We start from the raw sequence: 57,477 nt of genomic DNA on the forward strand, positions 1-57,477 counted from the left end.
AAAAACTTGCGTGGCGATGCCATGACCGACGTTATTTTTAACGGCTCAACTAAACGTAAAGCCATCTCACAAGCATCGGTTGAGCTGTTGTTTGATAATACCGAGGGGCGCTTGCCCGGCACCTTTGCCGATCGCAATCAAATCGCGATTAAACGTTTGGTGACCCGTGATGGCCAGTCTTTATACTTTCTTAATGGCAGCAAGTGTCGTAAACGCGATATTACCGATATTTTCTTAGGTACTGGGCTTGGGCCGCGCAGTTACGCCATTATTGAGCAGGGTATGATCTCACGGCTGATTGAAAGTAAGCCGCAAGAGCTGCGTATCTTTCTTGAGGAGGCGGCGGGGATCTCGAAGTACAAAGAGCGTCGTAGAGAAACCCAGACTCGAATAAAAAACACCCGCGAAAACATGGAGCGGCTCCTGGATGTGCGCCAGGAGCTACAGAATCAGCTAGAGAAGCTGGAGCTGCAGGCACAGCAAGCCAGCAAATATAAAACCTTAAAGAGCCAAGAGCGCGACCTGCGTAGTTGGACTGCGGTATTAAAGTGGCAGGGGTTTGTGCAAAAACAAACTGACAAAGCCGAACAAATAGCCAAACTGGAAGATAAACTGGCTTTTTTTGCCGACGCCAACAGTGGCCATGACGCGCTGTTAGCGGGTCTTGAGCAAGAAATTAAACACCTTAGTGATGGCTATGAGCACGCCCAACAATCTCAACATAACATTGAAACGCAGCTAGCAAAACTAGAGCAGCAAAAGCTCAGCCTCGCTGAAAAGCGCCGTCAGCTGGAACAACAAGCCCAAGAGCTGCAACTGCAACAAGAAGAGGTGGCGACTGAGCTTAAGCAGCAAGACGACAGCGCCAGCACTATGGTCAAACAGGTGGAAGATGCAAGCGAAGCGGTAGCAGTAGCGGAATTGGCGCTGGAAGAGTTAGAGCAGTGCGGTGAACAAGACCGCGAGCAACAACACCAGTTAGAGCAACAGCACCAAGATTGCCAACAGCAAGTGCAGCAACTTGAGCGTCAGCAACAGCAGCTCGAGCACCAAATTGCTCAGCACCAGCACACCATAGCTCATCAACAAGCACGGCAAACGGAGCTGGAGGAGCAAGCACAAGAGCATCAATCACAAGCGCTTGACGCTGAATTACAACAAGCACAAGCACAGCAGCAGCAGATTATTCAAGCCATGGCATCGTTACAAAGCCAAGCTCAACAACAGCAAACACAACAAAATCAGCAAAGCGAATCGCTCGCAGCGTTAGAGCAAGCGCATGCGCAGGCACAACAAGCACTGCAAGATAAGCAATCCACGATTAAGGCGTTGTCGCAATGGGCAGAACAATCGCAGCAACAAAGCGGTATAAGCATGTTATCGCAGTTGCGTGTTGCCGCTGGGTTTGAACATGCAGTTGAAGCGGCGCTGTTAGGGTTTAGTCACTTATCGTTAGCTGAAGAGCCAAACCATAACGGCGTGTGGCATTGTGATATGGAAATCGCACCAGAGTCTGTGGCCAGTAAAATTCATCAGGGCGTGTTTCCCAGTTTTCTGAGCAAAGTTAAATTGCAAACGGAAGCACAACCATTTGTTGCCTGCTCTGAGTATCTTTTTGCGGTGACAACGACGGGGCTGGTTATCGGTGAAAACTTCCGTGCTAGAATAAAAAACGATGAAGGCGGTGCTTTAAAACGCTATGCTGAGCTGCAAGCGTGTCAGACGGCATTACCTAAATTAGCCGCGCAAGTAACCGAGTTGCAGTCACAAATTACCACTCAGCAGCAAGCTCGTGCAGTGACAGCAGAGGCATTATCGGATACGCAGCAACAAGTGCACCAGCATGCGCAACAGATTGCAGGGTTAAAGAGCAAAATTGAAATGTTGCAAACAGGTGTTGAAACGTGGCAAACCACGGCGACTAAGATCCAAGCCAGTCAAGCACAAGTTGAGCAACAGCTAAAGCAGTTACAAGACAACATTAGCCAGGAAAATGCCAACTTAGCGCTGTTAACGGAGCAAATGGAGCAGGCACAAGCGGCGCAAACGGCCAGTGCAGAAGCGCTACGCGACTTCAAGCAGCAATCACAATCACGCCACTTAGCAACACAGCAAGCACAGCAGCAATTGCATGATAAAAAGTTGGCGTTACAACAAGTGCACAGTGAGCAGCAGCTTAGCCACTCCAAATTGCTGCATTTGCAGCAGCGTGAGCAAGAGCTACAGTCTCGGTTGCAGCAAACCCAGGCCAGTCTCAACAGTTGTGAAGAACCGCTTGAAGCGGCGCAGGAGCAAGTGGAAGTGTTGCTGATGCAACAGCTCGAGGCGCAAGAGCAAAAACACAATTACTTTGAGCAGATGCAACAAGCAAAGCAGCACTTGAGTGAAAAACAAGCCAGTTTAAAAGAGGCGCAAAGTGAAGTGCAGCAACTCACTGAGTCGTTACAGCAACTCAAACTGGATGAGCAAAGCTTGATGTTAAAAGCACAAAATGCCTTGGAGCCTTTAGAGGTGTTAGGGCGTCAGCTTAAAACTGAGCTAGAAAATTTGCCCGATGATGCCAACCTGGGGCGCTACCAAGCGCAACTGAACCAAATCAGTAGTGATGTTGAAAAGTTGGGAGCGGTAAACTTAGCGGCAATTGATGAGTTTGCTGAAGCAAAGCAGCGCAAAGAGTATTTAGATTCGCAATTGCAAGACCTCAGTGATGCGCTAGCGTCTCTTGAAGGGGTTATAAGAAAAATTGATAGAGAGACCAAGGCGCGCTTTAGCGCGACCTTTGAGCAGGTGAATTCAGACTTGGCTGAGCTATTTCCTAAAGTCTTCGGTGGCGGCAGTGCTTACTTAGAACTCACCAGTGATGACCTATTAGATAGTGGGGTATCTATCATGGCAAGGCCTCCTGGTAAGAAAAACTCAACAATTCATCTGCTAAGTGGTGGAGAAAAAGCGCTGACCGCATTATCATTGGTATTTTCAATATTCAGACTAAATCCAGCGCCGTTTTGTATGCTGGATGAGGTAGATGCACCACTTGATGATGCCAATGTTGGGCGATTTTGTCGCTTAGTAGAAGAAATGTCACAAACGGTGCAATTTATTTATATCAGTCACAATAAAGTCGCGATGGAAATGGCGGGCAGACTGACGGGGGTAACTATGGCGGAACCAGGGGTGTCTCGCATGGTTGCCGTAGATATAGAACAAGCAGTGCAAATGGCACAGGCATAACAACAAAAAGGTGAGCAATGGCCACAGAGTTAAGATGGGCATTAATCGTGATCAGTGCGTTGGTCATAGGTGGGCTTTTGATCCATGGACTTTGGTCGGTGAGAAAGAAAGACGCAGAAGGGTCGCAACCGAAGCGAGCTGATGACACAACAAGCGATCATATTAAAGAGCCAAACGAACCTGAGATTGGAGAAATGGCGTTTACTGCGGTAGATGACGAGCCGGTGACTGAAGCGCCAACTGTCGACCATGAGCCCGAGACAGACACGTCTGAGGCTGTTAGTGAAGAGGGGAGCGATAGTCAGGTCAGCGAGCCACAAGACTTTATTATTCTGCACGTGCAAATGCCTGAGGGTCTGACTATGGCAGGATCTCGCCTGTTGCCTGCGGTGTTAAGTTTGGGTTTTAAGTATTCAGACGAAGGTTTTTTCAATCGCCATTTAGAGCCCTCGGGAAATGGCCCTGTGCTGTTTAGGTTAGTGAATATGTATAACCCAGGCACCTTTGATATTGATCATATGGAACAGTTTAGTACTGCAGGGATCAGCTTGTTTATGACGTTACCCTGTGAAGGCGATAACTTGGCCGCATTCAATATGCTTCATAGTGCTGCGAAAAAGCTCGCTGAAGAATTTGGTGCCACTGTACTTGATAAAGACCGTGAACCACTTACTGTAGAAGCCGTAAGAGGGTACGTTGAGAAAGTGCGCGAGTTTGCCGCATAACAATCGATTAATTTGCTACTAAGCCACCAGATCATGCTGGTGGCTTTTTACGTTTAGAGGTAATGATTAAGATGTCAGGAACCGTCGAGAGTCAAATCGCTGCATTGCGACAGCAACTAGAAGATTTTAATTATCAGTATTATGTATTAGACAACCCAAGCGTGCCTGACGCTGAGTATGACCGCATGATGCGGCAGCTTATCTCTTTGGAGCAACAGCACCCAGAATTACTGACCCCCGACTCACCATCGCAAAAAGTGGGGGGAGAAGCGCTGAGTAAGTTTCAACAAGTGACCCATAAAGTCCCCATGCTATCGTTGGATAATGCCTTTGATGAAGCTGAATTCACAGCGTTTAATCGCCGTTTAAAAGAGCGCTTAATGGTAAGTAACGACATCGCCTACTGTTGTGAACCGAAACTCGATGGCTTGGCGGTATCGATTTTATATCGCAATGGCGTGCTAGTTCAGGCGGCAACTCGTGGTGATGGTCAGGTCGGTGAGAACATCACTGAGAATGTTAAGACCATTCGCAATGTGCCGCTGAAGCTCAGAGGTGAGAACGTTCCGCAAGAAGTGGAAGTCAGAGGTGAGGTCTTTATTGATACGGCGGGGTTTGAGAAGTTAAACGCCACCGCACAGGCAAAAGGCGAGAAAACCTTCGCTAACCCAAGAAATGCTGCAGCTGGCAGCCTGCGACAACTCGATTCCAAGATCACCGCAAAGCGCCCTTTAATGTTCTATGCCTACTCAATGGGACTAGTTGAAGGGGGTGAACTGGCTGATGAGCACTATGCTCAGTTGCAACAACTTCAGAGTTGGGGGCTGCCCATGAGCCCAGAGACCAAGTTAGTAGAAAATGCCCAGCAAGCGCTGGATTACTATCAAGACATCATGGCACGCCGAAGTGAGTTGCCTTATGAAATTGATGGCGTGGTGATCAAAGTCAATAACAAGCAACAGCAGGAGCAGCTTGGCTTTGTGGCTCGGGCACCAAGATGGGCCATTGCTTTCAAATTCCCAGCACAAGAAGAAATTACGCAATTATTGGATGTTGAATTTCAAGTTGGGCGTACAGGGGCAATCACGCCTGTAGCCCGTTTAGAGCCAGTGTTTGTCGGTGGCGTCACGGTATCCAATGCTACTTTGCATAATGGCGACGAAATTGCTCGATTGGGAGTGAAAATAGGCGATACCGTGGTGATCCGCCGTGCCGGAGATGTGATCCCGCAGGTGACTCAAGTGGTACTTGATAGGCGCCCTGAAACGGTAACGGCGATTCACTTTCCAGACAGTTGCCCTGTGTGTGACTCTCATGTAGAGCGCGTGGAAGGAGAGGCGGTGGCTCGCTGTACCGGTGGCTTAGTGTGCCGGGCTCAACGTAAAGAGGCGATAAAGCACTTTGCCTCACGTAAAGCCTTAGATATAGATGGTCTGGGTGACAAGATCGTTGAACAATTGGTAGAGCGTGAGCTGATAAAAACGCCTGCCGATTTGTTTATTTTAAAGCAGGGGCACTTTGAATCGTTAGAGCGTATGGGGCCAAAGTCCGCGAAGAATTTAGTCGCGGCACTTGAAGCGGCAAAACAGACTACCTTGGCCAAGTTCTTATATGCTTTAGGAATAAGAGAAGTAGGAGAGGCAACAGCACAGAATTTGGCTAACCACTTCCTGACTCTTGAAAAAGTAATGTCTGCCTCAATTGATAGTCTACAGCAGGTCAATGATGTTGGCGTGGTGGTGGCACAGCATATTCATAGCTTTTTCGCCGAGCCCCATAACCAAGAAGTGGTAGAGGCGTTAATTCAGGTTGGCGTAAATTGGCAAGATGTTGCGGCGCCATCAGTGGATGAGCAACCGCTAGCAGGCCAAACTTATGTTCTTACCGGTACCTTGAGCCAGCTTAACCGCAATGACGCCAAAGCGAGGCTACAGACTCTAGGGGCTAAAGTAGCTGGCAGTGTGTCTAAAAACACCGACGCGGTTTATGCCGGTGAAAAAGCCGGGTCGAAACTGACTAAGGCACAGGAGCTCGGTGTTGAGGTATTCGATGAAGAAGCTTTGATTGCGCTATTCGATAAATATGAAAAGTAGTGAGGTCGGGGGCGCTTTTGATGCCACCGGGTTGGTAAAGTAACATTATGAAAACAGCAAGATACGGCCCCGAATACTGGGATAAATATGGTGTCTACAGGACGCCACTGGCGTTTAATTTAGTGCTAATCGTGTTATTGCGGCCTATTTTGATCTGGGTTTTCTCAGCACTGACACGCCGCCCGGAGTTGGATTTGATGTCACTATTTTTTGACTCTAAATATCATTTTTTTGTCGCCACGGGCATTGCTTGTATCGCGCTTATTCCCACTGCAGTATATTCGATGCGGCGTCCTAGTAGTTCGCCAAAGCTTGCTGCGGTGTGGCGGCATATGCGATGGCCACTGATTTTGACCGCCATGCTGGATTTGGGGTGGTTAGGGTATCAAGCCGCACAAAGTCATTACAGCTTCTCGCCTTATGTGGCTATACAAATTGTGTTAGTGGCTTGGGTGCTCTTATACTTAGTGAAAAGCCGCTATTTAAGTTGCTTCTTTGGCGACTGGCCGTATCCGGTGGATAAACAATCAGAGCAAGGGGAATAATATGTTAACTTGGCCTGACATAATGAAATTTGCACACGATGGTAACCCAAGTGCGCCGCGGCGAGTAGAGAAAACGGCCGCAAAATGGCGTGAACAATTAGCGCCTGAGGTCTATACCATAACGCGTGAGAAAGGCACTGAGAGGCCTTTTAGCTCACCTTCTTGCCAGTTATTTGAGCCAGGGAAGTATGCTTGTGTGTGTTGTGGTGAATTATTGTTTGATGCAAGTGAAAAATATGACAGTGGGTCGGGGTGGCCTGCTTTCACCCAGCCTGCCAATGTTGCTGCGGTAGCTTATCATAGTGATAGTAGTCATGGTATGGAGCGTGTAGAAATCACTTGTAACTGTTGTGACAGCCACCTTGGTCATGTATTTCCTGATGGTCCACCACCAAGTGGGCTGCGGTATTGCGTTAACGCCTTATCACTTCAGCGTGTGGACTAAGTGTAAAGCACTACTGAAACTCCAGTTTCATTTCTTGTAGTCGAGATTTGAGTTTACTATAGCGGAGCTGTTGCTCATCATCTAGCTCTGCTTCTTCAAGTAGCGTGGAGCAGCGTTTCGCAAGGTTTGAATTAAAGGTGCCGCCAGACTTGGCACAGCTATCACTCATGCATTGCAGTAAATTAAGGGCAATGCCGGCATTTTTCGGCATGATCCTAAATGCTTGGGTAAATGCCTCCAAGGCAACCTCATATTGACCGCGGTTAAACTGAGTAACCGCATGGTTATTAAGCTCCTTGGGCCCCATGGTAATTTCTTTTTTCTCCTGCTGCTGCTGATACAAGTAATGCATGGTGGTCGCATCAGCCACGGACTTGTGCCGCTCGCAGTGGTGGATCACACGATTAAATAATTCTTGCGCTTTGAGGTTGAGACCGACTTCATGAAATGCTTTCGCTTTGTCGAGAGTAGAGTCAACTGAACGTATAATCGGATCGTCGTCCAGTTGTTCAAGTAATTGCTTAGCTTTGTCGTGTTCATCTTTAAGGTAATGAACCCGAGCGTTGAGAACGTCAATTTGCGCTTGGTTTTGGGCATTGGGAAACTGCTGTTTCAGGTCGCTAAGGTATTGCTGGGTTTGTCGAGTTAAACGGGTTACCTGATCTGACTGATCTGTGCTTAAGGCAAAATCAATGCCTGCGCGAGCCGCATTAAGGTATATTTCAGGCTTATCGTGGATCGAGTGTCGAGCAAAGGTGGCAATATCTTTATAGGCTTTGTAACTGGCCTCATAATCATGGTTTATTTGCGCGACGCGCCCTAGAGAACTTTGTCTATCGATATTTCGTGGTGCCATTTCAATGGCTTGTTGCAGTAATTGTTGCGCGTTTTCATATTGATTCAGCTTGATCTCCAATTTGCTCAGCAAGTCCAGTGCTGGCAAGCGTGTTTCTGCACGCTCAATCAAGTTTTTAAGCATCTTTTGCGCGACCACGTCCTCGTTATTGTTAATCAGAGTTTCAACTAACCCAAGCTTTGCCCAGGTAAATTTTTGTAATTCCAAGACATTTTTATAAAAGGTTTTTGCTTCTTCAAAGCGGCCGAGTCTTTGTAATAACTCGCCTTTGAGCTTGAGCAACAAAGAGGTGTAGTTATGGCTTTTTTTATCCAGCTCTGCATCAAGCGTTTTGAGTGCTTTTGAATAGTTTTTGTCATCCATCAAGGAGTGGATCTTATGCAGTGCTTGGCGACGCTTGAGTACCCGTTCGATGCGTGATTGTAGTTCTTTTATTGAGAAGGGTTTAACTAAAAAATCGTCTGGCTGCAGCTCAATAATACTATGAACGAGCTCGGGGCTGGTTTCTGAAGAAATAAAAATAAAAGCGGTACCAGAGCGAATAAGCTGTTTGGCTCTTAACTCTTCATAGAATTGATAACCATCTTGTTTTTTCGCAAGACCAAATGAACATACAATAATATCAAATTGATTTAGCGTGCATAATTCTTTTGCGCTGTCGGCGCTTTCTGCAAACTTTAAGTTTTTAAAGTTTAACTTCTCCAAAGATTGTTTCATGTAGCTCAACGCCAGTGGTTGGTCTTCCACAATTAGCATTTTCGCATTTTGAATTGTTGAAACAGGCATAGAGATACTTTTTGACAATTACTTAGCCTGTAAGTCTAGTACTTAGGTGTAGTTTTGAAAACAAAAATTAACTCATTTTTAGTAGCTTAGTTGATATATGGCGACGTTATTAAATAAAACAGGATAAGTAAGCGAACTCTTTACTTTTGTAGGGGAAGAGAAAGTGATTTAAGTTTTTGAAATGTTGATCATGCTGAACCTTATAGAAAACCAGTATCTTGGTTAGTCTTTATAGGCTGGTAATATTGCACAACTAGAAACTGAACTGAAAAGTGGTGGGTGTAATGGACTTGAGCGTTTGAATCTCGCCTTGATGCGGCTTAATGCGATGCTTGGCATCGACCCACTGCACAAATAAATTGAAAAGTGGTGGGTTGTACTGGACTTGAGCGATTGAATCTTGCCTTGATGCGGCTTAATGCGATGCTTGGCATCGACCCACTTCACAAATAAATTGAAAAGTGGTGGGTTGTACTGGACTTGAGCGATTGAATCTTGCCTTGATGCGGCTTAGTGCGATGCTTGGCATCGACCCAATGCACAAATAAATTGAAAATTGGTGGGTTGTACTGGACTTGAGCGATTGAATCTTGCCTTGATGCGGCTTAATGCGATGCTTGGCATCGACCCACTTCACAAATAAATTGAAAAGTGGTGGGTTGTACTGGACTTGAGCGATTGAATCTTGCCTTGATGCGGCTTAATGCGATGCTTGGCATCGACCCACTTCACAAATAAATTGAAAAGTGGTGGGTTGTACTGGACTTGAACCAGTGACCCTCGCCTTGTAAGGGCGATGCTCTCCCAACTGAGCTAACAACCCGCATTGTGATTCAATTTATACTCTTGAATGGAGTTTATGGTGGGTTGTACTGGAGTTAAACCAGTTACCCTTGCCTTGCTTAAGCTTAATGCGATGCTTGGCATCGACTCACTTCACAAATAAATTGAAAAGTGGTGGGTTGTACTGGACTTGAACCAGTGACCCTCGCCTTGTAAGGGCGATGCTCTCCCAACTGAGCTAACAACCCGCATTGTGGTTCAATTTATACTCTTGAATGGAGTTTATGGTGGGTTGTACTGGAGTTAAACCAGTTACCCTTGCCTTGCTTAGGCTTAATGCGATGCTTGGCATCGACTCACTTCACAAATAAATTGAAAAGTGGTGGGTTGTACTGGACTTGAACCAGTGACCCTCGCCTTGTAAGGGCGATGCTCTCCCAACTGAGCTAACAACCCGCATTGTGATTCAATTTATACTCTTGAATGGAGTTTATGGTGGGTTGTACTGGACTTGAACCAGTTACCCTTGCCTTGCTTAGGCTTAATGCGATGCTTGGCATCGACTCACTTCACAAATAAATTGAAAAGTGGTGGGTTGTACTGGACTTGAACCAGTGACCCTCGCCTTGTAAGGGCGATGCTCTCCCAACTGAGCTAACAACCCGCATTGTGATTCAATTTATACTCTTGAATGGAGTTTATGGTGGGTTGTACTGGAGTTAAACCAGTTACCCTTGCCTTGCTTAGGCTTAATGCGATGCTTGGCATCGACTCACTTCACAAATAAATTGAAAAGTGGTGGGTTGTACTGGACTTGAACCAGTGACCCTCGCCTTGTAAGGGCGATGCTCTCCCAACTGAGCTAACAACCCGCATTGTGATTCAATTTATACTCTTGAATGGAGTTTATGGTGGGTTGTACTGGACTTGAACCAGTGACCCTCGCCTTGTAAGGGCGATGCTCTCCCAACTGAGCTAACAACCCACTTTATGACAATCGACGTCATGCGTCGTTGTGGGGCGGTATTATAGATTTTGTTTTATAAGAGTCAACACAAAAATATAAAAAACTCACCTGTATGATGCTTTTGTGTGCAAGGTAAATAACTCTTCATTATTAGCATAATTAGCATAGAGTGAGTTATCCCCCTTTTTAGTCAGTCTAGGGTAAAAAAGTAACTGCAATGGTTTTTGTATTAGTACTTAGACATAGTTGATACATATTTCTGCATACAGTACGGGGTTGTTTCTGCGCTGTTTTAAAGTAAGGGGGAATTAGTAGGGGGGGGAAGTTCACTTTGTATACGAATTCAATGCGTTACTATTGCAAAGTTGGTATGATTGGTTATATTCTACGCTTCCCGGTTTAAAATAAAACCAGTTAGAAAAAACTTTGCTAAAAGTTATTGACTTTGTTTTTGCTCCTGCATAGAATGCGCCCCGCACTCAGCGATACAGGCTAGCAAAGTTAGTCGAAAAGTTTGGGGCTATAGCTCAGCTGGGAGAGCGCTTGCATGGCATGCAAGAGGTCGACGGTTCGATCCCGTCTAGCTCCACCAATCTTTCGTAGTGCGTATGTCCTAGTACATAGTTAATAATTATGGCCAAGCCTCGAGTGCTAAGCTGTATTATTCTGTGTCCCCTTCGTCTAGAGGCCTAGGACACCGCCCTTTCACGGCGGTAACAGGGGTTCGAATCCCCTAGGGGACGCCACTTACTTAGGTAAGTCAGCTCGGATAACAAGAGTTTAAACCGTTATCACCAAGTCCTAGTGACACATTCCGTGTCCCCTTCGTCTAGAGGCCTAGGACACCGCCCTTTCACGGCGGTAACAGGGGTTCGAATCCCCTAGGGGACGCCACTTACTTAGGTAAGTCAGCTCGGATAACAAGAGTTTAAACCGTTATCACCAAGTCCTAGTGACACATTTAGTGTCCCCTTCGTCTAGAGGCCTAGGACACCGCCCTTTCACGGCGGTAACAGGGGTTCGAATCCCCTAGGGGACGCCACTTACTTAGGTAAGTCAGCTCGGATAACAAGAGTTTAAACCGTTATCACCAAGTCCTAGTGACACAGAAAACATTCTGTTTTGGAATAAGGCCATTCGCCTCACAGGCTCGGTCTCATCTAACGCAGAAATAGCAAATCAGTGATTTGCAAAACGATTTCTGCGTCCCCTTCGTCTAGAGGCCTAGGACACCGCCCTTTCACGGCGGTAACAGGGGTTCGAATCCCCTAGGGGACGCCACTTAGTTAGGTAAGTGAACTCGGATAACAAGAGTTTAAACCGTTATAACCAAGTCCTAGTGACACATTCCGTGTCCCCTTCGTCTAGAGGCCTAGGACACCGCCCTTTCACGGCGGTAACAGGGGTTCGAATCCCCTAGGGGACGCCACTTACTTAGGTAAGTCAACTCGGATAACAAGAGTTTAAACCGTTATCACCAAGTCCTAGTGACACATTCCGTGTCCCCTTCGTCTAGAGGCCTAGGACACCGCCCTTTCACGGCGGTAACAGGGGTTCGAATCCCCTAGGGGACGCCATTTCAATTTACATCTCTATCTCTACTAAGAAAAATTACTTCTAGTACTCATCTTTTATTACTTAACAAGAACCTCAATGCTCAAGTTTTGTTAGTATTAATTGCTAAGGCTCATTATCCCTTTTCTGCACTTGCCTTGTCCCAACCCGTATTAATACTTTGTAATTCCACCCAATTTAGCGAATAGGTATTTAGAATGATGGCAGTGGGCAGGAAAAAACACCCAAACCCACTCAATACTGCGAAGCAAGCGATTATACGGTATAACCGCCAGCAACGCCTTTAGTTGCATAAGCTACAGCATCGTGGGCATGTAATGACTCATAATGATTTATTTTTATATAAAAATCAGATAGCTCTGCTTTATTCAGTCGGGCTTTGAGTTTTCTTGCCGCATCTTCACAAAACATCAGGTTCTGGCCGTTTAAGCGAGCAAACTCTTGCTCATCTTCCCGTTTTACCGCTGCTTGTACTGGTGTTTGTAACTCATCCTCTAGGGTGTCTATTAAGTTAACAATATCAAACTCTTCAATGTCATGTGCTAGTTTGACCTTGAGGTTAGCAATAGAGCGCTGTGAGTGTGGAGTGGCGACAATACCTGCCGTACTACCCAGCCAATCATGTATGCTCTGGTAGTCAAGTTGCTTACCATCAAAAGTGTCTTGGAAAGCATCTTGTATGAGCTGTCTAGAAAGCGCTGCAGAGCAGGGGCAGGTTGACGAGTAGGTTACATCTAGACCTAATTCTAATGAGTAGCTGCCATCTTGTAAGGTGGCATCAATCACTACTGGGTAGCTTTTCCACCCCGCTTTTTTACTAAGTAAAGAATTACGTCGTAAAGGTAGTTCAAAGTTCAGCGTCACTTTGGCTGCCGTACTGAGCTCACTGTGGGTGCTGAGAAATTGATCCAGCACTTGTTTTAAACTCTTAGGTGTCAGTACATGTTCGCAAGAGAGGTTATCCAGAGCGAGAAAAAGGCGCGACATATGGATCCCTTTTGCCTGCTCTTGTTGCAAGTTTACAAAAGCATCCGCTTTTGCCAACACAGGCATCTCGTTTTGGCCTTTGGTTTTAAGCATCAAAGGCAGTTCAATATTGCCCATGCCTACCCAATCTAATCTGCCTGTTTGCAAGGCTTCCGCGTTATGTGCGATATCCGGCATGTTTTTCTGCATTGCTACTCTCTTCAATCACGACTTAAAAAACGCGCATATTACACCAAAAGCTGAAAAGTTGGGATGAGATAGCTAAATTCAAAAGTTAAAAATTATTATTAACGTGCAATTCTCGATACATCTTTAATACCAATCCGCATTAATACTTGCTCAATTCGAGGGAGTAAATTTGACGCTAACGGCGTTAAAAATTTCTTATTTAGAATAACTAAATAGCAAAATTTTGGCCTTGTTATCGACCAAATTTTCTTGCCTCAAATAGACCACTTAATTAAGCGAATTGGTATAGCTCGCGCTATTGTGGCTTTATGCGACTGAAATGGCGGCGGCTGATCCGGTGAATTGGTATTTTCCATCGATATCCATGCTCGCTTATTATAGTGGCTTTTGTATAATAAATACTTCAAGCTCGTGGTCACCGAACTCTTAGTGTTTGGCTCTAGAGCTCTTAGCAGTTTTGCAACAAATCTCGCCCTACAAGCGTTTAACAATGGTGATGTAAAGTATGACAGAAAATTCGTTTGGCTCATGGGCTCGAATTTTATCTAATCTAGTTGAAAAGTATGGTAATAAGCGAGCCTTTTTTATCGCTTATGGGTTTACTCTTTTCGTCGCCAGTGTCCTTTCTTGCATGTTTTACTATGTCGCACTTGGGGTGGTTGAAGTTGTTGATATATTAGCGCTGTTATTTATTACTGCAGTGATATCACCGGCATTAATCATGATGTCGGTCATGGCGATGCGGCAGTTACAGTCTTCAAAAGCCTACCTAGAATCTGCAACACAGCAAGAAAAAATGCTGAACCAGACCCTCAAGGATAATATTAACCGCCTTAATAGCGAGATAGACGAGCGTAAGATTGCGCTCCATGCCAAACACCGTGCAATTGATGAACTGCGCAAAGAAATCGCTGAGAGAAAGAAAACGCAACAAGAATTAGCACAACAAGGCATGTTGCTGCGAAGTATTGTCGACTCGTCACCCGATTTATTTTACTACCGCGATGAGCAGGGGGTCTTCCAGGGTTGCAATAAAATGTTTGAGTTGGTCATGGGTAAGTCCAGCAGTGAGCTTATAGGGCGCTCTGTGGCTGAGATTTACGATCAAGCTTACCTACCTAAAGTATTGGAGACCGATGCCGAGGTTGAGCAAACCCAGCAACCTATAACATTGGACGTGGAATACCCAGTAGAAGGAGAGATGCGCTGGTTTGAAATGCGCAAACTGCCATTTATCTCTGAAAATGGAGAGTACATTGGCTTACTAGCCTTTGGTCGTGATATCACCAGCCGTAAAGAAGCTGAGCAGGCGTTAGAAACCGCTTATAAAGATAAAGGGAAGTTTATCGCAACACTGAGCCATGAGCTCAGGACGCCCCTTAACGGCATTGTCGGGCTAACTAGAATGATGCTCGATACTGAGCTTACGGCACAACAAAAAAGTTGGTGTAATACGATTTTCTCCAGTGCTGAAACCTTAGGTAATATTTTTAATGATATTATCGACTTGGATAAAATTGATCGGGAGCAGTTAGATATTGCTACCGACAGTATTAATGTTTCAGACTTTATCAATGATGTAGTGAATTTTGCTGGGCTTATTGCGGAACAAAAAGGATTAGAATTTACGATTAATCGTTCAGGCATGTTGGATGTTTACGCCTTACTTGATCCTACGCGACTACGACAAATTTTATGGAATCTAATCAATAATGCCGTGAAGTTTACTCACCGAGGTGGGGTAACGCTTGCTTGCCGGCGAGAAAACCGGGAAGGCATGCCTTGGCTGGTGATCAGTGTCATTGATACTGGTATGGGGATCCCGCCTGAGCAAATAGAACGCATTTTTGAAATGTATTACAAGGCACCTGATTCCTCCGGAAGTAATGCCATTGGCTCGGGTATCGGTCTCGCTGTGACTAAAGCTTTGGTACAGGCTATGAAAGGCACTATCAAGGTATCTAGTCTTGAAGGAGAAGGCAGTCGTTTTGATGTGGAAATCCCTCTGCAGTTATGCAGTGCCCCTAAAGAGCAAAGCTATGCTGGTCGCAGCTTGTATATTTTGTTGGTGGAGGACGTGCCACTTAATGCTGAAATTGCCACTAACTTACTAGAGCAACGCGGCCATGAAGTCATCTGGGCTGAGACCGGAGAGGATGCCTTGTCTTTTGTGGAAACAGAAGACGAACTCGATCTTATTTTGTTAGATATGCAGCTACCTGATATTAATGGTGATGAGGTGGCCAGACAGATCCGTGCCGATGCCCATTTTGATCATTTACCTATTGTGGCATTAACAGCCAATGTCCGCAGTGCGGAACAAGAACTACAAGGGATCAATGTTCAGGGGGCACTAGCCAAGCCTATCAACACCACCAAGCTTGACAAGATGCTGGCTGAGCTATTTGGAATTGCGGCGCAAAAGAGTAAACAGCAGCCGCTTAACCTTCGCGAACTGATGGCTCAGAATGGCTATGACGATCTCGATGTAGAGACCATTTGCGACTTTGTAGAGTCAATGGGCGCTCAGGCCTTTCAACGCAGCTGTGACCTGTTTCAGCAGCTCAGCCCGAAATACTGCACTGAACTTAGGGATGCGATAGCAAGTAATGATAGCGAGAGCTACAGCGCCGTGGCACATAAAGTGAAAGGTGCTGCTGGTTCTGTGGGATTACAGCTAGCGCAATTACAGGCTAAGAAGATGGAGCAGGAAAGCTCAGAGCAGTCCGCAGATGTGTTGGAGCAGTGGGTTAAGGATTTAGAAGCAAAAATAGAAGAAGGGCAAAAAGCCCTTCATCCATTAATTGCAAAACTCGCTGATGGCTAAGGTACGATTACTGAGTATCGATCTTACCGATGAAACGATAACCTTCACCGTGAATTGTGCTGATTAACTCAGGTGTATTGTTATCGGTTTCGAAGTGTTTACGGATGCGACGAATAGTGACATCAACTGTACGGTCGTTAGCGCGAAGCTCACGGCCTGTCATGTGCTTAATCAGCTGCTCGCGGCTGAAAATACGGCCAGGAGAGTCTAGCATTAGGCGTAATGCGCGGTACTCACCCTTAGGTAAGCGCTTTGAATCACCTGTTGGCGAAGTCAAACAGCGGCTGTTTTCATCTAATTCCCAACCGTTAAAGGTAATAACGCCGTTACTGTCGATGGTGGACTCTTCAACCGATGTGCCGGTACGAGAGATCAGGTTACGGGCACGAATAGTTAGCTCGCGTGGGTTGAACGGTTTGGTGATGTAATCATCAGCGCCGATTTCAAGTCCAAGGATACGGTCAACGTCATTGTCACGACCAGTAAGGAAGATAAGGCCGATATTTCTCTTCTGGCGTAATTCTCGCGCCAAAATCAAACCATTTTTACCTGGAAGATTGATATCCATGATCACTAGATTAACGTCATCGTTAGACGTTAATTTGTCATGCATATCATCGCCATCAATGGCTTCAATTACCTTATACCCTTCCGCTTCAAATAAACTAACGAGGTTCAGTCGAGTTACGTCTTCATCCTCTACAATTAGAATGACTGGCGTTTGCATTATTAATTAACCTTTTCGGAATATATAATTTACAATGAGTTCGGAGCTATATAATAAATCCGAATATTTACGATTATAGGAGCTTATCCAATTGTTAACAAGTAAAATCAGTTGGGATGAAACTTGGATACGGCAAGTAGCCTTGAGCGCACGATAAAGTACTGATTTTCTAGGGCTTGTTTGTTTATATACAGTCGAATTTTACTCCCTTCTTGGACCAAAGAAGCAATCCCGCCTCTTTCTAAAAACTCAATACTTTCACCAATAGTCAACATATTTGATGCTATTGTGTCGGTCCAAGCGGACAGTATATCATTTTCACTTATTTCATCAATGTATGTGATATCACAGAGCCGGGAAAGTTCCCTGTAGCTGGTCGATTTTGCAACATTACTGATAACAATGGGCTTACCAGCTACGATTAAATTGTTAGCTCCTTTTAGCTCAGCCGCGGGCCCTGCATCGAGTGAGTAGAAGCAAAAACGTAATCCTGGCTGCTTTTCTAACTCGGGAAATTCAATGAACTTAGCCATTTGATATAAAAATGCCGCACGCACTTGATCTGGGGTTTTTGCCTCAGCAGCAACAGCAAACAAGAGCAAGATTAACGCTATTATTAATCGTTTCATGATGCTTTACCTGATTTAGGCAGAGTGATAATAAACCTAGCGCCAGACTTGTACTCATCATCTAGCGTGATAGAGCCTCCTAACGCTTGTGTTACTAGGTTATAGACTAAGTGCATACCTAAACCACTGCCGCCTTCACCACGGCGAGTGGTAACAAAAGGATCGAAAATACGCTTTTTAATCGCCTTTGGTACTCCCTCGCCGTTATCTTGATAGTCAATGGTGATCTCATTGCCGCTGCTCGAGATAGTAATATCAATGTTGTTATCTTCAGAGGATTTGAAGCCATGCAGCAAGGAGTTAGAGACTAACTGCTCCAGCACCTGTTGCAGTGGGCCGGCCTTACTTTGAATGGTTAAGTTGTCATCACAGGCCAGTGATACGTCAGGGTTCTTAGTGGCAAGCTCTGGACGCATAGCTGCGATGACCTCCTTCAGTAGGGTAGCAAGATTCACTTCCGTGTTGACCTCTAAGTCTTGACTAACCGCCAAGCGTTTAAAGCTAGATACCAGCTCCGCCGCTCTATTAAGGTTACGGTAGATAAGATCGAGATTTTCAATTCCCTCGCTAATAAAGCGTTCTAACTGCTTGGAAGTGAGAGACTTATTCTGAAACGCATCGTTAATGTCTGAAAGTTTGTCACGCAATAATGTTGAGCCGGTTATGCCAAGCCCGATTGGGGTATTTACTTCATGGGCTACGCCAGCAACCATTTGTCCTAACGACGCCATTTTTTCATTTTCAATGATTTGATTCTGGTATTGGTGCATTCGCTCCAAGGCATTCAGTAACTCTTGGTTTGCTTCGCGTAGGGCAATGGTTCTTTGGTTAACCTTTTCCTCTAGGCTCTGGTTAAGTTGCTTTATTTCTTGTTTATCAGCTTGGTGGCGTTCTAACTGGTTCTGTGTTCGCGCCAACATAATATTGAGATTATTAGCTAAGACATTGAGCTCTGATATGTTGCTACCAGGAGCACGGGCATTGTAATTATGATTTTTAGAAACATCTTGAAGCAGGTTGGAAAGCGCCTCAATGGGGGAGGCAATGCGCTTTTGAATACCGCGAGATACCAGTAGAACTAATAAGAGCACAAACAGTGTTAGGGCAATATCAACCAGTATTTTTTTATTTATGTAAGCTGAGAGTCGCTCTAGGCCTCCTCTTATATACACATACCCCTCTATCTCACCTTCATAGATCACCGGTTTAATCAGTTCCACATAGTCTTCTGACACTTTTGGTGTCGCCAATTCATCTATCTGATTTACTTTAAGTGGCACCGGAGGAGTACGACTGGCATTAAAGCTGGTGAAGAATACCGGCTTATTGGTAACATCATCAATAGCATAAATGTGGATGTTTTTGATGATATCGACCTGCTGAAATGATTTTAAACGAGCATCTTCGGTTTTTCTGTCATCAAACAAAATGGTGATTTGCGAGTTAAAAGCAACAATATCAGCAATCATTTCAATTTTATTGATAATTAGCTGCTTTTGCTCTTTGACATCTAGGTAGGTTGAAATCGAAATCGACAGCGATAAGCACAACGCCGTTACAAGCATCACAGCGCTGATCAAAACTTTTCTTATGCTTGTTTTTGTTAGTTGCTTACTCATTCATTGTCCAGCTGTATGATCAGCATTAAGCTAAGTCTAGCAAATATCGGCTTAAGGTGTATTTAAACACTTTGCCTCGAATAACTAGCACCGTTCGCTAACCTAGTATAATAAAGTAGAGCAATTAGCTGAAAATGAAAAGGTTTAAAAGAGTCGAGACGGTAAATTTATACCGTCTGTATATACGCGGACTAGGCTTTGGCGATTTAAAACTGGGCTTTATAAACCGCAAATTTATTGTTTTTGTCGACAACATCAAATTGCTGAAATTGCGCCGCAAGGATAGGTGGGTACTTTAAAAAGCTATTGGCGACAATTTGCAAACTGGCTGCTTTGTCCATATGACGCTTAGCTCCAGTCAAAAACTGCTCAGCGATACCATAATCGGTGGCAATACCAGTATGAAATGGTGGATTACTGAGAATGAGTTGATACTTCCCAGTTAGTTCACTGAGTCCATCGCTTAACACAAGCTCTGCTGTAAGGCCGTTCATAGCTAAGGTTTTTTGTGTCGCAAATAAGGCTAATGCGTTTACGTCTAAACAACTAAAACGAAGGTTAGGTTGTTGTAACAAGGCAAAGCAAGTAATGATCCCGGCACCACAACCAAAATCTAACGCCTTACCTTTATACGGCAGCGAGATATTTTCTAATAGTAATTGCGTCCCTAAATCCAGTTTACCGTGGTTAAATACTCCGGGCACACTGGCGGCACAAAACTGCGTGCCGGCGACACTGACATCAAAGCTGGTAACGTAAGTTTCAATATCAAACCGCTCTAATACGCTAAGCTGGTTAAACTCGTAAAGGATGCAGTGCTTTGCACTGTCGAGCTTATAGCTATACTGGGCAACCGGCTTTAGTTGTTTTTCAACGCTTTTCACTCCGCCTTTATTCTCTCCAACAACCAGCAATCGCGTGTTAGCGCCACATAAACTGCGGATATTATCCAGCATCATTTGCGCTTCAGGCTTGGATTTAGGGTAATAGTAAATAACCAACTCAATACCATCCAGTGGCGGTAGTTGATGATCTATATGTGCTGTTAAGCCTGGTACTTGTTGCGCGTGAAGGTGATTGGCAAAGTCATAGCTAAAGGCGTGAATGTCAGAGTCAGGGTTAAGCGCACACAGTTCAACGAGAAAACCATCGCGTTGATGATTTATAACCAGAACCTTATTGGCTACTAACTCTTCTTCATTGCGTAGCAACAGTAAACTTGGATTGGTTAATGACAAGGTTAGCTCCTGAATAAGTGTGGCTGAAAAATGGTTGTGAAGTTAAGGAGCTGGGCAGCTCCTTATTGCGAGCTTAGTTTTGGCGTTCAAACATAAGGTCCCAAACACCGTGACCCAAGCGTTGTCCACGTTGTTCGAACTTAGTAAGTGGCCTAAAGTCAGGGCGCGGAACATAGTCATGGGTTGCTGATAGGTTGCTGTAACCCGGTGCGGCATTCATCACTTCTAACATATGCTCTGCGTAGTTTTCCCAGTCCGTTGCCATGTGGAAAACACCACCCACTTTTAGCTTTTTACGTACTTTTTCGGCAAACTCTAATTGCACAATACGACGCTTATGATGGCGCTTTTTATGCCACGGGTCGGGGAAGAATAATTGCAATTTCGCCAGCGCACCGTCAGCAATACAATCAGCTAACACTTCCACTGCATCATGTTCAAATACGCGTAAATTGCTGACCCCTTGCTCATCTGCTTCCATTAAGCAGGCTCCAACGCCTGGGCGGTGAACTTCAATGCCAATAAAGTTTTGCTGTGGATTGTTTTTAGCCATTTCAACCAGAGACTTACCCATGCCAAAGCCGATCTCTAGAACGACATCATTGCTGTTGCCAAATACTTCAGTTAAATCTAATAACCCCTGCTGATGCTCTAACCCCATGCTTGGCCAGCATTTTTCTAAGGCAGCAGCTTGGCCTTTGGTCAAACGGCCTTCGCGTTTTACAAAGCTGCGTACCTTTCTGATGTATTTGCCTTCTTGTTGCGCCTGTTCAAGCGCACTCTTGCTTGATTCGTTCATGGTCATTTCTATGCTCGTGAAAATGGTCGCATATTATCGTCATTCGCTTAGCAATAAACAAGTATAGAGTGAAACTTTACCAGGTGACTAATCAAGCATTAGTCATTACACTGGCGGCTTTTGTAGCAAGTAGTAGTTAGGTTTATGAAAGTTAGCCAACAACAAGCCAGCTGGTTCGCTGAGCAGGTCGTTAATTGGTACCACTTACATGGTCGCAAAAGCTTACCGTGGCAATTAGGTAAAACGCCTTATAAAGTGTGGATCTCAGAAGTCATGTTGCAGCAAACCCAGGTTGCCACTGTGGTCCCATATTTTGAGCGATTTATGGCACGATTCCCTACGGTCATAAAACTTGCCGATGCTCCAGAAGACGAAGTATTACATCACTGGACAGGGTTAGGCTACTACGCCAGAGCGAGAAACCTACATAAAGCAGCAAAAATAATTCGCGATCAGTATCAGGGGCAGTTTCCTGAAACGCTCGAACAGGTGATGGCATTGCCAGGTATCGGTCGCTCTACTGCTGGGGCGATATTATCACTGGCGCTAGGTCAGCATCATGCCATTTTAGATGGCAATGTAAAACGGGTGCTAGCGCGTTTTTATATGGTGGAAGGCTGGTATGGCGTGAAAAAAGTGGAGAATACACTTTGGTCGCTTAGTGATGCCGTTACCCCAAGTGGTGATGTACGTGAGTTTAATCAAGCGATGATGGATTTAGGTTCCGGAGTCTGTACCCGCTCAAAACCTAACTGTGAAAGTTGCCCTTTGAGTCAGCAGTGTGGTGCGTTGGCACACGATCGGGTGGCGGAGTTTCCCCATTCAAAACCAAAAAAGCAAAAGCCCAAAAAGCAGGCTCATCATTTAATTGTACGAGTTGGTAACCAAGTGCTGATGGAAAAGCGCCCAGCGGCAGGGATTTGGGGAGGGCTGTTTGGCTTTTTCGAGTTCAGTGGGCAAAGCGAACTTGAGGCGTTTGCTGCGCAGCAAGACATAGCCATAACCAAGCGTCAGACTTTGCAGCCATTTGTGCACATTTTTAGTCATTTTGAATTGACCATTACCCCAGTGGTGGTGGACCTGGATAAGGTGCCTGATTGTGTCCATGAGCAACCTTTGGTTTGGTACGACCTGCAACAGCCTCCAGAAGTTGGCCTTGCTGCACCGACAAAAAAGTTGGTTAAAGTCTTAGCGGCAATAGGGTAAACTGACGTTATCAACTGGGTTGGCTGTAGTTCAGCCCATAAATTATTTAAAAGGTAGGTACTAATGGCTCGAACAGTATTTTGTCAAAAATTACAAAAGGAAGCGCCAGGGTTGGACTTTCAACTTTATCCGGGTGAAGTCGGTGAGCGTATTTTTAATAATATCTCTAAAGAAGCTTGGCAGCAGTGGCAGCAAAAGCAAACTATGCTTATCAACGAAAAACACCTGAACATGATGGACCCTGATCATCGCCAATTACTTGAAGAGCAAATGGTCGGTTTTTTGTTTGAAGGCAAAGACGTTGAAATTGAAGGCTACCGCCCACCAGAGCAGTAAATTAAGCATTAAAAAAGGTCGCTATAGCGACCTTTTTTATTACTCGAAAAAATATCAATAGTCGCGGTCGACTGAAATTTCAGCCAGAGCTATTAAGGCTTGTTTATAGTCAGACTGTGGCAGTACATCGAGCTGCGCAATGGCTTTTTGCGCCTCTTCTTGGGCTTTTGCCATGGTAAAATCAAGCGCTTTAGTGTCACTTAGGGTAGCTAAAATATCATCGATGTATTCTAAGCCATCACCTTGTTCAATGGCTTTACGGATCTGCTCAGTTTGTGCTGATGATGCTTTTTGCATTGCGTAAATAAGCGGTAAGGTCGGTTTTCCTTCCGCCAAGTCATCACCGATGTTTTTGCCTAATAGCTCAGCATTGGCGCTGTAATCCAAGATATCATCAACTAGCTGAAACGCAGTGCCTAGGTGCATACCATACAGCTTTAGTGCTTGCTTCACTTCTTCTGACTGCTCTAAAACCACTGCTGGTAACAGGGTAGCCGCTTCGAATAATTTTGCTGTCTTGCTGTATATCACCTGCATATAGCTTTGCTCGGTGGTATCTGGGTCATTACAGTTCATTAACTGCAAAACTTCGCCTTCGGCAATCACATTGGTGGCATCAGCGAGTATGCCCATGACTTCCATATTGCCAAGACCAACCATCAACTGAAACGAACGAGTGTAGATAAAATCACCAACTAATACACTAGCGGCATTACCAAACTCTGCGTTGGCGGTCGGTTCACCTCGGCGCAGTGCAGACTCATCGACGACATCATCGTGCAATAAGGTTGCGGTATGAATAAACTCAATGATGGTTGCTAGGGTTATGTGTTTGTCACCCTCGTAACCTAGTGCACGTGCTGCAAGCAATGCTAGCATCGGGCGAATGCGCTTACCGCCACTATTGACTATGTATAAGCCCAGCTGCTTTACGAGTGCAACATCAGATTGCATTTGCTGGTGTATAAGTTGGTTGACATCAAGCATGTCTTGTTCAACCAATGTTTGGATAGTTTTTATATCCATCGTGCTCCGAGCCAATCTATTAACCGAGAATGAATAAACGCCGATGATTGTACTACAAAAAAAAGCCCGACTCGATATTTTGTCCGAGTTAAGGATAAAAAAGCGGTTTTATGCTGTTTTTTTGTCCTTTTGTAACCGTAAACTAGGCTAAAAGGGTGAGGTTGTACTTTTATTGGGTAAATTGGCTTTTTCCCTGCTGCTGGCGGTTATAGCGATATTAAGGTTGAAAAAAGAGCTTGGCTTTGACATTTTTTTGACTAAAATAGGAGAAAATATTTGATAGCCCTCATGCGAGCTAATTTTTATTCACTTTCTTCAAAAATACACTTGCGCGGTTGTGAGCATTAGCGTAAACTTCGCGCCCTATTGAAGAATATTAAGTTGCGTCGATTTGAGGGCGCACAGACGGAGTTAATTATGTACGCGGTTTTCCAAAGTGGTGGTAAACAGCACCGTGTGACTGAAGGTCAAACAATTCGTTTAGAAAAACTAAACGTTGAAACTGGTGCAGCAGTTGAATTTGATTCAGTACTTCTAATTGCTGATGGTGAAAAAATCGAGATCGGTGCACCGTTCGTAAACGGTGGCAAGGTAACAGCTGAGGTTGTTTCTCACGGTCGTGGCGAGAAAGTTAAGATTGTTAAGTTTAGACGTCGTAAGCATTCTCGTAAGCAGATGGGCCACCGTCAGTGGTTCACTGAAGTTAAAATCACTGGCATTAGCGCTTAATAATTTAGAGGTACAGAAAGATGGCACATAAGAAGGCAGCTGGTAGTACTCGTAACGGTCGCGATTCCGAAAGTAAACGTTTAGGTGTTAAACGTTTCGGTGGCGAGTCAGTTCTTGCGGGTAACATCATCGTTCGTCAGCGTGGTACTAAGTTCCACGCAGGTACTAACGCAGGTATCGGTAAAGACCACACAATCTTCGCAAAAGCAGACGGTAAAGTTGTTTTTGAGCAGAAAGGTCCTTTAAACCGTAAATACGTTAGCATCGTTGCTGAGTAATCGGTATTAAATACTGAAAAACCCCGCTTAGGCGGGGTTTTTTGTTTTTAGCGTATAGAACATTAGCATAGCTCTACTCGCCTTGCTGCATTATCTATGATGTAGCTGCTATAATGGCGTAGTGAGTTTCAGACCGAGTTAAAGAGTTTAAATCATGAAGTTTGTCGATGAAGTAGAAATTAGAGCGGAAGCCGGAGACGGGGGCAGCGGTGTTGTCTCATTCCGCCGCGAAAAGTTTGTGCCAGATGGTGGTCCAGACGGTGGAGATGGCGGTGACGGTGGTAGTGTTTTCCTGCAAGCAGATGAAAACCTCAATACGCTGGTCGACTATCAATTTGAACGCTTTCACAAGGCTGAGCGTGGCACCAATGGTCAAGGCCGAAACTGTACCGGTAAAAAAGGTAAAGACTTAATCATCAAGGTACCTGTAGGTACTCGTGTTACCGATGTTGATACCGAAGAGAGTCTGGGTGATTTAACCAAGCATGAACAAAAGCTGTTAGTCGCTAAAGGGGGCTTCCACGGCCTTGGCAATACCCGTTTCAAATCAAGCACCAACCGTGCGCCAAGACAAAAAACGCTGGGTACACCTGGGGAAGTTCGAAACCTCAGGTTGGAACTTATGCTGTTGGCCGATGTCGGTCTACTTGGTCTGCCCAATGCTGGTAAATCGACCTTTATTCGCAGTGTGTCTGCCGCCAAACCTAAGGTTGCCGATTACCCTTTCACTACATTAATACCTAACCTTGGCGTAGTTCGTCCAAGTTCAGGTAAGTCGTTTGTGGTCGCGGATATTCCTGGTCTGATCGAAGGGGCGTCCGACGGTGCTGGTCTAGGTATTCGCTTTTTGAAGCACCTTGAGCGCTGTCGAGTGTTGCTGCATGTTATCGACGTAATGCCGATTGATGGCAGCGACCCGGTAGAAAACGGCTTCGCAATTATTAATGAGCTACATCAATATAGTCCGAAACTGGCTGATAAGCCGCGTTTCTTAGTGTTAAATAAAGTGGACTTATTAAGCGATGATGAGCGTGAAGAGGTGTGTGCTCGCATTGCTGAAGAGCTCGGTGTAGAAGAAAATATCTTTATGATTGCGGCTGCAAACAAGTTCAACACTGAAGAGCTTTGCTATGAGATTATGAAGTTACTCGATAGCATGCCAAAAGATAAGTTTGAAGAAGAACAGCAACAAGAAGAAGTTGAATTCAAGTGGGACACTTATCACAGACACGCCACCAAGCATGATGACGATGATTGGGACGATGACTGGGACGAAGACGACTACGATGTTGAGGTTGTCTACGAACGTTAGCGATAAATCAGTACAAAAAAGGCCAATGGAAATTGGCCTTTTTTGTTGCTCGCTTAAATTTATTAAGGTTTGCTAAGCAGTGATATACTGCGAGCAATGCCACGCAATACTGGCCTGCACTCGATTGTGTATTGGTTTTAGAAGCAACGCATAATCATAAGGTTAATATAAAAATTAATACAAAGACATTAGAAAAGGTACATTGTGATAATTTCAATGATAGCTGCGATGGCACACAATCGTGTCATCGGTAAAGACAACGATATGCCCTGGCATTTGCCGGCCGATCTACAACATTTTAAAAAGGTCACGCTCGGAAAACCGGTGTTGATGGGTAGAAAAACATTTGAATCTATTGGTAGGCCTTTACCGGGAAGGCGCAATATCGTCATATCAAGAAATAACGACTATAGCAAAGAAGGGATTGAGGTTGTCGGCTCTGTAGAGGCTGCTCTAGAGCTTGTTAAGGGCAGTGACGAAGTTATGGTTATCGGTGGCGGTCATATTTATGAGCTATTCTTACCGTTTGCGCAACGACTGTATTTAACCTTTATCGACTTAGAAGTGGCTGGTGATACGCAATTTCCAGATTACTTAAGTCAAGGTCAGTGGCAGGAGGTTGCAACTGAAAGTAATGAGCCTGATGCAAAAAATAATCATAGTTATAAATTCGTAACACTCGACAAAAAACTATGAGTTTCTTGCTAACAATTGCTTAGATTGCTAAAATATAGCCAGTTATGTGCTATACGAATAAAGTATTAAAGGGTCTGTGTAATGAAATTAACTACCGTGCTTCTATCAGCGTCTATTGCTGTTGCTTCACTTTCTTTCAGTAATACTGCAGCGGCTAATGAGCAGTTAGCTTTGTCAATGTGTGAGTATATTGCAGCAGATGATAAAAACCGCATTCGCAAAACGCTGAGAACAGCGCGTATTAAAATGCGTAATATTTACGATGCTATTCAGTGTAATGGCAATAGCCTTTTACGTCATGCTATTGCCAGTAATGCTACAGACGCTGGTGAGTACATTGTTAAAAGTATTCCAAAAAGTGCGTTAGAAGATGGTAGTGATATCGCTTGGGCCGAGTCTAACGGCCACGGTGGCTCGCCACTGATCGCTATCATAAAAGACCGCGCAGGCCTATAATTCTTTAACTACTTGCTTATTAGCCGATATAAGAAAATAAGCAACTAGAATGCCCAAAGCCCTCATTTATGAGGGCTTTTTACGTTTTACCGCCGTGCTATACCAATCCGCATTAATACTTGCTCAATTTGAGGGAGCAAATTCGACGCTAACTGTGTTAAAAATTTCTCATTTAAAACAACTAAATAGCAAAATTTTCGCCTAGTTATCGACAGAATTTTCTTGCCTCAAATAGACCACTTAATTAAGTGGATTGGTATTAATTCGCTAGCTGCCTTTTATTTTTAATGCTCAGATTGCGTTCACCACTTGATAAAAATCAAGCCATTCTAAATTTTGTCATAAATTTCTGTTACGACCTCTTGAGAAATTACCTATTCATGCCAATACTAATGTTAAGGGTAAACGCAAAAGAAGGATTGCATATGAAAATTAACCTTTCTGGTCACCATGTAGATGTAACCGATGCTGTTAAAGACCACGTTAACGAAAAGTTTGCCAAGATCGCTAACCACTTTCCATCGTTGTTATCCCTTGACATCATCATCAGCAAAGAACACAAACAATTTAATACTGAAATTACCACCAACTATGCAGGTAGTCGCATAGCGGTCAAAGGAGAAGACGACATTATGTATCCAGCTATTGCAAAAGCGGCTAAAAAGCTGGATGCGGCGTTGAAACACCGTAAAGGTCAACTTAAGGCCAATAAACATCAAAAACCGGTGAGCACTACGCCACCTATTGCCCATGAAATTATTCAAGAGATGGAGCTGAAATAGCCCCACTCAAACAAAAATAGCATAAGGCCCTTCGGGGCCTTTTTTGTTACACTCGCACTATCAAGTAGCAGCTGGTCATTTTGACTGTATGACAGATTACCAACAGATATTACAACAAGCATGTCAGTTCGTTAAACCGCTTCTTAATAAAGGTAAGGTGGCTGATTATATTCCGGCCTTGGCTGAACAGCCGCTGGAGCAATTCTCGGTGGCGCTGCATACCGTTGATGGTGAAACCTTCAGCGCAGGTGATATCGATGCTCAGTTTACTATTCAGTCGGTTTCCAAAGTCATGACGCTAACTCTAGCGCTACAACGCTACGGTGATGAGTTATGGCAAAGGGTAGGCAAAGAACCGTCAGGCACTGCATTTAACTCACTCACTCAGCTAGAGTTTGAAAATGGTATTCCCCGCAACCCTTTTATTAATGCTGGGGCAATAGTGACTTGCGACGCTTTGTATTCACGCCTCTCTGCTCCTATTCACACTATGCTAGAGAGCTACAGAGCAATGGCTGGCAATGATAAGCTTTGTATTAATAAAGTGGTTGCGCAGTCGGAGTATGATCACCGTTACCGCAATGCCGCAATGGCCTACTTGATGAAGTCGTTTGGTAACTTTGCCAATGAAGTAGATGATGTGCTGTGGTCTTATTTTAACTTTTGTGCCATTGAAATGACCACCACAGAGTTGGCTAAATCTTTTTCTTACCTTTCCAACCAGGGCTATTGTGAACACTCAGGTCAACAAGTGCTGAGTCATAAGCAAACCAAACAATTAAACTCGCTACTATTCACCAGTGGTTTGTATGACGCCGCTGGGGACTTTGGTTATCGTGTAGGTATGCCTGGAAAGTCTGGAGTGGGTGGCGCCATCATTGCTGTGGTTCCTAACCGTTTTACCATTTCTGTGTGGTCTCCGGGGCTGGATAAGGTAGGGAACTCTTTAGCTGGTATTGCTGCGTTGGAATTTCTATCCGATAAGTTAGGTACGGCTATCTTCTAACACCAGCCGTACCTATAAATCTTATTTTTCCCAGTACGATTGCTCTAATGAGTCTTCACGCTCTGGCAAACCACGTGATAAGCGCGGTGAGTGCTGTACTAATACCTCATAGCTGGCACGGTTAGCGTATTTACTGATCTGTGCCAAAGAAGAGTAAGTAATGGCATTTTGCTCATGCTTAGCTGAGTTAGGCACGTTTAGTTTATGATATTCGTTGGCACAAATATCATGTAATACTGCCGCTAATGCACAATCTCCAGCACCATTGGTGTTTTTGATGATGTCGGGGCCGCCCATGTAAGGCGCGGTATGACTGTATGCTCGAATAGGGTTGTCACACTGAGCGCGCTTCATCGCCCGAGAAAACTCATAACGATTGAATTCAGGGATGGCGCCAGGCAGTAATGGATATTCGGTGGCTCGTTTACAGCTGTCATCAACATAACCGGCCATAAATAACCCTTTGGCACCGGCAGTGCAAATGACCAAATCAGCCCAATCAAGCGCTTTGTCAGCGGCAAGTAAAGGATCGTTAAAACCGGTAATGGCTTCACCTTCCTCTTCGTTCATGGCCAAAATATCAACGTGTTTAGCGACAAAGTCAGCCCACCACTTAGGATCTTGTTCAATAAGAAACTTAGTGCCCAGAGTCAGCACCACTGGAACGCCCGCCTTGTTTGCATACTCAACGGCTTGCATGGTCGCTTGAGTCATGGTTTCCTCACCATGTGTACGCATTAAATAGGCGCTGATCACCAGAGCCGAGGAGTTTTCGATCAGTGTTTGGCAAATAGACTCAGGGCGTAAATGGTTCATCAGCCCGGCACTAATTGCAAAGGTGCGCTCACCACTATCATCAATTAAAGTGAAGCAGCGGCCAATTGGGCCATCAACCGGTTGCAGGTAATCGAGATCAACACGGCTAGAGGTGTTACACAAAAACTTGTAGGCATAGCTACCGATCTTGATGTTCTCACTCATGACACCTAGCAGCACAGAACGGTCATCCGCTAATACCGAGTAATTGTGCATGGTGTTACCTATTGTACCGCCAGCAAATTCATAGTCGATCATGCCATCACGTTTTAGCCTGTCATAAAGGGCGTTGGTGACATCATTGTCTATCACTTGTGACATTCCGCGCTGTAAGTGAAACTCATCAAGGAAAGCTTGGTCTACTTTGGCTTCTATATCTACGACAATCTGGTCGATACCACAGATATAGCTCCTTTTTAGCCGATCATCAGCGTGTAACTGGTTAATAAGCGGATCTTTATCTTCCACCGGAAAATAGTGTTTATGCCTACGGCGTCCCGGAAATTTCATATTTTACCCGTGTGTTTTTGAGCTTACGAAATAAAAAAAGCGGCGAATTATAGCGTAAATTAGCCTAACTGAGCCACGGGAAATTTGCGAAATTTTGCAATAATTCCCGAAAAAGAGCGGATAACTTCCTTTAACTTGCTGACTTTACTTATAAAAAGTTGATTTTTCACTGACTTAGTTTATTTAAGAATAGCAGTTCAAGCACCATAACTACGCTTTACTGTTATAATCTTGGCAAAATCGCTGCCAGTAATAGGGGATACAGTGGAGCAAAAAGACGATCAGTATTGGATGCAAAGGGCATTGGAGTATGCCGATAAGGCCGAGGCTGAAAATGAAGTGCCGGTAGGAGCGGTGGTGGTGAAAGACAATGCCATCATAGCGGCAGGGTGGAATCGTTCTATTACCTGTCATGACCCTTCTGCACATGCGGAAATGATAGCCATTCGAGAAGCCGGTAAAGTGCTAGAAAACTACCGTTTAATTGACTGTACGCTGTATGTGACCCTAGAACCTTGCCCTATGTGTGCAGGGTTATTGGTGCATAGTCGCTTAAAAAGAGTGGTGTTTGGCGCAGCGGATGCTAAAACGGGGGCTGCTGGCTCGGTGATGGACTTATTACAACATCCGCAACTGAACCATCAGCCAGAGGTAATATCCGGGGTGTTAGCACAGCAGTGTGGCGATAAGCTTTCTGCATTTTTTAAGCGGCGGCGACAAGAAATTAAAGCCGCGAAGTTGGCGGCTCGGCAAGCAAAGTAGCAAAGCCTATTATGGCTTTGCTACGGCGGCTCTGAACTCTCTTTGCTCTTCCATTTGGATCAAAGCAAAAATACGATGGCGTAACAACGTCTTACGATGTGCGTTTTTGAGTTTAATGCGACGACGGTTGGGGGAAGTAAACCGAGTATTGCGTTTAAATTGATGAGTTCGACGTCTTCTCAACATAGAACCTCCTGATGTGAGAGATTGTGCTGCATAGCGCGCAGCGTTTTATAGAGTTATAGATACGCTACGCTAATGACAGATTTATGACCTTGGGAGAATTTTTTCAAGTCTTTTACAGTGTGTGTTGAAACCAAGTTTAGTTTTTTGAGGTTTCGATTACAGCTGTTTCAGGTGCAGGTAAGAGTGCGCCGTTTTCTTCTAACCAAACTAACGCATCGTAGTATCGACGAATGTTATCCACATAGGTCACCGCAACATCGCCACGGGCATATCCGTATCTTGTACTACGATAGTAACGCTTTTTAGTAAGCAGCGGAAGTCGTTTTTTCACGTCCGCCCAGCTGTTCGGATTGCCACCTTGTTGCGCTGTGATCGCACGAGCATCACGGACATGTCCCCAGCCAACATTATAAGACGCTAATGCAAACCAAGTGCTGTCAGGTTGAGCGATATCTTCTGGCATACGGTCAAATAGAATGCGCAAATATTTCGCGCCGCCCGCGATATTTTGTTCTGCATGTAAGCGGTTGGTGACACCCACGCGTTTTGCCGTTGGCTGTGTCAGCATCATAATCCCGCGCACCCCCGTTGGCGATTTTGCTCGTGGGTCCCACATGGATTCTTGATAACTCACCGCTGCCAATAAGCGCCAATCAATATTTTGCGCTTTGGAATAAGACTTAAACCATTTTAGGTATTTCGGCAAAGTATCATGAACCGCTTCAACAAAAGCTAAAGTATTGACATAGTTAAATTCTTCGATATGACCGAAGTATTTTTCTTCTAAGGTAGCGAGAAATTTATTGTTTTGCATTTTGGCGAAAAACGCCGGTAAAAGGGCGTACAGAGAATCGTCTTTTTCACTGCGCATCATCCAGGCCACATGCTCATTTTTAGTCACGGAAAATGCAATGCTCACGGTGGGGTGATAGCGACGGAATAGCGCCAATGAGTGGGAGTCGGTGATAGTGTAATCGAGGTCGCCATCAATGATCCCTTGCAGTAATTCTTCTTCGCCTTTATCCGATACCACTTGCCAAGTTAAATGGGGGTGCTGTTGCTTCGCTTCTTGCAAAGCAATGACGTGGTTACTGTGTGCTAATACCGTAATCGGCGCATCGATATCAGCAAAATCTCTAGGCCATTCACGCCCTTGTTTATACACCAGCTTTTGGCTGATCATGCGGTAAGTGGGGCCAAAGCGGTAATCCTTAGTGCGACTCGGGTGGAAACTTATCCCTGAAGCGACAATATCCAGATCGCCAGCATCCAGCCGGGCAAACATTTCATCTAAGCTAAAATAAGGCACCATGTGCAGCTCTACGCCGAGCTCTGCTGCAAACTCGCTGGCCAGCTCATACTCAAATCCTTGTTCGCCGATTGGGCCTTGATAATAATTACCTGGGCCGGCCAACGTACCAACGCGAAGCTCGTTGTTTTGTTTCACTTGTTGTAATTGGTTTAATGGCGCTTTGTCGCACCCCAATAGGCCGATAACGACGAAGCTGACCAAGAAAATTCTTAGCATGTAGTTCACTCTTATTTGCGCCTAACCCCAACTTACCCTAGCAATAACATAATTGCAAAACCCGAAACTTGGCTAAAATCATCGAGCTGGATTGCGATTTCGATGATATTTTCGAGTTTTGACAAATTAGTGTTAAATCCGCGCGCTATTTCCACTATAATGTGCGCCCAAAGATATCGTTCAATCCTTAACCCCGGATGAAAATACCTATGCTAATCCTACGTGGTGCGCCTGCACTTTCTGATTTCAAAGTCCAAAAGATCCTTAAAACCTGCGCGGCAGCTGATTTACCTGTCTCTGGCGTGTATGCCGAGTATATGCACTTTGCCGATGTGTCGGCGGCACTTTCTGAGACTGAACTGACTAAGTTAAATAGCCTATTAAAATATGGCCCAACCATCGCTGAGCATGAACCTGAGGGACAACTCATACTTGTCACTCCCCGTTTAGGCACCATTTCTCCATGGGCTTCTAAAGCCACAGACATTGCTAATAACTGTGGTCTAGATAAAGTTGAACGGGTAGAGCGTGGCATTGCCTATTATGTTGAGGGTGAGTTAAGTGCATCTCAACTGGAAGCCGTGGCGAAGTTACTGCATGACCGTATGACTGAGTCTGTGCATGGCAAACTTGAAGATGCTGCGGGTTTGTTTCGTCATGAAACACCGCGGGCTATGTCATCGGTTGATATTTTGTCTGGTGGTCGCGAAGCACTGGCGCTGGCCAACATTGAGCAAGGCTTTGCTTTAGCCGATGATGAAATTGACTACCTGGTTGAAAGCTTTGAAAAGCTAGGTCGTAACCCCAACGACATCGAATTATTTATGTTTGCCCAAGCAAACTCTGAGCATTGTCGTCACAAAATCTTCAATGCCGATTGGACCATTGATGGGGTGAAGCAGCCTAAATCACTGTTTAAGATGATTAAAAACACCTACGAAAGCAACAGTGACAATGTCTTATCTGCCTATAAAGATAATGCTGCGGTGATGACAGGATCGAAAGCAGGGCGTTTTTTCCCCAATAAAGAAGGTGAATACACCTACCACGAGGAAGATATCCACATTCTAATGAAAGTGGAAACTCACAACCACCCAACTGCGATTGCGCCATTCTCTGGTGCCTCTACCGGTTCTGGTGGTGAAATTCGTGATGAAGGTGCAACCGGCCGTGGCTCTAAGCCGAAAGCGGGGTTAGTTGGTTTTACTGTATCAAACCTACGTATTCCTGGCTTTGAGCAGCCATGGGAAAGCGACTTTGGCAAGCCTGGGCGTATCGTTAATGCCCTAGATATCATGCTGGAAGGCCCGCTCGGTGGTGCTGCATTTAACAACGAATTTGGTCGTCCAAACCTACTTGGTTATTTCCGTACCTATGAAGAGCAAGTAGATAGTCACAACGGCCTAGAAGTTCGCGGTTATCATAAGCCGATTATGATCGCTGGTGGTTTAGGCAATATTCGTGAAGATCACGTGCAAAAAGGCTCCATTCCAGTGGGCGCGAAACTGATTGCCTTAGGCGGTCCGGCAATGAACATTGGACTTGGCGGTGGCGCGGCATCATCAATGGCTTCGGGGCAGTCAAATGAAGACCTGGATTTTGCTTCAGTACAACGCGAAAACCCAGAAATGGAACGTCGTTGCCAAGAAGTCATCGATAAATGTTGGCAGCTAGGTGATGATAACCCTATTGCCTTTATCCATGATGTCGGTGCTGGTGGTTTGTCTAATGCTTTCCCTGAACTGGTGGATGACGGTGGCCGTGGTGGTAACTTTGAGCTGCGTAATATTCCGAATGACGAGCCAGGCATGGCCCCTCATGAGATCTGGTGTAACGAATCACAAGAACGCTATGTGCTAGCCGTTGCAGCAGAAGACTTTGCTCGTTTCGAGGCAATTTGTAAACGTGAACGCGCACAATACGCCGTTATTGGTGAAGCCACAGAAGATCGTCACTTAAGAGTGTCGGATAATCACTTTGAAAACAACCCAGTCGATTTACCATTGGATGTGTTGCTCGGTAAGCCACCAAAAATGCACCGGGATGTGAGTTCAAAGCGTGCCACTGGAAAGGCGCTGACTACCAGCGAAATTAAAGTGGAAGAAGCGGCAAAACGACTATTGCGTTTACCTGCGATTGCTGAAAAAACCTTCCTTATCACCATTGGCGATAGAAGTGTTACCGGTTTGGTTGCCCGCGACCAAATGGTTGGTCCTTGGCAGGTGCCAGTGGCAAACTGTGCCGTGACTGCCGCCACTTACGATACCTATCATGGTGAAGCGATGTCGATGGGCGAACGCACCCCAGCGGCACTATTAAACTACGGTGCCTCGGCACGTTTGGCTGTGGCTGAAGCACTTACCAATATCGCTGGCGCGAACATTGGTAGTTTGAATAACATTAAGTTGTCGGCGAACTGGATGGCCGCTGCGGGTCACCCAGGTGAAGATGCCGGTCTTTACGAAGCCGTTAAAGCCGTAGGTGAAGAGTTATGTCCTGCATTAGGCTTAACCATTCCTGTGGGTAAAGACTCTATGTCGATGAAAACCCAGTGGCAAGAAAATGGCGAAGACAAGTCTGTCACTGCGCCTTTATCTTTGATCATTACTGCCTTTGGCCGTGTGGAAGATGTTCGTAAGACAGTGACACCGCAGCTGCGCAGCGACAAAGGCGAAACCAGTTTAGTGTTACTTGACCTCGGAGCCGGTCAAAATCGTCTAGGTGCTTCAAGCTTAGCCCAAGTATACAAGCAACTAGGTGATAAAACCCCAGACGTAGATAGCCCTGAACTATTAAAGGGTTTCTATAACGCCATGCAGACGCTGGTGGAGTCGGGTAAGGTGATTGCTTATCATGACCGCTCTGACGGTGGTCTATTTACTACGGCAGCAGAGATGGCGTTTGCAGGTCACACCGGCGTGACAATTGAGTTAGACTCACTGTCAGGTTCGGATTTGGAAGTGTTATTCAATGAAGAGCTAGGTGGCGTTCTGCAAGTAAGCAACGACGACCTTGAAGCAGTTGAAGCCGTCTTTGCTGAGCACGGTATTGCAAACATAGCACACCGCATTGGTACCCTTAACAACGAAGATAAAATTATCTTCAATCGTAATGGCAACACGGTACTTGCGAATAGCCGCACTGAGCTGCGTACGATTTGGGCTGAAACGACTTACCAAATGCAGGCGCTGCGCGATAACCCAGATTGTGCTAAGCAAGAGTTTGATGCCAAGTTTGATGAAAAAGATCCTGGTCTAAACGTTGATTTGAGCTTTGATATCAACCAAGACATCGCTGCGCCATACATTGCCAAAGGGGTTAAGCCTCAGGTGGCTATTTTACGTGAGCAAGGGGTGAACTCTCACCTAGAAATGGCTGCGGCGTTTAACCGCGCTGGTTTTGCTGCCATTGATGTGCATATGAGTGACATCCTAGAAGGGCGTTTAACACTAGAGCAGTTCAAGGGCCTTGTTGCCTGTGGTGGCTTCTCCTATGGTGACGTATTAGGTGCCGGTGAAGGCTGGGCTAAGTCAGTGCTGTTCCACGACCAAGCTCGTCAGCAGTTCCAAGGCTTCTTTGAGCGCCAAGACACCTTCAGCTTAGGTGTTTGTAATGGCTGCCAGATGCTTTCGACCTTGAAAGAACTGATCCCGGGTACCGAGCATTGGCCACGTTTTGTTACCAATAAGTCAGAACGTTTCGAAGCTCGCTTTAGCTTAGTAGAAGTACAGCAAAGCCCTTCTATTTTCTTTGAAGGAATGGCAGGCTCACGGATGCCGATTGCGGTTTCACATGGTGAAGGTCATGCTGAATTTAGCAGTGAAGCGGCAGTACAAAATGCCCTGAACTCAGGTGCCGTGGCGGTTAAGTTTGTCGATAACTACGGTAATCCGACAACCCAATACCCAGCCAACCCGAATGGCTCACCTGCGGGGATCACCGGTATGACTTCTACGGATGGTCGTGCAACTGTGATGATGCCGCACCCTGAGCGAGTTTTCCGTGCTGTTGCTAACTCTTGGCACCCTGATGAGTGGCAAGAAGACAGCCCATGGATGCGTATGTTCCGCAATGCTCGCAAGCTAGTCGGATAACATAAGCGTAATTACTAAAGCTTTGAGAGGCCACCTAACACTAGGTGGCCTTTTTGTTGCTGGCGGCTCAGTGATGCAAGTTGTTGGGTCATCAGGTACACTGAGGAGGGAAACATACCAATCCGCATTAATACTTACTTCCGCACATGGCTCACTTCATTAAGCGCATTGGTATAACGACGGAGAAAGGATAATATGAAAAAGTGGCTCGGTGCCTTATTGACTGTGCTGGTGTTGATGTTCATTGTATACATTGCACGAGTGCCGCTGACAATCGCGGTTGTGGAGCGCCTGTTTGCCAAGGATGACCTTGAAATGACTTGCCTAGATTGGCATATAAGTGACATCGACAGCATCACTGCCCCTGAAGTGTGCATTACAAGCCCTCAAGTATCAGCACGGCTGTCTGATGTAAAATTGTCTTGGCAAGCCATCGACATCGAAGCCATGACGCTGGCTATTAAATCAGCTAATAATTCAGCCGCCACACCTCACCAAGCGCTATCATTACCGTTTGATATGACCCGGCCGCTGCTATCTATAAATTCACTCAGTGTTACCGCAGAACCATTGCCTGCGTCAATTACTGTGGCAGTCGAGGAAGTCGCAGCGAATCAATTTCGCTTGCAGGGCGATGTGCATGCAGAAATCACACTCAGCACCAACGCCATTGACGCCAAGATAGATCTCAGTAGTGAAGCGATTCAAAAGCAGTTGCCAAGTGCCATTAGCCAATTAAGTGGTCAGTTAAACACGACTTATCGTGACGCCCAGCTAGTGGCCAAAGTTACGCCTACTATTTATGCCCAGTTGGCATTACCTCATTGTCGTATTAATGCGTTTTATCAAGGGCAAATTAGCGCTCAATATCACCTTAAACAACAGCGCGGGGAAGTAAGTTGGCAAGCGCCCATTGAATTAAGCCCTCAAAATAACTGCAGTAATGAACTTGCTTCGTTAGGTGATGTAAGTGGGGGTTTTCAACTTACCGCCGCTCAGGGACTCAGTATCGAGAAACAGTTGCTAACGGCACCCTTGCTAGAGCTGCAAAGTGAAACCGGAGGTTTTCAGTTAAAGGCAAAGAGCTGCGCTGTTGACCTAGGTACTGCCTCAGTCAGCAGTGAGGTGATGCTAGAGCTGCAAAGTAGCCAGCTAGGTGCACACCAGGTGTCGGCGCAGCTTAAGTGGCAAGCCAATGGCCTTGAGGTGCAAGGGGATTGGCATTATCAGCAGGATAAGCTGCGCTTGGCCAAGCAATTTAATGCCACAGAGGTAGCGGCCCATAGTCAATTTAGTGTGCAAGGCGATCCGCGCAAGCGATTAACGCTGGAGGCTGACACTCAACTCTCCTCGCAAAAAATGGCGCTGGCAGGCAAAGTAGCAAAAGAGCTATCGACGACGCTGTCGTTGAATACTGAGGTTGATATCGCTCGTGTAGGTAATGGTCTGAGGTTACACCGTGTACTGCCCGAGGGGATCCATTTTAAAGCTGAAATTGACTCACAAGCTTCAGCGCTGATGACTCCTGATATCAATGCTGACGACAATACTATCAACGCGAGCTTAACCCTGGCTCCAAACCAAGACTTTATCATCGATTTAGCCCTTGGCAGTGAGCATATCGATTGGCAAAACACACAAGTGAAGGGGCTACAACAGCAACTGCATTGGAGTGGCAATTTAGCCCCAGGAGAAATTTTCTCATCGTTTACTGGCAATACTGAGATTGCTGCAATTAACCAATCTGACATCACGCTCAAACGCATTGCGATAGCAACAACTGGCAAGCAAAATCGTGGCGTGGTGGCCGAGCATGCCGTCACCATAGATGGCATCGAACTTTGGCTAGAGCAGCAGTATTCCTCTTCACAGCACTTAGTAAAGTTGCAGCTACCGCTGCAGTCCTTAACTAAACTGCAGCCCTACATCACACCCAGGTTACCTGATGCGCAAGTGACTAAAGGCGAATTTTCATTACAGTTGCAGGGAGATTTGCATGTTGGTGTGTTTGACTTTAATGCCAATGTTCAAGGGGCCGAAATATTAGCCAATGAGCAGTTACTGCGTGATGGCCAGCTTAACAGCCAAGGCCGGTTTAGTTCAGCGGCTATTCAACTGCAGCCTAGCACACTGAATATTGCTGAAATCAGAAGTGGAGTGGTGTTGGAAAACATTCACGCAGAATTGAGCAGTGAAAACAACCAGCCAAGGCTACGAAATATTGGTGCTGACATATTTGCCGGTACGCTAAACATTGATGAGCTTAAGTTGTCAGAGCAGCCACAGCGCTTTAATGTTACGCTCGACAAGCTTAGCTTAGGCTTACTGGCCGAGGCTGGCCGAGATGCTGGTGTCGATCTGCAAGGATTGATTTCGGGAGAGCTGGCTGTGCAGGCATCCGATGCTGGAATAGAAATAACCGCAGGCGAGGTTCGCAACGTTGGTGAGGGCTTACTAAAAGTGCAAGAAAATGCCTCGATTAATGCTCTGAAACAACAGCAACCGAGTTTAAAAACCGTAATTACTGTTCTGGATGAACTCACTATAGAGCAGTTAAACAGTGGCGTGACCTTAGGGGCAGATGGTTGGCTCGACTTAGATGTCAAAATTGCTGGCATTAATAAACGCCAACAACAACCGGTCAACTTCAACTATACACACTCTGAAAATGTGTTTACCTTATTACGAGCCTTACGGCTAAGTGACGAAATCACTCGCGAAGTAGAAAAGGCGCTAAATAAAGAGGAGCGTTAGACGATGAAATGGATGCTGATAATAACGGCACTGCTGATCTTCAGTGGATGCACACACAAGGTTCAGGTTGAAACCAAAGAGCCCATTACCATTAATCTCAATGTCAAAGTGGATCATGAGATCCGGGTAAAAGTGGATAAAGAGCTGGATGATCTATTCAGTGAAGAAAGTGAGTTATTCTAAGGAGGACTTATGCAGCTTAAATCATTAATGAGTTTACTTGCTGGTGTCGCAATGAGTTTTGCGGCTTTCGCTATGTCATTAGACAGTGCCAAATCACAAGGTTTGGTGGGTGAGACGATGTCGGGTTATTTGGGCGTTGTCAAAGCCAGCCCTGAAGTGCAGCAGTTGGTTGATGAGGTCAATGCTAAACGCAAAGAAAAGTACCAGCAACTGGCTAAGCAAAATGGTATTACTTTGGCTCAGGTCGAAGCATTAGCTGCGAAAAAGGCTTACACCAAAACCCAGGCGGGCCACTACATTCAAGTGAACGGTCGCTGGGTTAAGAAATAACACGCAGTGACTATTTAATCGCTGGGGTGGCATTGTTTTAATAAGTGCTGCCAAAAAGCTTCGCCTTTTCTGCGCGCAAGACGAATGTTGTTGTCGGGAATACTCTCAGGGTCGTCGTACTCAGCTAACGCTTCAGCCATACTGGCTTCACGAATAAGATGCAGCGCAGGGTAGGGAGCACGATTGGTGTAGTTTGCTGGATCATTGTCATCGCTGTCGGCAAACACGTAGTCGGGATGAAAGTTGGCGATTTGGTAAGTGCCTTCAAAGCCTTGAGCAACCAGCAGCGCATTGGCTAAATCAACCAAGTCTAAAAATTCCGCAAAGTCTTTAAAGCCTTCAGCAAAAACCACCAAGGTGGTTTCCCGTTCTGGGTTATTGTCGAGCTCGCTGCATTGTGAAAGCAGCTCTAATACGGCATCTTCATGACTGTGGGTAGCCGAAATATGATAATACACACTGTGGTTTTCTACTTCTTGCCGTGCAAATGGGCAAAAGTTATATTTTACAATAACCTGGCTTACCCAGTTGCGCATGGCTTGTTCAACTTGTTGCATGGCTTACTCCAAATTACCTTGTATCAGCTGTACCGTTTTGGCAATGGCACCGGTGTTTTTTTGTAGCACCTGAGCGGCATTGTTGCCAAGTTCAGCACTTTGCTCTGGGCTGCTCAAGAGTGTCATTAACTGCTCACCTAGTTGCTGTTCATTCTCTACGATTAGAGCACCATGTTGGGCAATTAACTGTGGGTATATATGGGCAAAATTATAGGTATGGGGGCCGCTGATAATGGCTTTACTATGGGCCGCGGCTTCAAGGGGGTTATGGCCACCGCGGGGGATCAAACTGCCACCAATAAAGGCAACGTCAGCACAACCAAACAACCACTTTAATTCCCCCAGAGTATCAGCTAGCAGTACCTCAGTGGCGGCGTTAATGTCTTGTTGGCTGCGGCGAGTAAACCTGAGCCCTTGCTCCTCTAGCAGCTCAGCAACCGCTGAAAATTGCTCTGGGTGGCGAGGGGCAATAATTAATAACGCATCCGGATGATGCTTTTGTAACGCTTGATGTGCGGCAATGACCTGTTCATGCTCACCTGGGTGAGTAGAGCCGGCAAGCCAAACTGGACGTGGCTGCAACTGCTGGCGCAACTGCTTTGCGCGTTTAACGTCATCGTCAGCCAAGCTAATATCAAACTTCACCGAGCCGGTGATAGCGAGTTTTGTTTTTGCTAAGCCAAGAGCAATAAAGCGCTCGCCATCGCTTTGATCATGGGCGGCCAATAAATCGATGTTGTCCATTAGCTGACGGCTTAAACCTGAAAAGCGCTTATACCCTTGAAATGACTTGTGCGACAGTCGCGCATTAACAACCATAATGCGGCTATTTTGCTGCTTGGCATAGTGAAATAGATTGGGCCAAAGTTCCGTTTCCATTACGATCACGGCTTTGGGCTGCAACCGAGTTAAAAAGCGGCGCATGGCAAAGGCAAAGTCGATAGGCAAATAACACACTTGAATATCAACATCATTAGCAAAGGCCTTATTGATCTCGGCGCGCCCGGTTGGGGTATTACAACTGATGATAATGGCTTGGTTATCTTGCTTTAATGCTTTGATCAATGGAGTGGCTGCTAACACTTCACCTACCGAGGCACAATGGATAACAAGGCCATGCTGTGGCAGGTGACTGAGGCCAAAGCCGAGGCGCTGAGAAAAGTAACGGCGATAACCTGGGTTCTTGTTACCACGCAGTACATAGAGGTAACCCAGCAGCAGTGGAGCTAACAAAAGGAGTAATAATGAATAAAAAAAGCGCGCCATGGTTTTGCTTTGAACCTGAAAAGCCATATTTTACCTCGAACAAGTGATAAAATGGAACCTCAAGACAATTTTACACAGTTGAAAAGGTGCCGAGCGGTCCTGTGTTTGGTAGTATCTCAGGCATAAAAAGTAATGGAATGACAAGATGAAATTAGTTCGTACGTTGGCCGCTGTTGGCCTATTGGCTTCAGGCTTTGCTGTGGCAAGTCCAACGGCTTACTTAGCCATTGGCAAAGATCCGTTATTAGAATACCAAATTGATAAAATGTTTGCTTTAACGGTGGGCACGCCTATGGCAAAACCCTACCGTATCAGTGTGGTGAAAAGGCACTTAGACAAGGTAAAAAGCATTGATGGTGAGCTGCATCGCAGTATCACAGATGGCATAGCGCCATACTTACAAGCCGACGCGATCACTCAGCGCTCCATTACACTGCGGCTCGATTCTGGGGAGTCACAGCAACTTGCCAATGACCGCGGCAATAGTAGTAGTGAGTATGCTCAATTAGGCCTCGCTGGAGTATATCGTGGTAGCGATGCCAGTATTTTCCAACTCGGTGCAGAATATCGCGCAGACAGCAACAAGCTGGTTGCCTATAATACTTTTTATGGTCTTTCCTATGGTAATTTGCAGCTCAATTTAGGCTACAAAGAACACTGGTTTTCACCTTTTAAACACTCTGCACAAGTGTTTTCAACTAATGCCAAGCCGTCTTTGTCTGCGTCTTTGGGGCTGGTCATTCCAATTCCAAATTGGTGGAATTTTGACTTTGAATTGTTCTATTCAGAGTTGGAGCACGTTAATGACGGCATCAAGTATCAAGGCACCTTACACGATGGTACGCCGAAACTTGCCGGTACCCATTTTAGCGTGGAACCTATCCAAGGCTGGAAAATCGGCATCAATCGCGTGATGCAATTTGGTGGTGGGCCACGCAAAGTCGATTTTACCGATGTGGTTAAGGCCTACTTTGATCCTGTGGGTAATGAAAATAAAACCGGGTCTTTAGGTCAGGATGACGAGCTGGGGGATCAATGGGCTTCCATCACTTCGAGCTTTACCACGGACTGGGGCATGCCGGCACAGTGGTATCTTGAATATGGCGGCGAGGATACCAATAACCATAAGAACTACTTATTTGGTAATACGGTGGTGAATCTGGGCGTTTATCTGCCCAAATTGAGCCACAACACGACCTTGCGCTATGAGTTCACGGATATGGAGAGCTTGTGGTACGTCAATGAAATCTATGAAACACGAGGCAATACCATTGACGGCTTTGGCGTTGGCCACTTTGCTGCCAATCAGCGCCAATTTGATGATGGTGCGCCATCGCAAATTCACGTACTAGAAGGGACGTACCAAAGCACACCTAGGTCGTTGTGGCGGGCGAAAATATCGCTGGTTGATAATGACAGCAATTATTTGAATGAGTTAGGTGAACTGGGTGCAGAGTATGAGCGCGGCTATGAACTAGAACTGGCGCACATCGGCGAGTTTTACCAAAAACAAGTAGAGAGCAAATTAACCTTAGGTAAAGATGCCTTTGGGGAAAATTACACATGGTTGTCAGTGCATGTATACTGGTAACAACGCGGGAAGAGCATAAACAGTTTAGGAATTCTTATGTCATTGAATGAAAAAGTAGCCCAGAGCTACTTGTCGAGTTTACAACGCCATGTCGATGTCTTTGAAACGATGGCGAATTATCATCAAGAGTGTGTGGAGTTGCTAGAGGCATGTCAAAGCACTCTCACTGCTGGTGGTAAAGTAATTTGGTTTGGAAACGGCGGCAGTGCTGCCGATGCTCAGCACCTCGCAGCTGAATTTGTGGTGCGTTACAAGTTAGAGCGTGGGCCACTGGCGTCCATTGCCTTAACCACAGACACCTCGATTCTAACCGCACACAGCAATGACTATCACTTTGACAGCGTTTTCGAACGTCAAGTGCAGGCTTTATGTAAACCTGAAGATATGGTGATTGGTTTAACTACCTCTGGTAGCAGTGAGAATATTAACTTGGCCCTTAAGGCGGCGAATGATATTGGTGCCTACACGGTTGCTTTAACGGGCCGTGACGGTGGCAAAGTAAAAGACATTGCCAAATTACCTATTATTATTGCTAACGATGAAACCGCCCGCATCCAAGAAGCCCATATGTTCATCGGTCACTGGCTCTGCGAAGCCGTTGATATGCTGGTTGAGGCGGAGCAAAACGCATGAACCTGAACGCGCTACAACAGCTAAATCAAGCAAAAGTCCTAGTGGTGGGAGATGTCATGCTCGATAGATACTGGCATGGCGATACTCAGCGGATCTCACCAGAGGCTCCGGTGCCTGTGGTCAAGGTCAGTGCACTGGAAGACAAGGCCGGTGGCGCTGCTAACGTCGCTAAAAACATCGCCCATTTAGATGGCAAAGTGGGCCTGTTGGGGCTAATAGGCGAAGACGACAATGGCAAAAATTTAGAGGCCATCTTAAGCAAAGAGAATATTACCTCAAGCTTAGTGAACGTAGTTGAGCTCCCCACCATAGCTAAAATGCGCGTGATCAGCCGTCATCAGCAAATGGTGAGGTTAGATCTCGAAGAGCCGTTTGGCCGCTCGCACAGCGAGTTATTACTAGAGCGTTTAAAGCAGGAAGTGGAAAACTACGATTTTGTGTTGTTCAGCGATTACAACAAGGGCGCGTTGACTGCCATCAGTGAGATGATTGAGGTGGCCAAAGCAGCGGGTAAAACGGTGCTTATTGACCCGAAAAATAGCGACTTAAGCTGCTACCGAGGTGCGGATTATATTACCCCAAACCTCAATGAGTTCCGTCTAGCTGGTGGAGACGATAGTAGCGAAGAAGCGCTTACAAACAGTGCCCGCAAGCTGTTACAGCAAGCTGGTATCGGCGCCATGTTACTCACTCGTTCAGAGCAGGGCATGTCATTGATCACGGCAACAGAAAAGCATGACTTTGCTGCGCAAGTGCAAGAGGTCAGCGACGTCACCGGCGCTGGTGATACCGTTATCGCGACACTTACGACCATGCTAGCAGCTGGCATGATCCCCAAAGAAGCGGTTGAAATAGCCAATATTGCTGCCGGTATTGCCGTGAGCAAGCTTGGCGCAGCCACGGTTTCGCCAGAAGAGTTAAGCCGTAAATTGGGGCAATACCTTCGCGAAACGGGCGAACATTACCAAACCCCATTTGAGGAAGTGTTAAAGCACATCTCATTTGCCAAACAAAACGGTGAAACCATCGTCTTTACCAATGGCTGCTTTGATATTTTGCACGCCGGACACGTCCGTTATTTGGCCCAAGCTAAAGCCATGGGAGACCGATTAGTGGTGGGGCTTAATAATGACGAGTCCATTGCGCGGTTAAAAGGCCCTGAGCGACCGATTAACTCGCTTACAGAGCGTGCCATGGTGCTATCAGCGCTGGCCTCTGTGGACTGGGTGATCCCATTTGGTGCGGTAGAAGAAAATGACACCCCAGCCAAATTAATTGAGATGGTAAGCCCAGACATTTTGGTTAAGGGAGGAGATTATAAAGTCTCTGAAATCGCTGGCGCTGAGCATGTTCTCAACCTCGGTGGTAAGGTGGAAGTGTTGCCCTTTTTAGATGGCTGTTCAACATCGAATGTGATCGCCAAAGCGCGGTTACAAAAAGATTGATACCACTAACGCGCTGCCAGGTAGGTCTGCTTTAGGGCCTGCCATTGTTTATCATCAAAATGAAAGGCTGGCCACTTGCCAGTCTCTTTATTGAACGAACGCTCTAACCTTGCCAAATTATCGTCTTGCCAAGCGCGCTCCGGGGTGATTAATTTACCTTTATCAAAATCAATCAAATAGACCTTACCATCTTCGGCAAACAAGATATTATTGATATTTAAATCATCATGATAGGCGCCGTGGCGGTGAAATTGCGCGATGCAGTTGGCAATGCTGTCGAGCTCTTCTGCCGTGAGTTGGCGCTGGCGTAAAATTTCACAGACACTGGTGGCACCTGGTACGGCGGCGGTGAGAATATCGGCGCGATAGACACAGCCAAAGGTGGTTATTTGCGCCGCCAGAGGGGTTGGCACCGGAAGGTTATGCCCTTGCAGTTGTTCCAACAAGGCAAACTCTTGATATACCCGGGTGCGTTCAACGCCAAGGTATAAATACTGATCTTTCAGTATTTTGCCAATTAAGCCGCCACGATAGTAGTGTTTAAGCACGGCAATGTGCTGGTTAAAGCGGACAAACCAAGCGGTTGCGCGGCCTTGTTTACTGTCTACTACGGCGTTATTACGCTGCCAATACTGCGGCGAAAAATACTCTGAAGTGATCTGGTAATTCGCCTGTTCTGGTAACAGCAAAAAGCCATTGGGCTGTTTAATGATTTCCACTTTAAAAGCACTCAAAAAAAGACATGGCCGTCATTCTAGCGATTTTTACTCAGCAGTGAAACTTGCAAACTGGATTGATTAATTTAAGATCAAGCGCTTGTTGTTATTCATAAGAGCATTTGTTGTGCCACAAGCCATTCGTTCTATTTGTATTCTTCGGCTCTCCGCCATTGGCGATGTTTGTCATGCCGTTTCTGCGGTGCAGGCCATTCAGCGTGCCCACCCACAAGCTAAAATCACTTGGGTAATAGGCAAAGTAGAGGCCATGCTGTTAGCGGAACTGCCCGGTGTGGAGTTGGTGGTATTTGATAAAAAGCAGGGTAAAGCCGCCTTTAAGGCACTAAAAGCCAAGTTTAAAGGGCAGCAGTTTGATGTTTTGCTGCACATGCAGGTGGCCTTGCGAGCAAACCTAGTGGCTCGAATGATCCCAGCGAAGAGAAAAATAGGTTTCGATAAAAGCCGCTCGAAAGAGCTGCATAGCCTGTTTATTAATGACCGTATAGCAAAGCAGGAGTCGCCTCATGTGCTGGAAGGGTTTCAACACTTTGCTCGAGCAATTGGCGCGGAATGTGGTAAGCCCAGTTGGCAGATGCCGGTAACAGAGCAGCATCAGCAGCAGGCCAAGGCCTTGCTTCCTGAAGGCAAAGTATTTGTCATTTCTCCTGCCGCCAGTAAGGCCGAGCGTAATTGGTTGCCGGAGCGCTATGCCGCCCTTGCCGATTATGCCAGTGACCAAGGCTTTCAAGTGGTGATCACCGGAGGGCCAACGGCGCTTGAACAGGAGTTGGCCGCAGCAATCTGCCAGCATGCGCAAAGTGAGTTACTCAATTTAGTGGGCAAAACCGATTTAAAAACCTTGCTCTGTGTATTACAGCAAGCGCAATTAGTACTGGCGCCAGATACTGGTCCTGCGCATATGGCAGTGACAGTAGGTACACCGGTGATTGGTCTGTACGCCCATTCTAACCCAGCGCGCACTGGGCCGTATTTATTTCAGCAGTATGTGGTCGAGGTGTATCATAGCAACCTGCTAGCACAAAAAGGTAAAACGGCTGCCCAATTGCCTTGGGGTACTCGGGTTAAAGGCGCTGATCTGATGGCGCAAATCGACGTTGATGAGGTGATTGCTATGTTTAATCGAGTGGTAAAAGAGCAGGGGATAACAAACCATGAATAAAGCACTGTTTCTTGACCGTGATGGCGTGATCAATGTCGACCATGCCTATGTTCACAAGGTTGAAGACTTTGAATTTATCGAGGGCGTGTTTACCGCATGCCAAGCATTTGTTGCCGCAGGTTATAAGATTATTGTGGTAACTAACCAGTCGGGGATTGGTCGGGGTTACTACGATGAGCAACAGTTCCATGCCCTCAGTGACTGGATGTGTCAGCAGTTTTCCGCTCATGGGATTGATATCTCAGGTGTCTATTTTTGCCCGCATCACCCCGAAAAAGCCGTTGCGCCATATAAGGTTGACTGTGATTGTCGTAAACCTGAGCCGGGTATGTTACTGCAGGCCATCGCCGAGCATAATATCGATCCCGCACACAGCGTAATGGTAGGCGATAAACTATCTGATATTGCCGCGGCACGGGCCGCGGCAATAAACACCACCGTGCTGGTTAAGTCAGGACAAAGCGTTAATGCCAAGGAGCATGATTTGGCTGATTTTGTCTGTGATTCAATACAGCAGGTGCCAAACTGTATTTTGACGAGTGCAGGCTAATGCGGGGGTCAGTCATCGCAAATCGTGCATTTATTGTCTGAACCTTTTAAAATACCCCTATCTTTTATGTGCAGGGGAGTCACCTTGCACATGCTAATTTTCTTGTAACACCTTGGTGTTCAAGCGTTAACTACTGGCAAAGTCGCAACTGCGACACTTGCCACCGTGCAAAAATGGAGACTCCAGATGAGAGCATCGGCCTTTTACAGCCAGCTTCAGCAGCAGATTGAACAAGTCAAAGCTGAAGGATTGTATAAAAAAGAACGCGTCATTACTTCTCAGCAACAGGCTGAGATCGCAGTTTCATCAGGCGAGAGCGTCATTAACTTTTGTGCTAATAATTATCTCGGTTTAGCTAACCACCCAGAATTAATTAAAGCAGCGCAAACGGGTCTTGAGGAGCATGGCTTTGGCGTTGCTTCAGTGCGTTTTATCTGTGGCACGCAAGATATTCATAAAACCCTAGAAGCAAAAATCAGCGAGTTTTTACAAACCGAAGATACTATTTTGTATTCTTCTTGTTTTGATGCCAATGCCGGCCTATTTGAAACCATTTTGGGCCCGGAAGATGCCATTATTTCCGATTCGTTAAATCACGCTTCGATTATCGATGGTGTTCGTCTGTGTAAAGCCAAGCGTTTCCGTTATGCCAATAATGACATGGCGGATCTAGAGCAACAGCTTATCGCTGCAGATGAAGCTGGCGCGAAAACCAAGCTAATTGCCACTGATGGCGTGTTCTCAATGGACGGTGTTATTTGTAACTTAGCGGCACTGTGTGACTTGGCCGACAAGTACGATGCTTTGGTAATGGTTGATGACTCTCACGCGGTAGGTTTTGTTGGTGAAAACGGTCGTGGCACGCCAGAATACTGCGGCGTATTAGATCGCGTTGATATTATCACGGGGACTTTAGGTAAAGCACTTGGTGGGGCATCGGGTGGCTATACTTCAGGCAAAAAAGAAATTGTCGAGTGGCTACGTCAACGTTCGCGTCCTTACCTATTTTCCAACTCACTGGCACCTTCTATTGTAACCGCATCCATTAAGGTGTTGGATATGATGAAAGAAGGCGATGAATTACGTGCTAAGCTTTGGCATAACGCCGCGTATTTCCGCGAGCAAATGGAAGCGGCTGGCTTTACCTGTGCAGGTAAAGATCACGCTATCATTCCGGTGATGTTAGGGGATGCCAAAGTGGCTTCAGAAATGGCAGACAGACTGTTGGCTGAAGGTATTTACGTGATTGGCTTCTCCTATCCGGTTGTGCCTAAAGGTCAGGCGCGGATCCGTACGCAAATTTCAGCGGCTCATACCACCGAGCAGCTTGATAAAGCAATCGCAGCCTTCATTCGAATTGGTAAAGATTTAGGCGTAATTTAATCACCAATGTCACCGGCTTCTTGCCGGTGCAGCTAATGAGCGAACACTATGAAAGCATTATCCAAGTTGAAAGCCGAAGAAGGAATTTGGATGGCAGATGTGCCAAAACCGGAAGTTGGGCACAATGATCTATTAATTAAAATCCGCAAAACAGCAATTTGTGGTACCGATGTGCATATTTATAAATGGGATGAGTGGGCACAAAACACCATTCCTACGCCTATGGTCGTGGGTCATGAATACGTTGGTGAAGTGGTCGATATGGGCCAGGAAGTTCGTGGCTTTACTATCGGCGACCGTGTTTCTGGGGAAGGCCATATCACTTGTGGTCATTGTCGTAACTGTCGTGCGGGCCGAGTTCACTTATGTCGTAACACCATCGGTGTTGGTGTCAACCGTGAAGGGGCATTTGCCGAATACTTAGTAATCCCAGCGTATAACGCGTTTAAGATCCCAGACAATATTTCCGACGAATTAGCGTCTATCTTTGACCCATTTGGTAATGCTGTACATACGGCACTGTCGTTTGATCTAGTGGGTGAAGATGTATTGATAACCGGAGCCGGCCCCATCGGCATTATGGCCGCAGCGGTTGCTAAACATGTTGGTGCCCGTCATGTGGTGATCACCGATGTTAATGAGTACCGACTGGAGCTGGCGAAGAAAATGGGCGCTACCCGAGCGGTCAACGTCGCCAATGAAAACCTTGATACCGTGATGACCGAATTAGGTATGACGGAAGGCTTTGATGTTGGTTTAGAGATGTCAGGGGTACCTTCTGCCTTTACTGCCATGCTTGATAGCATGAACCACGGTGGCAAAATTGCTATGTTAGGTATTCCGCCTGCGGATATGGCCGTTGATTGGAACCAAGTTATCTTTAAAGGATTGGTTATTAAGGGTATTTATGGCCGTGAAATGTTCGAAACCTGGTATAAGATGGCAAGCCTTATTCAGTCTGGGTTGAATTTAGAGCCGATTATTACTCACCAATTCCACGTTGATGAGTTCCAAACGGGTTTTGATACCATGATCTCTGGACGCTCTGGTAAAGTGATCCTGAACTGGGATTAAGCCTCTTAAGCAAGCGTTGCTACTAAGATAAAAGGGGCCGCGCAGAGAAACAATAAGGCGGCTTATGCCGCCTTTTATTCGATTTATAAAAGGTAAATTATGTCTTTTAAACATATCACAGTGGCAGATACACAAGCGCTGTTAAACAAAGACGATGTTGTAATTGCAGATATTCGTGATGAAAACACCTTTGCACAAGGTCACATCCCAGGCTCTGAGCACCTTTCCAATGCCAACATTGCGCACTTTATGCAGGAAAAAGAGTTTGACCAACCTATTATCGTGGTTTGTTATCACGGTATTTCTTCACAAGGGGCTGCCAACTACTTAGTGGAGCAAGGCTTTGAAGATGTGTACAGCATGGATGGCGGCTTTACCCAGTGGGCCAGCGAGCTGCCGGGTGAGATAGAAAAATGACTCTAATTGCCCGTTACCATCACCCTCGACTAGCACAAGGGGCGGTAGACTACTTTAAAACGCAAGGAGTGGAGTGCGTGTTACGTAGTACCGACGGCCAACATGTCGAGGTGTGGTTACAGCATGGTGATGTTGAACGGGCACAACAGCTCTGGCAAGAGTTTCTCGCCGAGCCCACCGCAAAGCGATACCTTGAAGCGTCATGGCAAACGGGCAGTACTGAGGGGCTATTTCGCGACCCGGGAGAAAAGCTCAATTTATTGCAGCGCTTGTTTGCCTTAAATTGGCTATTGCAAGGCGTGTTTGGCATCAGCCTTATTATCTTTATTGCGATGTTTTTTGGCGATGCTAGAAGTATCTTCGACAACTTACGGTTTGCGCCTGAGCAACCTTTGACATGGTTGGCCCCAACGGTGATTCACTTCAGTGCCATTCACTTGATCTTCAATCTCAGTTGGTGGTTGTATCTCGGCGCACAAATATCGGCGCGACTAGGCCTAGGGGCATTGATTGCCGTGTACGTTAGCAGTGGTCTTATTAGTAACTTTATGCAGTTTTGGCTGGTTGATGCTAATTTTGGCGGCCTCAGCGGCGTGGTCTATGGTTTATTAGGCTTTTGTTGGATTTACAGTCACCGACACCCCAAGCAACCTGCTTTAATTACCAAGCCAGTGGTTGGCTTTATGCTGCTGTGGATGTTGTTTGGCTTTACCGAGCTATTTTTCATTAGCATGGCAAATTGGGCACACTTATTTGGTTTACTATCAGGTATGGCAATGGCGGCGCTATGGCCTAAATCTAAGGACGAACCAAGTCAGCCAGCGCCATAGCAGGTGGTGTTAGTGATATAGGTACTTAGTAAAAAGTACGTCACGAACGATTTCTTGGCCTGTTTCTTCTTTTAATAAGGTTTTAAGTTTACTGGCACAACGCTGACGAATTTCTTCTCTACCTGTGAGTGACTTAATGGTTTCTTCACTCTCTTTGCTAAGGATCTGCACGATGGCGTCACGTAACAGTGGCATATGATGCTCAACCACTTCAATATTAGAAACATCATTTAGCATGAGGTCGACGGTCACCCGCACATAGCCGAGCTTCTTACTCGATTGGCCGATGTAGTTGGTGATGATATCTGGCTCAAAACCATAATACCCAACGGCTGATTCTGCTTTTGCTGGCAGCGCAGAAAACAAAGCTGCGCATAGGGTTAGTACAGCAACAAACTGTCTCATGTTGTGTCAGACATCCTAATAAAGTTGATTTGTTGTTAGTTTATACGCAATTGCGCTGATTTTACAGCTGTAGACAACACAAACATAAACTTTTTAGAAGTCGCCAGCTTTGCTATTATGGCGGTGGATTTCGATAACGGAAGTATTAACTTGCCTTTGCAATTACCATTACATCTGCCTTGGCAGAATAATAAGCAATCGCTCAATGTCACTGCGATGCTGTCGCCATATTTATTTGATAATTATTCTTTAACCGCAGCATTAAAAAATGCCTGCGCACAGTTTTCAGTGCAAGTTCTGAACAATCAGCAATTTCCAGCCCCACACTTTTTAGCTGCCTCATTTAATGAGGTTCAGCCTTTGTGGTGTCGTGAGGTGTTGTTGCAATGCGATGGTCAGAACACAGTTTTTGCCCAAAGTTGGCTTAACCCTGCAGCTTGCCACATCGGCATGGACACCATTGGAGAGACGCCTCTGGGGGAGATCCTATTTACGGATCACAGTTGGCAACGCGGTGAGCTGGAGTTTTTCGAGATAACTGGTGAAGCATTACAGCAACTGGCTGAGCATATTGGCGAAAAACTGCACTGGCAGCACGGGGTCTGGGCGCGCCGCAGTTGGTTTAAAAATGGCGCAGCAAAAATTTTGGTATGCGAAGTATTTATAGCGAAGCAGTTTTATGATGACTAGAGAAAAGCGCTTAGCCTATGCGCAGTTGATGCGTTTAGACAAACCCATAGGTACTTTATTATTACTATGGCCAACGTTATGGGCGCTATGGTTTGCCTCAGCTGGGGTACCAGAGACTAAACTCATTATCATCTTTAGTTTAGGGGTGTTGGTGATGCGCAGTGCTGGCTGTGTGATCAACGACTTTGCCGATCGAAACCTCGATGGTGCGGTAAAGCGAACGGCTCAGCGGCCCTTGGCTAGAGGCGCGGTTTCCGCTAAGGAAGCGTTAGGGTTATTTGCAGTATTGATCGTTATAGCCTTTGCATTAGTGTTATTGCTGAACTGGCAAACGGTTGTGCTCTCAATTGGGGCGTTAGCATTGGCCGCAATTTATCCCTTTATGAAACGCTACACTCATTTGCCTCAAGTGGTGTTAGGGGCCGCGTTCAGCTGGGCCATTCCCATGGCCTTTATGGCCACTAATAAAACCGTGCCACTGGAAGCTTGGCTGCTATTTTTGGCAAAAGTACTATGGACTGTTGCCTACGATACCATGTATGCCATGGTTGATAGAGACGACGATGTTAAAATTGGTATCAAATCGACGGCAGTTCTGTTTGCACAGTGGGATCGCCATGCGGTGGCCTTGTTAAACTTTACTTTTATCGCTTTGATGGCCTATGTCGGCGCAAGCTATGCTATTGGTGTTGGCTATTGGTTGGGGTTAGGGCTTGCCTGTGCACTATTAATACGTCAGCAATATGCTATTCATCAGAGGGCGCGAGAAAACTGTTTTTGGGCTTTTTTAAATAACAATTACGTGGGCTTGGTGATATTCACCGGTGTGGTGCTGGGCTTTGCGGTTTAGTTTAAAATGAGCATAAAGGAAGTGGTAAACGCCTTTGTTTTACCACTTGAGGTGTCCTTAATAGGTCACTGTTTGCTTATGCTCCGATGCCGTGCCTTCAATCAATTCTAACAAATGATTGATATGTGAGTGGCCATCGACATGGTGATTGGTTTGCACAACTAGCTGCTCTTTATCTAGTGCTTTGTTGGTTTTTAACAACACTAAGTCACTGTCTTGAGCTATTTGCTTGGAGTGCTCAATACTAGCAATAGCGAAACTGTTACTGCTCTTAAGGCCATTGATAACTTGGTCAATACTGCCAATTTTGACACTGGTGGATTTATTCAGGGCATCTACCGCTTCATTTAGCATGGTTTGCACTTGCTTTGACTGTGAAAAGCAGCCATACATAGGGTAAGTAGTTAACTCAGACTTAGTGATGCTGTCTTGGTTAGCAAGCGGGTGGCGTTTTGACACGAATAGAATGAGCTGATCCGGTAAGTGAATATCACTGGTAATGCTGTGAGCACTTTGTAAATAGACACTAATATCGATTTCACCCATTTGTAGTTTGCGAGAAAGCTCTAGCTCGTCCTGAAGCTGCATTTCGATTTTGACATCTGGGTACTGTGCTAAAAACTGACCGCAGGAGATTGGCACAATGCCGCTGGCTTGAGAGGTATAACCGATAACCAGCTTTTGATTATCACGGCCAAACAGACTTTGCTTGATGGTCTTTTTGGTTTGGTCTAGTTCTGACAACGCTGTTTTACAATATTTTAAAAACAGTTCTCCCTGCTCCGTTAATTTTACTGAGCGAGTAGAGCGCTTGACTAGTTCACAGCCAATCTCATCCTCTAGGGTCTGAATGCTACGGGTTAGGGCAGAAGTACTAATTTGGGTTTGTTCGGCAGCTTGTCTAAAATGTCTTAGATTACCAAGCGCCACGAATTGCTCGAGCTGTTCAAATCTCATGTGAAATTCCTTTTAATTTCAACTAAAACACAGTGATTACGTCTTTCCCTAATAGTAATACACAATCTGAAAAAAATAAAGTGAAGTTTTTACATTCTGATTACAAAACTAGTCAGGGAATTTATCGCGTATCTCAATAAACTGTTCTAAATTATTTAGAAAAAGATCAACCAATTCAGGATCAAATTGTTTACCACTTTCAGACTTAACTAACTGCAGTACTTTTTCCATTGGCCAAGCCGGCTTATAACAGCGTTCACTGCCCAGAGCATCAAAGACATCAGCCAGTGCCGTGATGCGACCAACAATGTCTATTTGTTTGCCACTAAGCCCCCTGGGGTAGCCTGAACCATCCCATTTTTCATGATGTTGGTGTGCAATTTTGGCACCACAGAGGAGAATTTCATTATTCGAATTTTTTAATATTTCGTAACCTTGCTGCGCATGGGTTTGCATGATTTGCCACTCTTGTTCATCGAGCTTGCCCGGCTTATTTAAAATGCGATCCGGTATGCTTATTTTGCCAATATCGTGAAGCGGAGAGGCCATTTTGATGATCTCTGCTTGGTAATTTGATAAGCCATAAAGCTTGGCTAGCAACATGCTGTAATGGGCAACACGCTTAACATGGGAGCCGGTTTCTTTGGAGCGTTTTTCAACCGCTTCACCGAGAATATAAGAGAGTTCTTTTTGCGACTCTTTTACTGTTTCTCGCAACTTTAAGTTGTCGTAAGCCAGTGCGATGTTGTTGGCAAAAAACTCCAGCAGTTGAAAGTCCATGCTTTGCAAATCGCTGTCTTTACTCACGTATATCATGGTCTCACTGCCTTCTTGGGAGGAGAAGTAGCCAATGTACTCATTGTTAGTGCGTAAAGATGACTTTTTGTTGTGAGTTTCAATAAACAGCTTTTGTACGTTTTCTGGCAATGTTGCTGTGCTTGGCTCCACTCCAGCCCCTGAAGCGGCCAGTAACTGAAACTTGGTTGGCTCCTGTGATTGATGATTCACAGCAGCCGCACAGTAAATTTCAGAGTCGGATAATCCCATTACCGCCGAGACATGCGCTAAAATGGTTGATGCAAAATCTTGAATATTGTTACATTTTAAAAAATTGGAAGATGCATCAATAATGCGTTCTAAGCCAAGTTTATGCTTTTCAATGATTTGAATATCGCGGTGGGCTCTAAGAGCTGAGTACAGTAATGTTTTGAGCTTTACTGCCGTCAGCTCGGTTTTGTTCTTATAATCATTAATATCATAATCTCTGATCACGGACTCTTCAGGTGCTTCACCGGGTTGCCCTGTGCGTAACACCAAGCGAATATCAAAGTTTTCGAGCTCGTCACGAATATAGCGAATGAGGTCTAGGCCAGCATGATTACTTTCCATCACCACATCGATTAAACCCACAGAAATATTATGCTGCTGACTCAGCACCTGTTTGGCTTCTTGGGCCGAGTAGGCGTGGTGGAATCGTAAGGCTTTATCTTCGAATTGAAAGCCAGATAACACTAACTTAGTGACTTGGTGAATATCCTCTTCATCATCGACTACAAGGATATCCCAAAAGTTATCAGCAGCCTTATCGGTTGAGCTGTCTAGTACTTCATCTGAGAACAAAAATCCGCTCACAGATAGCTCCTCTTTTTACGCAGTTTCAAACCTAGTATAGTCTGCTGCAAAAAGGCCGCTAATTTTGTTGCGGTTTTTTCTCTATATTTTGTAACTCCAGCTCAATGGCATCGCACGAAATATGTATTTCGTATAGCGACAGTAGCAATGAGAAGGTAAGGCTACAGAGGCTTGCGCCGAAAAGCACTATGCCTAACAGTGCCACATTGACAAACAGGGCAAACATCGAAGAAGTACACAACACAAAGGCCACAATTCCCCACACTTGCATCCGCCTAATCAGTCGAATACGCTTGCGTAAATTATCAATTTGCGCCTTTACTAAAGGGCGAATACTCTCTCCCTCACGAGCATTTAACTCTCTAATCAGTTGCGCTAAAACCAAAAAACGATTGGTATAAGCCAGTAACAGTAAAGAAATAGCTGGAAAGAGTAGACCTGGAGTTGTTAGTGTCATGGTGGTATTGATCCAAACTGCTCGCTAGTTTTTGTAGTGTGATGATAATGCCGACGTTAATCAAGTGATAATAGAGCCTCTGTTGTTATTTTTGCAGCCTATTATTGGTGAGCACAGCAAAGTAGAAGTTAAACACATGAATGATGATTGTTTTAGATGGGTAGAGCTATGCGCGGTCTCTGATGCCATTGAAGCGCATTTGCTAAAAGGTCTACTAGCACAAGCCAATATCGATGTTAGGTTACAAGGAGAGCACTTATCGGGCGCGGTAGGTGAACTGCCCTGCGATCAAGTGGCGGTGCAGTTATTGGTTTATGCAATAAAATTACCCGAGGCACAGGAAATATTGGTAAACTACAATCAGTCCAAGCGTCAGTCCGATTCAGCCACCGCTGATTGGGTATGTCGCCAATGTGAAGAATTAAATGGTCCAGCGTTTGAGTACTGCTGGCAATGTGGAAACAAGCATGAGTAAAGCAAATAACTTTCAAAGAATAAGAGAGTTAAACTACCTTCAAAAAGCCGTTTTAGGGGCCGCCATTATTGAGCGAATGTTACCTAATTACGCACTGTTTAGTGAGGCGACCGGATTTGGTGATCAACAGGTGCTGCGTAATGCACTGAATTTAATTTGGGAAAAAATCCTTATTCCAAAGAGTAAAATTGGTCTTGAAAAGTTGGTTGAGAAAGTCGAGCCGAATGTTCCTGAACTCAGTGAGTTCGATATGTTTGGCACTTACCCAGCGATTGATGTGGCCACGGCGATTTTGACTATGTTGCATGGCTTAATGGCGAAAGAAGAGCAAGAATTTGTCAGCATCGCTAAAATTTCG

51 protein-coding genes and 13 tRNA genes (2 of these 64 cut by a window edge) are annotated in these 57,477 nt (G+C 45.6%); 40 read left to right on the top strand and 24 right to left on the bottom strand.

Features of this window, described 5'->3' with window-relative positions:
- The 5 genes from R3P39_RS16575 to msrB all read left to right on the top strand — a co-directional run.
- Positions 1-3,231: the 3' portion of a chromosome segregation SMC family protein gene (locus R3P39_RS16575; RefSeq protein ID WP_336568863.1), read on the top strand. 159 nt of this gene lie to the left of the window's left edge; 3,231 of the gene's 3,390 nt are visible here — the last part of the coding sequence; its start codon lies off the left edge, out of view; its stop codon occupies positions 3,229-3,231.
- Between the two features lie 17 nt (positions 3,232-3,248).
- Positions 3,249-3,956 carry a cell division protein ZipA gene (gene zipA, locus R3P39_RS16580; RefSeq protein ID WP_336568864.1) on the top strand — a complete coding sequence of 236 codons (708 nt, stop codon included), beginning with the start codon at positions 3,249-3,251 and terminating at the stop codon, positions 3,954-3,956.
- A 71-nt stretch (positions 3,957-4,027) separates the two neighbouring features.
- The gene (ligA, locus tag R3P39_RS16585; protein ID WP_336568865.1) at positions 4,028-6,049 is read left to right on the top strand and encodes an NAD-dependent DNA ligase LigA; all 2,022 of its coding nucleotides are present in this window, start codon (positions 4,028-4,030) and stop codon (positions 6,047-6,049) included.
- Between the two features lie 47 nt (positions 6,050-6,096).
- Positions 6,097-6,594 carry a DUF2919 domain-containing protein gene (locus R3P39_RS16590; RefSeq protein WP_336568866.1) on the top strand — a complete coding sequence of 166 codons (498 nt, stop codon included), beginning with the start codon at positions 6,097-6,099 and terminating at the stop codon, positions 6,592-6,594.
- Between the two features lies 1 nt (position 6,595).
- A complete protein-coding gene (gene msrB / locus R3P39_RS16595) occupies positions 6,596-7,039 on the top strand; it encodes a peptide-methionine (R)-S-oxide reductase MsrB (RefSeq protein WP_336568867.1) in 444 nt (147 codons plus the stop codon).
- Positions 7,040-7,049: 10 nt separating this feature from the next.
- On the opposite strand, the gene R3P39_RS16600 is transcribed toward msrB, so the two are convergent.
- The 7 genes from R3P39_RS16600 to R3P39_RS16630 form a co-directional block, all read right to left on the bottom strand.
- The gene (locus R3P39_RS16600) at positions 7,050-8,681 is read right to left on the bottom strand and encodes a response regulator (RefSeq protein WP_336568868.1); all 1,632 of its coding nucleotides are present in this window, start codon (positions 8,679-8,681) and stop codon (positions 7,050-7,052) included.
- 747 nt (positions 8,682-9,428) lie between these two features.
- Positions 9,429-9,504: transfer RNA gene (locus tag R3P39_RS16605), tRNA-Val, on the bottom strand.
- Between the two features lie 132 nt (positions 9,505-9,636).
- Positions 9,637-9,712 (bottom strand) — tRNA-Val (locus tag R3P39_RS16610).
- A 132-nt stretch (positions 9,713-9,844) separates the two neighbouring features.
- A tRNA-Val gene (locus R3P39_RS16615) sits at positions 9,845-9,920 on the bottom strand.
- A gap of 132 nt (positions 9,921-10,052) precedes the next feature.
- Positions 10,053-10,128 (bottom strand) — tRNA-Val (locus R3P39_RS16620).
- A gap of 132 nt (positions 10,129-10,260) precedes the next feature.
- Positions 10,261-10,336: transfer RNA gene (locus R3P39_RS16625), tRNA-Val, on the bottom strand.
- Positions 10,337-10,373: 37 nt separating this feature from the next.
- Positions 10,374-10,449, bottom strand: a tRNA-Val gene (locus tag R3P39_RS16630).
- A gap of 498 nt (positions 10,450-10,947) precedes the next feature.
- Here R3P39_RS16630 and R3P39_RS16635 point away from each other — a divergent pair.
- The 7 genes from R3P39_RS16635 to R3P39_RS16665 all read left to right on the top strand — a co-directional run bounded on the left by R3P39_RS16635 (position 10,948) and on the right by R3P39_RS16665 (position 12,008).
- Positions 10,948-11,023, top strand: a tRNA-Ala gene (locus R3P39_RS16635).
- A 78-nt stretch (positions 11,024-11,101) separates the two neighbouring features.
- Positions 11,102-11,177, top strand: a tRNA-Glu gene (locus R3P39_RS16640).
- Between the two features lie 72 nt (positions 11,178-11,249).
- Positions 11,250-11,325, top strand: a tRNA-Glu gene (locus R3P39_RS16645).
- Positions 11,326-11,397: 72 nt separating this feature from the next.
- Positions 11,398-11,473, top strand: a tRNA-Glu gene (locus tag R3P39_RS16650).
- A 163-nt stretch (positions 11,474-11,636) separates the two neighbouring features.
- Positions 11,637-11,712: transfer RNA gene (locus R3P39_RS16655), tRNA-Glu, on the top strand.
- Between the two features lie 72 nt (positions 11,713-11,784).
- Positions 11,785-11,860, top strand: a tRNA-Glu gene (locus tag R3P39_RS16660).
- 72 nt (positions 11,861-11,932) lie between these two features.
- A tRNA-Glu gene (locus tag R3P39_RS16665) sits at positions 11,933-12,008 on the top strand.
- 253 nt (positions 12,009-12,261) lie between these two features.
- Here the strand turns inward: R3P39_RS16665 and folE2 are convergent.
- Positions 12,262-13,182: a GTP cyclohydrolase FolE2 gene (gene folE2, locus R3P39_RS16670; protein ID WP_336568869.1), complete on the bottom strand. Its 921-nt coding sequence runs from the start codon at positions 13,180-13,182 to the stop codon at positions 12,262-12,264.
- A gap of 505 nt (positions 13,183-13,687) precedes the next feature.
- Here folE2 and arcB point away from each other — a divergent pair.
- On the top strand, positions 13,688-16,009 hold the full coding sequence (gene arcB / locus R3P39_RS16675) for an aerobic respiration two-component sensor histidine kinase ArcB (RefSeq protein WP_336568870.1): 2,322 nt from the start codon (positions 13,688-13,690) through the stop codon (positions 16,007-16,009).
- A gap of 7 nt (positions 16,010-16,016) precedes the next feature.
- Here arcB and arcA read toward each other — a convergent pair whose 3' ends face one another.
- The 5 genes from arcA to trmB form a co-directional block, all read right to left on the bottom strand.
- On the bottom strand, positions 16,017-16,736 hold the full coding sequence (gene arcA / locus R3P39_RS16680; RefSeq protein WP_336568871.1) for a two-component system response regulator ArcA: 720 nt from the start codon (positions 16,734-16,736) through the stop codon (positions 16,017-16,019).
- A gap of 107 nt (positions 16,737-16,843) precedes the next feature.
- Positions 16,844-17,365: a YfiR family protein gene (locus R3P39_RS16685; protein ID WP_336568872.1), complete on the bottom strand. Its 522-nt coding sequence runs from the start codon at positions 17,363-17,365 to the stop codon at positions 16,844-16,846.
- Positions 17,362-18,984, bottom strand: a complete 1,623-nt coding sequence (locus R3P39_RS16690; protein WP_336568873.1) for a sensor histidine kinase — start codon at positions 18,982-18,984, stop codon at positions 17,362-17,364. Before R3P39_RS16690 ends, R3P39_RS16685 begins: the two co-directional genes overlap by 4 nt.
- Positions 18,985-19,190: 206 nt before the next feature.
- The gene (locus tag R3P39_RS16695; RefSeq protein ID WP_336568874.1) at positions 19,191-20,222 is read right to left on the bottom strand and encodes a methyltransferase; all 1,032 of its coding nucleotides are present in this window, start codon (positions 20,220-20,222) and stop codon (positions 19,191-19,193) included.
- A gap of 73 nt (positions 20,223-20,295) precedes the next feature.
- Positions 20,296-21,021: a tRNA (guanosine(46)-N7)-methyltransferase TrmB gene (gene trmB / locus R3P39_RS16700; protein WP_336568875.1), complete on the bottom strand. Its 726-nt coding sequence runs from the start codon at positions 21,019-21,021 to the stop codon at positions 20,296-20,298.
- Positions 21,022-21,165: 144 nt separating this feature from the next.
- Here trmB and mutY point away from each other — a divergent pair, with 144 nt between their 5' ends.
- Complete coding sequence (mutY, locus tag R3P39_RS16705; RefSeq protein WP_336568876.1) at positions 21,166-22,227, top strand: A/G-specific adenine glycosylase; 1,062 nt, start codon at positions 21,166-21,168, stop codon at positions 22,225-22,227.
- Between the two features lie 63 nt (positions 22,228-22,290).
- Positions 22,291-22,563 (top strand): oxidative damage protection protein, encoded by a 273-nt coding sequence (locus R3P39_RS16710; protein WP_336568877.1) that lies wholly within the window; start codon positions 22,291-22,293, stop codon positions 22,561-22,563.
- Between the two features lie 54 nt (positions 22,564-22,617).
- Here the strand turns inward: R3P39_RS16710 and ispB are convergent, their stop codons facing one another.
- On the bottom strand, positions 22,618-23,589 hold the full coding sequence (gene ispB, locus R3P39_RS16715) for an octaprenyl diphosphate synthase (RefSeq protein WP_336568878.1): 972 nt from the start codon (positions 23,587-23,589) through the stop codon (positions 22,618-22,620).
- Between the two features lie 417 nt (positions 23,590-24,006).
- Between ispB and rplU the strand changes: the two genes are divergently transcribed.
- From rplU to glsB, 7 genes are all read left to right on the top strand, one after another.
- The gene (gene rplU / locus R3P39_RS16720) at positions 24,007-24,318 is read left to right on the top strand and encodes a 50S ribosomal protein L21 (RefSeq protein ID WP_336568880.1); all 312 of its coding nucleotides are present in this window, start codon (positions 24,007-24,009) and stop codon (positions 24,316-24,318) included.
- 20 nt (positions 24,319-24,338) lie between these two features.
- The gene (gene rpmA, locus R3P39_RS16725; protein ID WP_105169123.1) at positions 24,339-24,596 is read left to right on the top strand and encodes a 50S ribosomal protein L27; all 258 of its coding nucleotides are present in this window, start codon (positions 24,339-24,341) and stop codon (positions 24,594-24,596) included.
- Between the two features lie 154 nt (positions 24,597-24,750).
- Positions 24,751-25,908 carry an Obg family GTPase CgtA gene (cgtA, locus tag R3P39_RS16730; RefSeq protein ID WP_336568883.1) on the top strand — a complete coding sequence of 386 codons (1,158 nt, stop codon included), beginning with the start codon at positions 24,751-24,753 and terminating at the stop codon, positions 25,906-25,908.
- 204 nt (positions 25,909-26,112) lie between these two features.
- Positions 26,113-26,604 (top strand): type 3 dihydrofolate reductase, encoded by a 492-nt coding sequence (gene folA / locus R3P39_RS16735; protein ID WP_442962046.1) that lies wholly within the window; start codon positions 26,113-26,115, stop codon positions 26,602-26,604.
- A gap of 81 nt (positions 26,605-26,685) precedes the next feature.
- Positions 26,686-27,060 carry a DUF3718 domain-containing protein gene (locus R3P39_RS16740; protein WP_336568885.1) on the top strand — a complete coding sequence of 125 codons (375 nt, stop codon included), beginning with the start codon at positions 26,686-26,688 and terminating at the stop codon, positions 27,058-27,060.
- A 425-nt stretch (positions 27,061-27,485) separates the two neighbouring features.
- A complete protein-coding gene (gene hpf / locus R3P39_RS16745; protein WP_336568886.1) occupies positions 27,486-27,842 on the top strand; it encodes a ribosome hibernation-promoting factor, HPF/YfiA family in 357 nt (118 codons plus the stop codon).
- Positions 27,843-27,930: 88 nt separating this feature from the next.
- On the top strand, positions 27,931-28,848 hold the full coding sequence (glsB, locus tag R3P39_RS16750; RefSeq protein WP_336569345.1) for a glutaminase B: 918 nt from the start codon (positions 27,931-27,933) through the stop codon (positions 28,846-28,848).
- 21 nt (positions 28,849-28,869) lie between these two features.
- On the opposite strand, the gene R3P39_RS16755 is transcribed toward glsB, so the two are convergent.
- Positions 28,870-30,174, bottom strand: a complete 1,305-nt coding sequence (locus R3P39_RS16755; protein WP_336568888.1) for an inosine/guanosine kinase — start codon at positions 30,172-30,174, stop codon at positions 28,870-28,872.
- A 264-nt stretch (positions 30,175-30,438) separates the two neighbouring features.
- Here R3P39_RS16755 and tadA point away from each other — a divergent pair, with 264 nt between their 5' ends.
- On the top strand, positions 30,439-30,936 hold the full coding sequence (gene tadA, locus R3P39_RS16760) for a tRNA adenosine(34) deaminase TadA (protein ID WP_336568890.1): 498 nt from the start codon (positions 30,439-30,441) through the stop codon (positions 30,934-30,936).
- Between the two features lie 9 nt (positions 30,937-30,945).
- Here the strand turns inward: tadA and R3P39_RS16765 are convergent, their stop codons facing one another.
- Positions 30,946-31,122, bottom strand: a complete 177-nt coding sequence (locus tag R3P39_RS16765; RefSeq protein ID WP_336568892.1) for a hypothetical protein — start codon at positions 31,120-31,122, stop codon at positions 30,946-30,948.
- 136 nt (positions 31,123-31,258) lie between these two features.
- Positions 31,259-32,650 (bottom strand): membrane-bound lytic murein transglycosylase MltF, encoded by a 1,392-nt coding sequence (gene mltF, locus R3P39_RS16770; RefSeq protein ID WP_336568894.1) that lies wholly within the window; start codon positions 32,648-32,650, stop codon positions 31,259-31,261.
- A 209-nt stretch (positions 32,651-32,859) separates the two neighbouring features.
- Between mltF and purL the strand changes: the two genes are divergently transcribed.
- From purL to R3P39_RS16790, 4 genes are all read left to right on the top strand, one after another.
- Positions 32,860-36,744: a phosphoribosylformylglycinamidine synthase gene (gene purL / locus R3P39_RS16775; RefSeq protein ID WP_336568895.1), complete on the top strand. Its 3,885-nt coding sequence runs from the start codon at positions 32,860-32,862 to the stop codon at positions 36,742-36,744.
- Positions 36,745-36,939: 195 nt separating this feature from the next.
- A complete protein-coding gene (locus R3P39_RS16780) occupies positions 36,940-39,498 on the top strand; it encodes an intermembrane phospholipid transport protein YdbH family protein (RefSeq protein ID WP_336568896.1) in 2,559 nt (852 codons plus the stop codon).
- A 3-nt stretch (positions 39,499-39,501) separates the two neighbouring features.
- Positions 39,502-39,681, top strand: a complete 180-nt coding sequence (locus R3P39_RS16785; protein WP_336568897.1) for a YnbE family lipoprotein — start codon at positions 39,502-39,504, stop codon at positions 39,679-39,681.
- A 9-nt stretch (positions 39,682-39,690) separates the two neighbouring features.
- Positions 39,691-40,011: a YdbL family protein gene (locus R3P39_RS16790; RefSeq protein ID WP_336568898.1), complete on the top strand. Its 321-nt coding sequence runs from the start codon at positions 39,691-39,693 to the stop codon at positions 40,009-40,011.
- A 14-nt stretch (positions 40,012-40,025) separates the two neighbouring features.
- Here the strand turns inward: R3P39_RS16790 and R3P39_RS16795 are convergent, their stop codons facing one another.
- Positions 40,026-40,568, bottom strand: a complete 543-nt coding sequence (locus R3P39_RS16795; RefSeq protein WP_336568900.1) for a DUF1415 domain-containing protein — start codon at positions 40,566-40,568, stop codon at positions 40,026-40,028.
- A 3-nt stretch (positions 40,569-40,571) separates the two neighbouring features.
- On the bottom strand, positions 40,572-41,834 hold the full coding sequence (gene waaA / locus R3P39_RS16800; protein ID WP_336569346.1) for a lipid IV(A) 3-deoxy-D-manno-octulosonic acid transferase: 1,263 nt from the start codon (positions 41,832-41,834) through the stop codon (positions 40,572-40,574).
- A 145-nt stretch (positions 41,835-41,979) separates the two neighbouring features.
- Here waaA and R3P39_RS16805 point away from each other — a divergent pair, with 145 nt between their 5' ends.
- From R3P39_RS16805 to hldE, 3 genes are read left to right on the top strand one after another with little or no spacing between them, the layout of a single operon-like run.
- Complete coding sequence (locus R3P39_RS16805) at positions 41,980-43,425, top strand: capsule assembly Wzi family protein (protein ID WP_336568902.1); 1,446 nt, start codon at positions 41,980-41,982, stop codon at positions 43,423-43,425.
- A gap of 36 nt (positions 43,426-43,461) precedes the next feature.
- Complete coding sequence (locus R3P39_RS16810) at positions 43,462-44,058, top strand: D-sedoheptulose-7-phosphate isomerase (protein ID WP_336568904.1); 597 nt, start codon at positions 43,462-43,464, stop codon at positions 44,056-44,058.
- Entirely contained in the window at positions 44,055-45,503 is a 1,449-nt protein-coding gene (hldE, locus tag R3P39_RS16815) for a bifunctional D-glycero-beta-D-manno-heptose-7-phosphate kinase/D-glycero-beta-D-manno-heptose 1-phosphate adenylyltransferase HldE (RefSeq protein WP_336568905.1), read from the top strand. The genes R3P39_RS16810 and hldE overlap by 4 nt, the downstream gene beginning before the upstream one ends.
- A 5-nt stretch (positions 45,504-45,508) precedes the next feature.
- On the opposite strand, the gene R3P39_RS16820 is transcribed toward hldE, so the two are convergent.
- Positions 45,509-46,222 (bottom strand): 3-deoxy-D-manno-octulosonic acid kinase, encoded by a 714-nt coding sequence (locus tag R3P39_RS16820; protein WP_336568906.1) that lies wholly within the window; start codon positions 46,220-46,222, stop codon positions 45,509-45,511.
- A gap of 124 nt (positions 46,223-46,346) precedes the next feature.
- On the opposite strand from R3P39_RS16820, the gene R3P39_RS16825 reads away from it, so the two are divergent.
- The 6 genes from R3P39_RS16825 to glpG all read left to right on the top strand — a co-directional run bounded on the left by R3P39_RS16825 (position 46,347) and on the right by glpG (position 51,653).
- Complete coding sequence (locus R3P39_RS16825; RefSeq protein ID WP_442962045.1) at positions 46,347-47,399, top strand: glycosyltransferase family 9 protein; 1,053 nt, start codon at positions 46,347-46,349, stop codon at positions 47,397-47,399.
- Positions 47,392-47,949 carry a D-glycero-beta-D-manno-heptose 1,7-bisphosphate 7-phosphatase gene (gmhB, locus tag R3P39_RS16830; RefSeq protein ID WP_336568908.1) on the top strand — a complete coding sequence of 186 codons (558 nt, stop codon included), beginning with the start codon at positions 47,392-47,394 and terminating at the stop codon, positions 47,947-47,949. The genes R3P39_RS16825 and gmhB overlap by 8 nt, the downstream gene beginning before the upstream one ends.
- Before the next feature lie 186 nt (positions 47,950-48,135).
- Positions 48,136-49,332 (top strand): glycine C-acetyltransferase, encoded by a 1,197-nt coding sequence (locus R3P39_RS16835; RefSeq protein WP_336568909.1) that lies wholly within the window; start codon positions 48,136-48,138, stop codon positions 49,330-49,332.
- Positions 49,333-49,380: 48 nt separating this feature from the next.
- Entirely contained in the window at positions 49,381-50,406 is a 1,026-nt protein-coding gene (tdh, locus tag R3P39_RS16840) for an L-threonine 3-dehydrogenase (RefSeq protein ID WP_336568910.1), read from the top strand.
- A 99-nt stretch (positions 50,407-50,505) separates the two neighbouring features.
- Positions 50,506-50,823, top strand: a complete 318-nt coding sequence (gene glpE, locus R3P39_RS16845; protein ID WP_336568912.1) for a thiosulfate sulfurtransferase GlpE — start codon at positions 50,506-50,508, stop codon at positions 50,821-50,823.
- The gene (gene glpG / locus R3P39_RS16850; RefSeq protein ID WP_336568913.1) at positions 50,820-51,653 is read left to right on the top strand and encodes a rhomboid family intramembrane serine protease GlpG; all 834 of its coding nucleotides are present in this window, start codon (positions 50,820-50,822) and stop codon (positions 51,651-51,653) included. The genes glpE and glpG overlap by 4 nt, the downstream gene beginning before the upstream one ends.
- Before the next feature lie 9 nt (positions 51,654-51,662).
- Here glpG and R3P39_RS16855 read toward each other — a convergent pair whose 3' ends face one another.
- Positions 51,663-52,058, bottom strand: a complete 396-nt coding sequence (locus tag R3P39_RS16855) for a flagellar basal body-associated protein FliL (RefSeq protein WP_336568915.1) — start codon at positions 52,056-52,058, stop codon at positions 51,663-51,665.
- A gap of 150 nt (positions 52,059-52,208) precedes the next feature.
- Between R3P39_RS16855 and R3P39_RS16860 the strand changes: the two genes are divergently transcribed.
- A complete protein-coding gene (locus R3P39_RS16860) occupies positions 52,209-52,748 on the top strand; it encodes a chorismate--pyruvate lyase family protein (protein ID WP_336568917.1) in 540 nt (179 codons plus the stop codon).
- Positions 52,738-53,598: a 4-hydroxybenzoate octaprenyltransferase gene (ubiA, locus tag R3P39_RS16865; protein WP_336568919.1), complete on the top strand. Its 861-nt coding sequence runs from the start codon at positions 52,738-52,740 to the stop codon at positions 53,596-53,598. The genes R3P39_RS16860 and ubiA overlap by 11 nt, the downstream gene beginning before the upstream one ends.
- A 57-nt stretch (positions 53,599-53,655) precedes the next feature.
- Here ubiA and R3P39_RS16870 read toward each other — a convergent pair whose 3' ends face one another.
- From R3P39_RS16870 to R3P39_RS16880, 3 genes are all read right to left on the bottom strand, one after another.
- Positions 53,656-54,555, bottom strand: a complete 900-nt coding sequence (locus R3P39_RS16870; protein ID WP_336568921.1) for a LysR family transcriptional regulator — start codon at positions 54,553-54,555, stop codon at positions 53,656-53,658.
- 108 nt (positions 54,556-54,663) lie between these two features.
- Positions 54,664-56,187, bottom strand: coding sequence for a DUF3369 domain-containing protein (locus R3P39_RS16875; RefSeq protein WP_336568922.1), 1,524 nt, complete (start codon positions 56,185-56,187; stop codon positions 54,664-54,666).
- A 58-nt stretch (positions 56,188-56,245) separates the two neighbouring features.
- The gene (locus R3P39_RS16880) at positions 56,246-56,644 is read right to left on the bottom strand and encodes a DUF2721 domain-containing protein (RefSeq protein ID WP_336568923.1); all 399 of its coding nucleotides are present in this window, start codon (positions 56,642-56,644) and stop codon (positions 56,246-56,248) included.
- 64 nt (positions 56,645-56,708) lie between these two features.
- Here R3P39_RS16880 and R3P39_RS16885 point away from each other — a divergent pair, with 64 nt between their 5' ends.
- Both R3P39_RS16885 and R3P39_RS16890 read left to right on the top strand, forming a co-directional pair.
- Positions 56,709-57,119, top strand: a complete 411-nt coding sequence (locus tag R3P39_RS16885) for a putative signal transducing protein (protein ID WP_336568925.1) — start codon at positions 56,709-56,711, stop codon at positions 57,117-57,119.
- Positions 57,112-57,477: the 5' portion of a YjaG family protein gene (locus tag R3P39_RS16890; protein WP_336568926.1), read on the top strand. 228 nt of this gene lie beyond the right edge of the window; the window shows 366 of its 594 coding nt (coding positions 1-366); its start codon is at positions 57,112-57,114; its stop codon lies beyond the right edge, outside the window. The genes R3P39_RS16885 and R3P39_RS16890 overlap by 8 nt, the downstream gene beginning before the upstream one ends.

Origin of the sequence: Pseudoalteromonas sp. UG3-2 (assembly GCF_037120705.1) — a bacterium.
Lineage (GTDB): Bacteria > Pseudomonadota > Gammaproteobacteria > Enterobacterales > Alteromonadaceae > Pseudoalteromonas.

What these genes read in the sequence shown, in the direction of transcription:
- ligA (WP_336568865.1), top strand. Translation starts at nt 4,028, where the DNA reads ATGTCAGGAACCGTCGAGAGTCAAATCGCTGCATTGCGACAGCAACTA.
- gmhB (WP_336568908.1), top strand. Translation starts at nt 47,392, where the DNA reads ATGAATAAAGCACTGTTTCTTGACCGTGATGGCGTGATCAATGTCGAC.
- R3P39_RS16690 (WP_336568873.1), bottom strand. Translation starts at nt 18,984, where the DNA reads ATGAGTAAGCAACTAACAAAAACAAGCATAAGAAAAGTTTTGATCAGC.
- trmB (WP_336568875.1), bottom strand. Translation starts at nt 21,021, where the DNA reads ATGAACGAATCAAGCAAGAGTGCGCTTGAACAGGCGCAACAAGAAGGC.
- tdh (WP_336568910.1), top strand. Translation starts at nt 49,381, where the DNA reads ATGAAAGCATTATCCAAGTTGAAAGCCGAAGAAGGAATTTGGATGGCA.
- R3P39_RS16780 (WP_336568896.1), top strand. Translation starts at nt 36,940, where the DNA reads ATGAAAAAGTGGCTCGGTGCCTTATTGACTGTGCTGGTGTTGATGTTC.
- cgtA (WP_336568883.1), top strand. Translation starts at nt 24,751, where the DNA reads ATGAAGTTTGTCGATGAAGTAGAAATTAGAGCGGAAGCCGGAGACGGG.
- R3P39_RS16710 (WP_336568877.1), top strand. Translation starts at nt 22,291, where the DNA reads ATGGCTCGAACAGTATTTTGTCAAAAATTACAAAAGGAAGCGCCAGGG.
- folE2 (WP_336568869.1), bottom strand. Translation starts at nt 13,182, where the DNA reads ATGCAGAAAAACATGCCGGATATCGCACATAACGCGGAAGCCTTGCAA.
- msrB (WP_336568867.1), top strand. Translation starts at nt 6,596, where the DNA reads ATGTTAACTTGGCCTGACATAATGAAATTTGCACACGATGGTAACCCA.
- arcB (WP_336568870.1), top strand. Translation starts at nt 13,688, where the DNA reads ATGACAGAAAATTCGTTTGGCTCATGGGCTCGAATTTTATCTAATCTA.
- R3P39_RS16785 (WP_336568897.1), top strand. Translation starts at nt 39,502, where the DNA reads ATGAAATGGATGCTGATAATAACGGCACTGCTGATCTTCAGTGGATGC.
- R3P39_RS16765 (WP_336568892.1), bottom strand. Translation starts at nt 31,122, where the DNA reads ATGTTGAGAAGACGTCGAACTCATCAATTTAAACGCAATACTCGGTTT.
- R3P39_RS16810 (WP_336568904.1), top strand. Translation starts at nt 43,462, where the DNA reads ATGTCATTGAATGAAAAAGTAGCCCAGAGCTACTTGTCGAGTTTACAA.
- waaA (WP_336569346.1), bottom strand. Translation starts at nt 41,834, where the DNA reads ATGGCGCGCTTTTTTTATTCATTATTACTCCTTTTGTTAGCTCCACTG.
- R3P39_RS16740 (WP_336568885.1), top strand. Translation starts at nt 26,686, where the DNA reads ATGAAATTAACTACCGTGCTTCTATCAGCGTCTATTGCTGTTGCTTCA.
- R3P39_RS16590 (WP_336568866.1), top strand. Translation starts at nt 6,097, where the DNA reads ATGAAAACAGCAAGATACGGCCCCGAATACTGGGATAAATATGGTGTC.
- mltF (WP_336568894.1), bottom strand. Translation starts at nt 32,650, where the DNA reads ATGCTAAGAATTTTCTTGGTCAGCTTCGTCGTTATCGGCCTATTGGGG.
- ispB (WP_336568878.1), bottom strand. Translation starts at nt 23,589, where the DNA reads ATGGATATAAAAACTATCCAAACATTGGTTGAACAAGACATGCTTGAT.
- R3P39_RS16835 (WP_336568909.1), top strand. Translation starts at nt 48,136, where the DNA reads ATGAGAGCATCGGCCTTTTACAGCCAGCTTCAGCAGCAGATTGAACAA.
- hldE (WP_336568905.1), top strand. Translation starts at nt 44,055, where the DNA reads ATGAACCTGAACGCGCTACAACAGCTAAATCAAGCAAAAGTCCTAGTG.
- arcA (WP_336568871.1), bottom strand. Translation starts at nt 16,736, where the DNA reads ATGCAAACGCCAGTCATTCTAATTGTAGAGGATGAAGACGTAACTCGA.
- zipA (WP_336568864.1), top strand. Translation starts at nt 3,249, where the DNA reads ATGGCCACAGAGTTAAGATGGGCATTAATCGTGATCAGTGCGTTGGTC.
- glpE (WP_336568912.1), top strand. Translation starts at nt 50,506, where the DNA reads ATGTCTTTTAAACATATCACAGTGGCAGATACACAAGCGCTGTTAAAC.
- rplU (WP_336568880.1), top strand. Translation starts at nt 24,007, where the DNA reads ATGTACGCGGTTTTCCAAAGTGGTGGTAAACAGCACCGTGTGACTGAA.
- R3P39_RS16600 (WP_336568868.1), bottom strand. Translation starts at nt 8,681, where the DNA reads ATGCCTGTTTCAACAATTCAAAATGCGAAAATGCTAATTGTGGAAGAC.
- R3P39_RS16855 (WP_336568915.1), bottom strand. Translation starts at nt 52,058, where the DNA reads ATGAGACAGTTTGTTGCTGTACTAACCCTATGCGCAGCTTTGTTTTCT.
- ubiA (WP_336568919.1), top strand. Translation starts at nt 52,738, where the DNA reads ATGATGACTAGAGAAAAGCGCTTAGCCTATGCGCAGTTGATGCGTTTA.
- R3P39_RS16790 (WP_336568898.1), top strand. Translation starts at nt 39,691, where the DNA reads ATGCAGCTTAAATCATTAATGAGTTTACTTGCTGGTGTCGCAATGAGT.
- R3P39_RS16880 (WP_336568923.1), bottom strand. Translation starts at nt 56,644, where the DNA reads ATGACACTAACAACTCCAGGTCTACTCTTTCCAGCTATTTCTTTACTG.
- hpf (WP_336568886.1), top strand. Translation starts at nt 27,486, where the DNA reads ATGAAAATTAACCTTTCTGGTCACCATGTAGATGTAACCGATGCTGTT.
- rpmA (WP_105169123.1), top strand. Translation starts at nt 24,339, where the DNA reads ATGGCACATAAGAAGGCAGCTGGTAGTACTCGTAACGGTCGCGATTCC.
- glpG (WP_336568913.1), top strand. Translation starts at nt 50,820, where the DNA reads ATGACTCTAATTGCCCGTTACCATCACCCTCGACTAGCACAAGGGGCG.
- purL (WP_336568895.1), top strand. Translation starts at nt 32,860, where the DNA reads ATGCTAATCCTACGTGGTGCGCCTGCACTTTCTGATTTCAAAGTCCAA.
- R3P39_RS16685 (WP_336568872.1), bottom strand. Translation starts at nt 17,365, where the DNA reads ATGAAACGATTAATAATAGCGTTAATCTTGCTCTTGTTTGCTGTTGCT.
- R3P39_RS16795 (WP_336568900.1), bottom strand. Translation starts at nt 40,568, where the DNA reads ATGCAACAAGTTGAACAAGCCATGCGCAACTGGGTAAGCCAGGTTATT.
- R3P39_RS16870 (WP_336568921.1), bottom strand. Translation starts at nt 54,555, where the DNA reads ATGAGATTTGAACAGCTCGAGCAATTCGTGGCGCTTGGTAATCTAAGA.
- glsB (WP_336569345.1), top strand. Translation starts at nt 27,931, where the DNA reads ATGACAGATTACCAACAGATATTACAACAAGCATGTCAGTTCGTTAAA.
- mutY (WP_336568876.1), top strand. Translation starts at nt 21,166, where the DNA reads ATGAAAGTTAGCCAACAACAAGCCAGCTGGTTCGCTGAGCAGGTCGTT.
- R3P39_RS16805 (WP_336568902.1), top strand. Translation starts at nt 41,980, where the DNA reads ATGAAATTAGTTCGTACGTTGGCCGCTGTTGGCCTATTGGCTTCAGGC.
- R3P39_RS16755 (WP_336568888.1), bottom strand. Translation starts at nt 30,174, where the DNA reads ATGAAATTTCCGGGACGCCGTAGGCATAAACACTATTTTCCGGTGGAA.